This is a genomic window from Verticiella alkaliphila, from assembly GCF_018904615.1.
Lineage (GTDB): Bacteria > Pseudomonadota > Gammaproteobacteria > Burkholderiales > Burkholderiaceae_B > Verticiella > Verticiella alkaliphila.
This window is the reverse complement of record NZ_JADCNH010000029.1, coordinates 1-50,599: the sequence shown is the minus strand read 5'-3', so window position 1 is coordinate 50,599 and position 50,599 is coordinate 1. Positions and strand designations below refer to the sequence as shown.

Below are 50,599 nucleotides of genomic sequence, written 5' to 3'. Positions count from 1 at the left end.
CCAGCCGGTTGGCTCGGGGGCGGTGCTCGACGCCACCGGCGCGGGCGGCACGGCCATCGGCGTGATGTCCGGCCGGCGCCGGGTGGCCGCATGGTGTCGCACGCGCTGCGTGAGCGCGGTCAGATCGAGGTCAGGATTGTTCGGATGGAACATGGCGGCGATGCAATAAGCCCTCGGCTCGGCCTGGAGGCCTGTGGTCCGCGATTTTACCCGCCCCCTGTCAGGGCACGGCGCACGATCACGGCCGCCGTCTCACGCCACGGTGTGACGCGATACCCGGCAACGATCTCGCGCTCGCGCGCTTCGCGCAGGGCCGTGTCGCGACTATAGGCGAGCATGCGCTGCGCCCACGCCTGCACATCGTGCGGCGCGATGAGGTCCGTCAACCCAGGCGCGATCTCTGGCACCGAGCCTGCGTTGGCGGCCAGACAGACACGGCCATACGCCAAGCTCTCGGCCACGGGCAGCCCCCACCCCTCGTATTGCGATGGAAAGGCCGTGAAGCGGCAATGCCGGTACAAGGCAGCGACATCGGCGTCCGAGGCATGCGAGATGAGGCGTATGCGCCCCTGCACGCGAGGGTCGAGCTCGATCGACGCCAGCAGATCGTCGATTCGCCAGCCGCGCATGCCAGTGAACACCAGGAGAGGCAGATCCTCCACGCCTTGGGCGAGCAGGTGGAGCAAGGCCCGGTACAAGACCTCGTGGTTCTTGCGGATCTCCAGCGTACCGACGACCAGGATGAAGGGTGTACCGGCATCCACCAGCGCCTGCACCTCAGGCGAGCACGGCCACTGGGCTGCCGGGGGCAGCTCATCGCCCAGCCGAACCAGGGACAGCGGCGGCGCGCTCACGCCGACCGTATCGTAGAAGCCCAGCAGGTCGTCACGCGTGCGGGCGGAGATGCACACGAGGTGCTCGGCCATCCACGCCATGTCGGTGAGATAGCGCGCGCAGCCCTGGTCCGCGTGCCGCCAGTAGAAGTGCGGGAACAGGATCTGAATGAGGTCGTAGACGATCCCGAAGACGCGCAGCCCCTGCTGGCGGTGGGCATCGAACAGCGCGGCGATGCGCTCGGGGGTCTGGTCCGCGCTCAGACACAGATACCGCTCACCCGGCGCGAACGTGATCGCGGGCTCGGCAGGCGCCCAATCCGACACGGTCTCGGCCACGGCACTACCGTCGGGCCCGTAGGCTCGCGCGAGGACGGCGCGGGCCTCGTCGTGCGGCATGGAAAACCACGCCTGGCGATCCAGATCGTACAGACAGAAACGCACCTGATCGGGCACCGCATCGAGCGCCCACCGAACGCATTCTTGCTCCACCCGGGTGATCCCCGACGGCGCGCGGCGCCAGTGAAACGACGCCGTGACGTCGATCCAGAGGCGGTCGTCCGCCCCGCGAGGGGCCGGACCGGTTTCGGTCACCACCGGATCTTCAGGGGCCGGCGGCACGTCGTGCGGCGGCGATTGGTCATCCCAGCTCATCGGCTCTCCGCGTTCGATAGCGTGCGCACGCCATGCACCAGCGCCGCCAGACGGCGCGGCGCCGGGTGCACCACGGCGTCCCACGGCACCGGCGGGGCCGGGACCACGGCGGGTGCGGGTGCGCGCAACGCCGCCACCAGCCGGGCGCGGAACCGGTCCATGTCAGGTTCGACGGTCAGCGCCGGCCACTCGCACGTGGGTGCGAGCCCGCGCAGTGCGGCCGGTCGTGCCAGCACCGGGCGGGCATCGCGCAAGGCCTCCGCTGCCTGCGCATCCGGTGCGCCGATGTCGCCCGGCACGGCCGCCCGGGCGAGCAGCACCACGTGCGCATGCCGCCGCGCGCCAGAGAGCATGAGTTCGTCGGCGTCGGCCAGCAGCCGCACGCGTGAGCGGTTGATGCCGCCCCAGGCATTGAAGTCCGGCGATTGCTCGATGAAATCGCACAGGCGGCCGATGACCACCAACATCGCGTCGGGTGGCAGAAAGGCGAACGAGCGCCCCATCAGATCCAGGAAACCCTGACGCGCACCTGCGTCGTCCTCGCTGACCCAGAGGGCGAAAGGCCGCTGCGGCAGATGGTCCACATACACGGCATGGCTGCGCGCGGGGTCCTCCTGCGGCGGCGCAGCGCCATCGGGCACGACGACGACACGCCAGGGCGCGGCGCCCTGGCGCACCAGCGCAGTCCGCAAGGCTTCGCTCGTCGCCAGGCACAGCCCGGCCTGCGCCAGCACGGCACGCTCGGTCTGTCTCACGGCATCGGCCTGCTCGACGGGCAGATGCCGCGCGGCTTCCCCCTGCTCGTCACGCTCGGCCTCGTAGATCAGCGCAGGCATCGGCCCGTCGCGCAGCGCCAACGGCCAGGCTGCCTGCAGCAGCGGCCAGGCAAATGGCGTCTCCAGATGGATGGCGTCGTACCCCGTGGCGCGCAAGCGTGCCACCAACGCGGCCAAGCCCGTGGCCTGCGACGCACCCAGAAGGGCCGCAAGACCCTGCGCCAGCCGGCGCGGCACGTCGCTGGCGCACGCCACGTCAGGCACGCGCAGCGTGTCCGCACGATCGCCGCCCTCGGGCATGGGCCCCACCGCCCATTCGACGACATCCCACGTGACCCCGGCATCGGCCATGGCACGGGCTGTCGCCTGCGCTCGCCAGATGCGCGGTGAGCGCGCGTCGATCGGCCTGGCGGGCCGCAACGACAGCACGCGCAGCCCTGCCGGCCCGACCGCCGTACGCGGACGGCGCAGCAGCGCGGCCGTGTCGGGCGGCACGCCGCGCGACTGGGGCTGCGGGTGATTGACGAGGAGATCGCGCGCCAATCGTTCGGTCTGCGCACGGTCGGGCAAGACCAGCGGCTCACGCCACCCCGCCAGGCTCTTGACCGCTCGCCGAGCCAGGCCCGCGGGCGTGCGTGGCCCGCTTTCGGCGGCGGACTCGATGGCGTCGCGGTAGGCGCGCGCCACTTCGGCAGGGTCATGCTGGGTGCGCACGTGACGTCCCGCCGCCTCTGCCATGGCCTGACGCCGCGCAGGCTCGGCAGCCAGGGTTCGAAGCGCGTGGGTGATCTCGGCCACGCTGGGCATGTCTGGCAGCAGCATGGCTGTCTCGGCCGGCAGCTCGGCGGCAGCGCCGTGCGCATTGGCCAGCACGGCCACGCCGTGCGCCATGGCATCCAGGATGGCGCGTGAGGTCTCGCCGCGGGATTGCGTACGCAGCTGGATCGCCACATCGGCTGCCGCCAGGTAGTCGCGGTATACCGACATGGGCGCATAGCCGGTCATGCGGATGTCGGTACCCGACGGCACCTCGCGAATCCGCGCCTCGAGCGCGCGGCTGTACTCGCCTTCGAACTGGTGGCCGCCGACCAGGGCCAGATGGGCACCCGTCAGGCCCGTGGCAATCCACGCCTCGACCAGTTCGCGCGACATCTTGGCTTGCCCGGCATACCCGAACGAACAGGCGACGAAGGCATCGGCATCCAGCCCCAGCCGCGCGCGCGCGGCCAGGCGATCCGCCTGCGCCTGCGGGCTCGCATGCGAGAGCGGCACCACGTGCACCGGACACGGCGGTGTCGGCCCCGCCCAGCGCCGCGCCAGCGACTCGGCGTGACGCGAATGCACGATGACGCCGTCGGCCTGGGCAAAGATCTCCAGGTTGCACGGATACGCAGCCAGTGCGGCCGCCTCGCCCTGCGCCCGATACAACTGCAGCGCGGCAGGCCCGTGCGAGCGCAGCAAGGCTCGCCACAAAGCCATCGGCAGGCGTCCGGTGTGCTGGGCATGGCCGAACACGTGCCCCAGGTAGAAGTCGTGCAACACGACCACGCCGGGGTGCTCGCGCAGCAGCCCGAGCATGTGACTGTGGAACGGCGAATTGCCCAGGTGATACAGGATGCGGTCGAATTCGCCCGCATGCTGATGGAACCATGCTGGCGTGCGCACCGGGTAGGCCTGGGCGATGGCCGCCGCGGGCGGCGGCGCTTCAGGGCACACCAGCTCGATGGCGTAGTGCTCGGCCAGCGCCGGGAGAAGCTCGGCACTGTAGTCGGCAATACCGCTGGCAGCGGGCGGCACCGGCGACACGTAGGCCAAGCGCGGCTTGGCGCTCGCGCCATCCAGCCTCGCGGGCGCCGCGTCGGCCGAGCCCGCACGGCAGGCAGCCGCCAGCGCCAGCGCGGCCAGCGTCTCGACATCGGCAGGGGCGGGCTGCACGAGCTGGCCCGAGGGCAGTTGCCAGCCCGCCGGCCCGATGACAGCCGCCGCGTCGGCCAGGGCCGCCTGGATCTCGCAGGCCCAGGCGACACGATCCCCACGCCCGGCCGGCACCAGCGACTCGCCCACCAGCGCCACCAGGGGTGGCGTGAGCGCGTCTGGCGCGCCGTAGATGGCGTCATCGGTGTAGCCCACGGCCGCATCGAGCACGATCACGGCATCCGCGTCCAGACCCGCCAGGAACATGGCCCACGCCGCGCGTGAAGCCGCACGTCGCCAGGCATTGGCCGGAGCGTGAGCCGCACTGGGCAGGGGGGCGCGAAAGGTGCGCCACGCGGCCTTGTCAGTGTCGTGCGCCAGCCAACGCGCCAGCAACGCGGCATCCACGTCCAGCCCGTCACGGGCGACCCAGATCAGCTCGTGTTCCGCAGCCGCCGCCTGCAGCGCGCGCGCCGTGGCCAGCGCGCGATGGCCGCGCTCACCGCCCAGCTGACACGCCTGCACATCGATCGCCAGACGCATGCCTCAGTCGTCCCGGCCAGCCACGGCAAGAAAGCGTCGCGGCCCGGCCAAGAGGCGGTTCACCGCCGCGACCGCCTCGCCTTCGCCCTCGAGGACGGGAGGGGCCGGATCCAGGCGCCAGAGTGCCACGGGCGACAGCCCGGCCTCGCGCAACGCCGAGGTCAGGGCATCGGGCGTCCAGGCGAAGACGCCCGGCCCGGCACTGCAGAGAGCCGCTGCGACCGCGGCGTTCTCGGGATTGTCCAGGCGAAGGGCCAATTGCCCGCCCGGTGCGAGGACCGCAGCGGCCGCGCGTGCGAGCGCACGCATGCCCGCCGCATCGAGCGCGCCCGCTCCAGCGGGCGCCAGAATCGCGTTGAGCGACCCGGTGGGCAAGGCTTGCAATCCCGCCGCCCACGCCGTGGGCGTCTCGGAGGGCAATACCAGCACCCGAGCATCGTCAGGCAACAGCGTCTGCCATTCGCGCCAACTCGCGGCGTCGACGTCCTCAGCCAGGGCGGCCAGGGCCACCGCGCCGGAGACTGCCGCCGGCCAATCCCCTCCACGGATGTCTGCCGGCTCGGACGCGCGCCGGCTGTCGCGGACAACGGCACGGACCTGATCGAGCGCGCTCTGCACCTGCGCGGCCTGCCATGTCCCTGCCGCCAGGCGCCGCTCGCCGCGCTCGGCCTGCTCGCCCAGCCAGGCCTCGATATCGCGCCGCCAGGCGTCGCGCTCCGCCTGCTCGGCGGCGCGTGCCTGGGACAATCGATCAGCCTGCGCCTCGAACGCGCGCTCCTGGCGCGCCTGCAGTTCTTCGCGCAGGCGATCCAGGTGATCCAGGCGCGCGGACGCCGTCTGGAGATCCCGGCGCAGATCCGCGATGTCCTGCCGCAGCGACGCTCGCCAGGCCCGCAGCGAGTACACGCCGCGCAGGCCTGCTGCCAGATTCCCGAGCACGGGCACGCGGCCCAGACGGTGTCGCCAGTTCGATTCACCCATGGATGGCACGTTGCGTAAAGATGACGGGGCCATTGTAGAGGAGCAAGCCCGGCCTGCCGGAAGCGAAAGGACACAGCCCACCCGGGGTGTTTCTCTTACAATTCCCGGCTTTGCCCGGCGTCGAGCCTGGGCGCCGATGGCCTCCTGGCCGCCCTCTTCGCGGGAATCATGGCTTCAGCACCTCGTCGCAACGTCCTCTTCGCCGGTTTCGAGTTCCAGCAGAAACTGCAGCGCGGCATCTACCTCTATACCAAGTCGCTCATCAGCGCGGTCAAGCGTCGCGGCCACCAGACCGGCATCCTGAGCGAAGCGCGCGCGTCGCAAGACACCGTTCCGCTGCTGAGCAACATCTATCACGCGTTGAACGATCCGACCCGCATCCGCGTCTCGCATCGGCGCATGCTGCTGAAGTACGGCACGCACCGCTGGCTCAATCGCGTCAAGCCCGTCGCCGTGGCCAACCAGCAGTCCATGGTCACCGAGGAGAACCTCTGGTTCCTTCGCGACGTGGACCGCTTCCTCAACGTGCCCTATGTGTACGACACGGCCTCCGTGGTGAACCGCCTTTCCTTCGAGAAGCCGCTGGATCTGGGCTTCGCGGGCAACGCGGGGTACGACACGATCTTCACGACCTCGCCGATGGCCGTGCGCTCGGCCCACCCGCGCGCCAAGCTCGTGCAGACGGTGCATGACCTGATCCCGCTGCAGGTGACCACCCACTGGGAACGCACGGACGTCTTCTACCGGCGCCTGAAGGCCTGCGCGGAGCACGCCGACCTGATGCTTGCCGTGTCCGACTACACGCGCAACCGCTTCCTGGAGGTGTTCCCGCATGCGGCCTCCCGGATCCATACCGTCTACCAGCCGCTGCCGGCCGATGCGCACGCGCTGCACCTGAGCGAGCAGCCGCTGGTGCAGGAGGCCGTGCTCGAGAAGTTCAATCTCACCAAGGGCAACTACTGCTTCTACGTGGGTGCCATCGAAGGGCGCAAGAACATCCACCGGCTGATTGCCGCGCACGGCATTGCCGCCCGCGGCGAGGATTTCCCGCTGGTGCTCGCAGGCTACGTGGACAAGGAGTACGCCGCCGAACAGAACCTGTCGGACGTGCTCACGCTGCCCAAGCCCGGCGCCCCGGCAGCCGACGCGAAGAGTGACACCGCCAAGCGGCGCAGGACCACACGCTACATCGGCTACATCACCGAGGTCGAAAAGCTCTGCCTGCTGCGCAACGCCCGCTACTTCGCCTTCCCGACGCTGTCCGAAGGCTTTGGCATCCCGGTGCTCGAAGCCCAGACACTCGGCTGCCCGGTGCTCACCACCAACGTGGCGTCGATCCCGGAAGTCGTCGGCCAGAGCGCGGCCCTGATCCAGGATCCGTTCAACGTCGAAGAGATCGCCGTGACCGCCAAGCGCCTCATGGAAGACGACGCCTATCGCGCGAGCTTGCGCGACGCGGGTCTGGTCAACGCACGTCGCTTCGACAACGAGACCTTCGCGAACAACGTCGACGCGCTACTCGCGCGGCTCTGATGTGAACGACCGCGTTCGGCCGCTTCGCGCTGGCCGAACGTGCGGCAGGCTCCGCGCGGCTCACTGATCCAGCGTCGCGCCACCATCCACGCGCAAGTCGTGCAGCGTGATGTGACTGGCGCGCTCTGACAACAGGAAGAGAATCGCCTGGACGACCTCGTCGGGCCGTGCGATCTTGCGCAGGGGGATGCCGAGCCGATACTGCGCCGGGTTGCCCTCGATGACGGCCTCGCGCGACGAGCCCTGGCGCCACATGGCACGCTGCATCTCGGTGTCGGTCGAGCCAGGCGACACCACGTTGCAACGGATGCCGTACTCGGCGAGCTCCAATGCCAGGCAGTTCGAGAGCGCGGTCACCGCGGCCTTCGAGGCCGCATACGCGCCCATGGCCAGACGCGGTGTAGTGGCGGCGTTGGAACTGACGTTGACGATGGCGCCATGCCGGCGCCCGATCATGCCCGCCGCCACTTCGCGACACGCGTGGAAGACCCCGTCGGTGTTGATCGCGAATGCCCGGGCCCACTGCGCATCCGTCAGATCGGCGATGCGCCCCATCTGCAGCACGCCAGCCACGCAGACCAGCCGATCGATGGGCCCGAACGCCACTTCGCTCGCAGCCACCGCCGCCTTGACGGCCTGCGACTGGCTCACGTCGACCGTCTCCGTACGCAAGGCCTCGCCGCCAGTCAATGCCGCCAAGCCCGCAGCATCCGCATCGATGGCCGTCACCCGCGCGCCTTCGGCCAGCAACGCCTGTACCAGCGCCGCGCCGATACCACCCGCGGCGCCGGTGACGAACACGTGCTCATCGGCGAACTCTCCCGGTCCGCCGGCTGCCTCTTTCATCCGGCCGTTCATCGCGTGCTCTCGCCGGCCAGCGCGGTCACGGCTTGCGCCACCGTCACGCTCATCCCGCAGCGACGCGCCACGTAGCGCACGGCCATGTGGTGCTCTTCCTCGGAGAAGTCCGCCACGCCATCGATGACGAAGAACGGCTGGACGTCCTGCATGAATGCTTCGAGCGCCGTCGCCATGCAGCCGATATGAGCGTAGATGCCGCAGATGATCAGCTGGTCGCGGCCTCGGGCGCGTAGCTGCTCGCGCAGGTCGGAACGCTGGAAAGCGCTGTACCGCCATTTGGTGAGCACCGTGTCCTGCGCCCGCGGGGCCAGCGGCTCAATGATGGGTTGCTGTGCGTGGAACTGCGCTTGCGTGAGCCCCGGCCCCCAGAAGTCGTTGAGCAGCGCCCTGTCACCCGCAGGCTGCGCCACCGGCTGCGCGGTGTAGAACACGGGCACACCCGCGTCGTCGCAGGCCTCGCGCAGCTGACGAATGTTCTGCACGAGTGCGGGCACGGGGGCCTGCGTCGTCTCGAACTTGTTGAGGAAGTAGGCCTGCATGTCGTGCACCAGCAGCGCGGCGCGCGACGGATCCAGTCGCCAGCCGACACGGTTCTCGACGGGATCGGCGGGCATGGGATAGGATGCAAGGGCGGGAATGGTCATGTCGAGGTCAAAGTCAGGTGCGCACAACGCTGCATGAGAATGATAATCAATATTCAGTCTGGATGGCGTTTGTGTTGCGCGCGGCGCAATGCCGACGGATCACGTCCGCGCCGATGACACAATCGAACGGTCACGCGCCGACACCGCGCGTCGTCGCCTCATTCTGACGAGAGATGTCCTGATGGTCCTGAAGCTTCTTCGCGCGCTATCGAGCCGCGCCGCCCCGGCACCCGACGCTGCCCTGACCTCGGTGGCACCGCCTGCCGGGCCTGAGCCAACATCGGACGGTGCGACCAAGCCGGCCGCCACGCGACGCGATCTACCCCAGACCGGTGAGGCAACCGAGGAGGACATCCTCTACTGCTTTCGGCTCATCCTTGGCCGCGCGCCCAGCCCCGAGGAGATCCCAGGCCACCTCAGCAAGGCAGGTACGGCGCTGCCCCAGGTAGTCTCCACCTATCTGAATTCCGCCGAATTCGCGCACCGCAAGCTCATCAACGCCACGCTCGATCCCAGCCTCGCCTGGTCCGATCAGCACGGCCTCAAATTCCTGGTGGACACGACCGACGAAGACGTCGGCAAGCACCTGCTGGTGAGCAGCTACGAGGACCACGTCACGAAGATCTTCCAGGAGCTGCTGCGGCCCGGCATGAACGTCATCGACGTCGGTGCCAACATCGGCTACTTCACGATGCTTGCCGCGCATCTCGTCGGCAAGGAGGGCCGCGTCTGCGCGTTCGAACCGAACGCGCGCAACGTGGCTCTGCTAGAGGCGAGCCGACGCGCCAACGACTTCGCACAGGTGACGGTGTACCCGATGGGGACGTCCGATCAGGATGGCCTCCTGGTGCTCAATTCCACCTACAGCAACGGGACGACGTCCACCGCGCCGGCCGAACTCGAGGCACTCACGTCCGCGCGCATCGTGCCCGCCGTGCAGCTCGACCACCTGGTCCTGCATCAGCAGCGCACGGATTTCATCAAGATCGACATCGAAGGCGCGGAGTATCGGGCCCTCAAGGGCGCCGAACAGATCCTGCGCCGCGACAAGCCCATCGTCGTGAGCGAGTTCTCGCCCAACGCCATGCCCGGCATGAGCGGTGTCTCAGGCCAACATTATCTCGAGTTCCTGGTAGGGCTTGGCTACACGCTGGGCGTGGTCCAACACGATGGCAGTATCGACGATTGCGGCACCGACACCGCGCGCGTGCTCGATGCCCACACGCAGTCCGGCGTGGACCACATCGACATCATCGCGCGCCCGGCTTCGGCCTGACAGCCCGAGGCCGTGCGCCGACGGCGACATGCGCCGTCAGGCGGGGGCCCGCACAGGCGTCACGTCCACGCTCACCGGCAACGCGGCCACGCCCGCGAACGGCACCATCGTGCCGTGCGTCACCTCGAACACCACGGCCTGATCCCAGCGGTCGTAATTGCCGGCGACGTGGTGATCGTCGTCGTGCAGGGCGACGCTGATGTGGTAGTGCCCAGTGCCGATGTTGAGCTCGGGCAGGTTGAATTCGATCCGCTGGCGCTCGCCCGGCGTCATGCCGATATCCTTGAAGCCCAGGCGGCGGGTGTTCATCCCGAAGACGTCGTAGCCCGTGCGATCGCGGATGGTCATGCCCAGCGTGAGGCCGGGCAAAGGCTCGTTGACATCCACCTCGATGCACAGGCGCGCGGCCTCGCCCACGCGGAACATGGGCTGCTCGACGGCATTGATGTCCTTGGCGCCCAGCAGCTTCACGGACACCATGCGGGCCTTGCCATTGCCCGAGCGCCGGCCGAGTTCGCCGAGATCGCCCTCTGGATCCTTGGCCGCATCCTCGCGCGCGGAGATCAGCGCGTAGTAGAAATCGAGCACGTCGGCAGGGTCGCCGTCGCGCAGCACCCCGCCCTCGCCCAGCAGCAGCGCGCGGTCACACAGGGTCTTGATCGCGCCCGGATCGTGCGACACGAAGAGCAGCGTCGCCCCGTCGTCGCGGAACTGCCGGATGCGCGCAAATGACTTGTGCTGGAAGTACGCATCGCCCACCGACAAGGCTTCGTCCACGATGAGCACGTCGGGCTTGAAGGCCGTGGCCACGGCAAACGCCACGCGCACCTGCATGCCGCTTGAATACGTGCGCACCGGCAGATCGAAGTAATCGCCCACTTCGGCGAAGGCCTCGATCTCGTGCATGACGGCATCCATCTCGGCGCGGCTGCGACCCGTCATCTGGCCCGACATATAGGCATTCTCACGCCCGGTGAAATCCGGGTGAAACCCCAGGCCGAGTTCGAGCAGCGCGGAGACCGTGCCGTTGATGACGATCTTGCCTTCGGTGGCACTGCTCGTGCCGGCGAGCATCTTGAGCAAGGTGCTCTTGCCCGCGCCGTTCACGCCGATCAGGCCCACGGCCTGGCCCGGCCGCACGTCGAAGGTGACGCCGCGCAGCACCCAGCGCAGGCGGTTCGGATCCGTACGGCCGCTGAAGACGCGCTTCAACAGCGCCTTCTTGCCATAGGCGCTCGCGTAGGCCTTGCCTACATTCTGGATCGAGATCACAGGAGAAGTCATGGAATGGGCCACCGTCTACAGGTAATCCAGCATCTCGGCATAGAGACGCTTGTAGGCGATGATCGCCAGCACGGCCAGCACCGATGCGATGCCCACCGTGTAGGCGAGCGATTCCAGCGTGGGGACGGTGCCGTTCAGGAAGAGTTGCTGCAAGTTGGTGATGGGCCGCACCACCGGGTTGAAATACACGATCTCGCGCATCCAATCGGACAGGATGGTGATCGGGTAGACGATCGGGGTGCCCCAGAAGAGCAGCTGCAGTGCGATGTCCACCGTCTGCCCCACGTCGCGCACGAACACATGCAGCACGCCCGCGAGCAGGCCGATGGCCAGGGCAAGGAACGTGAGCGCGGCGATGCTGGGCAGGGCCCACAGCACGATCCACCCCGGCCAGGCATCGACCAGCAGCAAGAAGATGAAGTAGAGCCCGGTCAGGATGAGGAAGTTGAAGAGCGCCACCACCACCACCGGCACGAGCAGCACCAGCTTGGGAAACTGCACCTTCTTGATGAGATTCGCGTGCTCCAGGAAGATGCCCTTGGTGCGCGTGGTGATCTCGACGAAGAAGCCCCAGGTGATGAGGCCCGCGCAGATGAAGACGCTGTAGGCGAAGGCCGAGGTGTGTTCACCCGGCAGACGCGCGTGCATGACCTGAGAGAACACCAGGGTGTAGATCAGGATCATGGACAGCGGCTGGAGGATCAGCCAGGCCGGGCCGAGGAGGGAGCCCGTGTAGCGCGCACGCAAGTCGCGCTCGGAGATCGCCCGGACGAGGCCACGAAAGCGCCAGGTCGCGAACAGCGTGTTCCGCATCAGATTCATGGTGGCAGGATTGTACGGGAGTCGGCGCGTACGCGGCACACGGAAACACGCGTATCAGGACGTGTCCTGCCCCCTGCGCAAGGCCCTATTGCACGCCCCTGCGGCGCGCGTTACAACGAATGCAGGCAGGACAAGAACGGTATCGATGCCATGGCTCGCGCGCTCACGAGGTGACGCAGGCCGGGAGCATCCCCCCAACACCCGCTTGGAGACATCATGAACGCCCCGCTTTCGGCCCAGCAGCAGGCCGCCTTGCAGCAGGTCACGCTCGACGATCGATACACCCTGGACCACGGACGCGCCTGGATGAGCGGGGTGCACGCCCTGGTCCGGCTGCCGATGCTGCAACGCCAGCGCGATCTGGTCGCCGGCCTGAACACCGGTGGTTTCGTGTCCGGCTACCGCGGCTCGCCGCTGGGTAGCGTCGATCAGAACCTCTGGAAGGCCAAGGAGCACCTCGCCCGCCACCATGTCACCTTCACGCCAGGGCTCAACGAGGAGCTCGCCGCCACGGCCGTGTGGGGCACGCAGCAAGTCAATCTGTATCCCAAAGCGCGATACGACGGCGTCTTTGGGATGTGGTACGGCAAGGGCCCGGGCGTGGATCGCTGCGGGGACGTCTTCAAGCATGCGAATGCCGCTGGCACCTCACCGCACGGCGGTGTGCTCGTGGTCGCGGGGGATGATCACCCGGCCAAGTCCTCCACCCTGCCCCACCAGAGTGAGCACATCCTGAAGGCAGCCATGCTGCCGGTGCTCTTCCCGGCGAGCGTGCAGGAGTATCTGGATTTCGGGCTGCATGGGTGGGCCATGAGCCGTTACGCGGGCGTGTGGGTGGGCATGAAGTGCCTCACCGACATCGTCGAGGCATCCGCTTCGGTGGAAGTCGATGTCGACCGGCTGACCATTCGTCTGCCGGAAGACTTCGCCATGCCCGAGGGCGGGCTCAACATCCGTTGGCCGGATACCCCGTTGCAGCAGGAAGCCCGGCTGCTGGATTACAAGCTCTACGCAGCCTTGGCCTATGCGCGGGCGAACCGTCTGAACCACACGGTGTGGGATTCTCCCAGCGCCCGCTTCGGCATCGTGGCCTCCGGCAAGGCGTACCTGGACACCCGGCAGGCGCTGGCCGACCTGGGCCTGACGGAATCCGTCTGTCGGAACATCGGCCTGCGGCTCTACAAGGTGGGCATGGTATGGCCGCTCGAGGCCCAGGGCATCCGCCAGTTCGCCGAGGGCCTGGACGAGATCCTCGTCGTCGAGGAAAAGCGTCAGGTCATCGAGTACCAGCTGAAGGAAGAGCTCTTCAGCTGGATCGGCTCGGGCAAGAAGATTCCGCGCGTGATCGGCAAGTTCGACGAGAAGGACGGCGGCGAATGGGCCGTGCCGCAAGGCAACTGGATCCTGCCGGCCCACTACGAACTCGACCCCGCCAAGGTGGCCAAGGCCATTGGCGCGCGGCTGATGCGCGACGCGCTGCCCGACGACGTGCGCGCCGGCATCCAGGCCCGGCTGGCGGTGATCGAGGCGAAGGAGCGCGAGCTGGCCCGTCCGCGCGTCACCACGGAACGCAAGCCGTGGTTCTGTTCGGGCTGTCCGCACAATACCTCCACCCGCGTGCCCGAAGGCTCGCGCGCGGTGGCGGGCATCGGCTGTCACTACATGGTGACGTGGATGGACCGCAGCACGTCCACCTTCACCCAGATGGGCGGCGAAGGCGCGCCCTGGATCGGCCAGGCGCCTTTCACCGACGAAGGCCACATCTTCGCCAACCTGGGCGACGGCACCTACCTCCACTCCGGTTCACTTGCCATTCGCGCCGCGCTGGCCGCGAACGTGAACATCACCTACAAGATCCTCTTCAACGATGCGGTAGCCATGACGGGCGGCCAGCCCTTCGACGGTGCGCTGTCCGTCGCGGCGATCACGCGCCAGATGGCGGCCGAGGGCGTGCAGCGGATTGCGCTCGTGAGCGACGATCCCGACAAGTACAAGGGCGTGCGCGACCTGGCGCCCGACGTCACCCTGCACCATCGCGACACACTGGACGACGTGCAGCGCGAGCTGCGTGCGTTCAAAGGCGTGTCGGTGCTGATCTACGAGCAGACCTGCGCCTCCGAGAAGCGGCGCCGCCGCAAACGCGGGGCCTATCCCGACCCGGCCAAGCGGGTCGTCATCAACGAGCGCGTGTGCGAAGGCTGCGGCGATTGCTCCGACAAGTCCAATTGCCTGTCCGTGGAGCCGCTGGAAACGGAGTTCGGCCGCAAGCGGGCGATCAACCAGTCCAGCTGCAACAAGGACTACAGCTGCCTGAACGGCTTCTGTCCGAGCTTTGTCACCGTGGAAGGCGGCAAACTGCGCAAGCCCGGCGTCACGGCCAGTGGCGAGACGGCTGCCGTCCCCGCCGCGGACCTGCCCGAGCCTGCGCTGGCGCGCCTCGACGTGCCTTACGGGGTGTTGGTGGCGGGCGTTGGCGGCACCGGGGTGGTCACGATCGGCCAGCTGATCGGCATGGCCGCGCATCTGGAGGGCAAGGGCTGCTCGGTGCTGGACATGGCAGGCCTCGCCCAGAAAGGCGGTGCCGTGCACTCCCACGTGGTGCTGGCGGCCACGCCGGCGAACATCCACAGCACGCGGGTGGCACTCGGCGAAGCCGACCTCATCCTCGCAGGGGATCTGGTGGTGGGGGCCGGCCAGGAAACGCTGGCCCGCGCCCAGGCGGGCCGCACGCACGCGCTGCTCAATGGCGACGTCACGCCGACCTCCGCCTTCATTCACAACCCGAACTGGACCCTGCCGGGCAGCGACCTCACGCGCGATTTGGCACAGGCCTGTGGCGGGCCGGAGCGCCTGGACGTGCTGGAAGCCGGTCGTCTCGCAGTGGCGCTCGTGGGCGATGCACTCTACGCCAATCCGATGATGCTGGGCTATGCCTGCCAGAAGGGCTGGCTGCCCTTGCGTCGCGAATCCTTGCGCCGCGCCATCGAGCTCAACGGCACGGCGATCCAGAACAACCTGCTCGCCTTCGAGTGGGGCCGACAGTTCGCCCAGACGCCGGAACTCGCGGCGCGCGTGCTCGCCCCCACTAACGTCGTCGAACTGCGCCGCCCGCGCGACGCGGCCGACGACGACCGTCGCATCGGCACCGCCGACGCCACGCCTGCCGACGACTTGGACACGCTGATCGCGCGTCGCGAGACTTTCCTCACCGCCTACCAGAGCCGCGCCTATGCCCGGCGCTATCGCGATCTCGTCGAGGACGTGCGCCGCGCCAGCGCGGCCACGCCCGGCAGCGAGCGGCTAGTGGCGGCGGTGGCCCGCAACGCCTTCAAGCTCATGGCCTACAAGGATGAGTACGAGGTGGCCCGGCTCTACACGGACGGCGTCTTCCTCGACAAGGTGGCCGCACAGTTCGAGGGCGACTACCGGCTGCGGTTCCACCTAGCGCCACCCACCCTCGCCAAGCAGGACACCCAGGGACGCGGCATCAAGAAGAGCTATGGCCCCTGGATGCTCAAGGCGTTCAAGGTGCTGGCCAGGCTGCGTTTTCTGCGGGGCACGGCCCTCGATCCCTTTGGCCGCACCGAGGAACGCAAGACCGAGCGGGCGCTCGCCACGGAGTATGCCGAGACCCTGCGCCACGTCGTGCAGCGGCTCACGCCGACCAATCTGGACACGGCCGTGGCCCTGGCCGAGCTTCCTGACGAGATCCGCGGCTATGGCCACGTGAAAGAGGCCAACCTCGCCCGGGTGCGGACGCAGCGCGAAGACCTGCTGCGCACGTTCGAGCTGCGGGTGATCCCCATCACCCGCGCAGCGTGATGCGGGGTGCCGGTCAGCGCGCGCGGGCGCTGGCCGGCAGGCGGCCCACCGAGGCGCTCGGAGAGCGGCTCGCGGCCTTCATGTCGATCTTCTCGGTCTCGTTGCTGCTGTAGGCCGAGTCGCGACCGTACGTTCCCGGGGGCGCGAAGTAGCGCGCCACGGTCTGCAAGTCGTCCACGGTCAGCACGCCGGCGTAGTAGCGCAGCTGCATGAAGGCGTTGAGATAGTCGTAGCGCGCCTGGGCGAGATCGCGCCGCGCCGTGAAAAGGCGCTCTTCGGCGTTGAGAACGTCCAGGTTCACGCGCATGCCGCCGGCCACGCTCTTCTGGGTGGCTTCGACGAGCAGCGTGGCCGACTCCACCGCGCTCTCAAGCGCCTGGATCTTGGCCGCGTTGCTCTGCACCAGGGCGTACTGACGGCGCAGTTCCACCTCGACGCCGGAACTGGTGGCGTCGAGCTCGGCCTGCGCCCGCTGGTAGTTGGCCACGGCCTGGGACGTCTGCGCACTCACGCCGCCGCCCGAGAAGATCGGCACGCTCAATTGCACGCCGATCATGCTGTTGCGATTGCGCTGGTTGATCGTGGACACTGAGTCCGCCTCGTCACGCTGGTGCGCGGCGACGAGGTTCAGTTGCGGATAATGGCCTGCACGGCTGCGGTCTACATTGGCGTCCGCGGCCTGCACGTTGAAGCGCCCCGCGGCCACCTGCGCATTGCTGGTGCGCCCAAGCTGCACCCATTGCTCCACGCTGTCGAGCTGCGCCGGCGACGGCGAGAACTTGGGCACGAGCTGATCGAGTTGCTCGACGCTGGTCAGCTGGCCGGGCCCGACGATCCCGATCAGCTCGCGCAGCGCCGCGCCCAGTTCGTCCTCGGCGGCGATCACCTGCGCGCGTGCGACGTCATAGCGCGAGCGGGTCTCGATCATGTCGGTACGCGTGCCCTCGCCTGCCTTGAACATCAGGTCGTTCGAGCGCATCTGCTCTTCGAGCGCCGTAGCCTGCGATTGCGCGATCGACAGCTGGTCGCGCGCGAGCAAGGTGTTGGCATAGGTCTCGTACAGGCGCAGCATCAGTTCCTGGTGCCGGCCGTCGAACTCGACCTCGGCCATGCGCGAGAGCGCCTGCCCCTGGCGCAGCCCCGCCCAGCCCTGGAAGTTCACCACCGGCTGGCGCACTTCGATGCGGCCCACGTAGCTCGGATAGTTGTCGTTCGAGTTGGTCTGGGTCTGGCCCGTCTGCGGATTCTCGACGTTCTGCGTGAGCCAGTTGCGGTTGTAGCCGTAGCTGAACGACGCCTGCGGCAGCAACTGCGCGCGCGCGATGCGCTCCTCTTGCAGGCCCGCCTCGCGGGTCTGCCAGGCGGCACGGTATTGCGGATCGAACTGCCGGGCCGCCATGAACGCGTCCATGAGGCCGAAGGCGTGGGCCGAGCCCACCGAGGCGGCGTAGGCGGCGATGACGGCAAGCAAGCCGGTGCGGATCTTCATATGGCTTCCTTACTCCTGCACCAGGGCCGTGTTGGCACGATCCAGGATGGGACGGAAGAGGTAGTTGAGCAGCGAGCGCTCACCCGTCTTCACCAGGACTTCCACGGGCATGCCTGGGCGCACGTCGTGCGTGGTGAGCATCTTCTCGCCCTCGGGCGTGACCTGCGCTTCGACGCGGTAGTAGGGCTCGCCGGTCTTTTCCTCGACCAGGCGGTCGGCCGACACGGTCACGACCTTGCCGGGAATATGCGGCGTGGAGCGCTGGTTGAAGGCGGTGAACATCATCTCCACCGGCAGCTCCGGATAGACCTTGTCGATCAGGTGCACGGGCACCTTGACCTCGACCATCAGGGGCTCGTCGGCCGGCACGATATCCATCATGTGCGTGCCTGCCTGGACCACACCGCCGTTGGTGAAGATCGACAGACCCACCACCACCCCGCTCGCAGGCGCACGCACGTCGGCGTGGCGCAGGGCGAAGTCAGCATAGGTGATGCGGCTGTGGAGCGTCTGCACTTCACGCTGGGTGTCGGTGAGCTGGGTGCGCACTTCACGCTGGTATTCCTGGCGGCGCAGCGTCATGCGCTGCTGCATCTCGCTGATCTGGCGCTGAGCCTGCACGATGCCGGCACTGGCTTCAGCCAGGTCGCCATTGAGCTGGCTCCAGGTGCGCTCGAGTTCGAGCAGGCGGTTGCGCGGCACATAGCCTTCACGCGACAGATCGCGCATGCCGGTGAGCTGCTCCTTCAGGAAGCCCGCCTGATCCTTGCGCGAGCTCACGATGGATTGCAGACCCGTGATCTGCGCACGCAGCGCGGCCACGCCCTCGGCGCCGGCATCGAGCTCGCTTTGCAGCGCAAGGCGACGCGATTCGAAAAGCTGGTTCTGCAGGCCGATCGACTGCGTCACGCGCGGATCGGACTGCGCATCGAGCAGGGCCTTCGGGTAGGTGATCTGGGTCTGGCCATCGCGCTCGGCCGCCAGGCGCGCCTCGACCGCCATGAGCGAGTAGTACTGGCCGCGCAGGCTCTCAGCCTCGGACTTGGACTGGGTCTCGTTCATGCGGATCAGCACGTCACCCGCCTTGACCCGGGCGCCGTCACGCACGAGGATCTCGTCGACGACGCCGCCCACCAAATTCTGCACGGCCTGGCGATTGCCCGAGACCATGACGGTGCCAGGGGCCGGCACGCCCTGGTCCAGGGGCGCGAAGGCGGCCCAGGCGAGAAAGCCGAAGACGCCGAACAGGACGATGAACCAGCCTGCACGGGTGTGGCGGCGATCGTCGATGTCGACGGCGCTGGCCGGTGCATCGAGCACGTCGGCGCCGAGGACTTCGACGTCCTCCTCAGACTTCTTGCGGCCAAAGAATTTTGCCATGGCGATGTACGTAGAAAGGCGTTGTGCAGCAGGGTTCGGAGGATGGCTCAGGCCGGGCGCGGCGCGGGGGCCGCAGGCGGTGCGCTACCCGGGCCCGCCACGGCGGGCGGCGCGGGCGGGGCATTGCCCGCCTTGCGCTGGTTGGCCTGGGCGATGGCAGCGAGCACCTGATTGGTGGGGCCGAACATGTTGACGGCACCATCGCGCAACAGCACGAGCTTGGTGGTGGCCGCGATGATGCTGGTGCGGTGGGTGATGAGAATCACCGTCCGCTTGGCTTCCTTCAGCTTGGCGATGGCCTGGCGCAGCGCTTCCTCGCCGGACTCGTCCAGGTTGGAATTGGGCTCGTCCAGTACGATCAGAGCGGGCAGACCGTAGAGTGCCCGGGCAAGCGCGATGCGCTGGCGCTGGCCGCCGGACAGCCCGGCACCGCCGTCACCGATCACCGTATCGTAGCCCTGCGGAAATTGCAGGATCATGTCGTGCACGCCGGCCATGCGCGAGGCGGCGATCACCTTCGCCGCATCGAGGCTGCCAAAGCGCGCGATGTTCTCGCTGATCGAACCCGCAAAGAGCTCGATGTCCTGCGGCAGGTAGCCCACGTGCGGGCCGAGCTCGTCCTTGTTCCACTGGTAGACGTCGGCGCCGTCCAGGCGCACCTTGCCGCCCATGGCCGGCCACACGCCCACCATGAGGCGCGCCAGCGTGGACTTGCCCGAGCCGCTCGGGCCGATCATGCCGAGGATGTCGCCCGGCTCCAGCGCGAACGTGGCGTTGCGCACCACGGGCAGGCGGGCTCCCGGGGGGGCTGCGGTCACGCCTTCGAACGAGAGCTTGCCGGTGGGTGCAGGCAATTCCATGCCGGACTTGCGGGCCGGATTCTGCTCCAGGAGCTTCACGAGACGGCCGTGGGCGCTCTTGACGCCCGCCCACTGCTTCCACACGTTGATGAGGCCTTCGACGGGCGCCAGCGCGCGGCCCAGGAGAATGGAGCCTGCGATCATCATGCCGGCCGTCATCTGGCCTTCGAGCACCAGCAGCGCGCCCAGGCCCAGCACCAGCGATTGCAGCGACAGGCGGAAGAAGCGGGTGAAGGCACTCACGCTCGAGGCCTTGTTGCTCGCCTCAGTCTGCTGGGCCAGGAACTTCTCGTGCAGGCGATACCAGCGGGCCTGCAGGTTGGGCAGCATGCCCATCGCCTCGATGACTTCGGCGTTGCGCAGCGTGTTGGTGGCGTGCTGGCCGGATACCACGGACATCTGGTTGGCCTCGGCCAGGGGCTTCTTGGTGACCGCCTGGTTGATGATCGCCATGGCCACGAGGATCAGCGTGCCAACCAGGGCGAAAACGCCGAGCCACACGTTGAAGAGGAAAATGACGGCGATGTAGATGGGGGCCCAGGGCGCATCGAAGAACGAGAAGAGCGCATTACCCGTGACGAACTGGCGGATCGTGGTGAGATCGCTCAGCGCCTGGCCGGCGTTACCGTTGCCGTTCTTCAGGTTCTGCTCGAACGCGGCGGTGTAGACCCGGCGATTCATGTGCAGATCGAGACGCGAACCCACGCGAATCACGACCTGGCTGCGGATGTACTCGAGCGCGGACAGGAAGATGTAGGCCCCGACGACGATGATCGTGATCATCAGAAGCGTGTAGGTATTACGGCTGCTCAGGACGCGGTCGTACACCTGGAGCATGTAGAGCGGACCGGTGAGCATCAGCAGATTGATGATCATGCTGAAGACGCCGACAGAGCGGAATGCCTTCTTGAAGCCCAGCAGGGCTTGTACGATCTCGTCTCGGGGCGCGCTCAGCTTGCCAGCCATGGAATCACCTTCAACCCACAGAAATTTACGTCCGGCCATCCGGAGCCGAGCGGATGTTATCACCAAATGTGTGACCCAGGTCACACAATACAATGAATTTACGTGACGGCCGTCACCAGCGATGACCGAATCCGCTAGAATTCGCCTTCCCTCGCTGCCCTGTTTACCGTGGACTTTTCGCCGCTTGAAGCCTTGCGCCAGCAGAAGCTGCTGGCCGGACTCGATACCGCCATCCTGCAGGAACTGGTGGGCTTGACGCATTTCGAGCAGTTCGACAAGCGTGCTTACGTGATCCACAAGGGCTCGCCCGGCGACAGCCTGGTCATGCTCATCTCCGGCCGCCTGCAGGTGATCGCCCCTGCCGAGGACGGCCGCGAAGTCGGCCTGCATTTCGTCGAATCCGGCGACTACCTGGGCGAGATCGCCGTCATCGACGGCGGCGTGCGTTCTGCTTCGGTGGTGGCCACCACGACCTCGCTCGTGGGCGAACTGCCCGGCCACGTGGCTCGACGCCTCTTCACCCGGCATCCCGTCGTGGCCGAACGCATCCTGTTGCGCTTGTGCCATACGATCCGGCAGTCCTCGCACATCCGCACGGTGCTTGGCATGGCGCGCGCGTTCTCGCGCATCTACGCCGTGCTCCACGGTGCGGCCCGCACCTGGAACGACGAAGGCCTCGTCACCATCGAGAACCTGCCCAGCCAGCAGGCGATCGCCATCACCGCCAACGTCAGCCGCGAGACCGTCTCGCGCGCCATGCAGGCCTTGTTCGCGAACAACATCGTCGAAAAGGACAACCGCCGGCTGATCGTGCGCAATCCGGTGGCCCTCGCCAAACTTGCCCGCGGCGAGATGGAGCTGCGCGTCTCGCGCGGAAAGGGCGAAGCGCGCGGCGCTGCCCAGGAATGACACGCGCGGCCCGGCGCCGCTAGTCGTAGTGCCTCAGCATCAGCAGAAGCTCGCCGCCAGGCTCACGCCAGGAACCGAGGATGGCCGCCTGCCCTTTCGGCCCAACGTAGGCGGTCTCGCCGGGCGCCAGGGCGTCCGGCTGCGGCACGGCCGGGGCAAACCCAGCATCATGAAGATGCGCCTGCCAGGCGAGTTGTGCCGCCTCCCGATCGGTGGGTGCCACCATCATCGACACTTCCGATTGCGGCAGCTTCGCCCCATCGCCTACCGAGCCGAAGTAATCCGGCGACCCCAACGCAAGCTCGACGGGCGCATTGCGCACGAGGGCGGACAGCCCGGTCCGAAAGAGCCAGGTACCCGGCCGAGGGTGGTAATCCTCAAGTGAAAGGCGGTACGTCGTCGCCCCCAGCCACATGAACGCCAGGGCGATGGACAAAGCCAGACCGACACGAAGCAGAACGACAGCACGCATGAGCTGCAGAGTCGATATCGAGCAGTCGGACGTTGGCGGCAGAGCAGGCCCTGTCGCCAACGCGGCATCAGAACTTCAGGTAATCGTCAGTGATGTACAGCGCCTGCGGCAGATCGGCCGTGGCCTGGGCGGCGGCCGGGGCAGCCTCGCGACGCTTGGCCAGCGTCTCGAGCTGACTCACGTTGCGCTGCGAGAACACGTGCGCATACACGAGCGGCAGCGCGCCTTCGCGGCGCAGCGTGAGGAAGGCGTCGTCGGGCAATGCCTCGAATGCGGCCCGATCCACCTGGAGCAGGCCGCTGATGTTCAGACCCGACCCATCACCGCGCTTGACCGCCAGATCCCACGGCACCAGCAGCCCGGCCTTGTCCAGGGCGGTGACGGCGCGCGTCATGACCTGTTCCTGGTCGCTGAAGGTCTGGAGGAACTTGACCGTCTTCTGCAGACGCTCGCTGGGCTCGCCGGCCTCGTCGAAGAGCGGGTCGCCCTCGGTGCGGCTGAAGGCATCGCTCTCGTCGTCCAGGCCGATCACGCGCTGCTCGCCCTGCTGCACGAGCGAGAACGGCCAGGCGCGCAGCACGGCAGGAATATAGGCGCCGATCCAGCGGCCCTGCTCGTCGATGAAGAGATTGCGATCGCCCAGGCCCAGCAGGCACAGGACATTGACGCGATCGCCATTGCGGCTGAAGGCGATCGGGAAGGATTTGCCGGCTTCTGCCAATTCGGGCGCCACCAGCCCGGCGATCATGCGCGTGCGCGCGAACGCCCAAGGCTGATCCGGACGGACGAGTCGCAAGTCCTTGTGGGTTTGGCGAGAAAGTACCTGGAGCGGCATGGAGCCTCGATGGTTGACTGTCAAACCCCTAGGATACTGCATGCGCTTGACGGCTTTGCGTCAGCCTGTGACGTGCGCCATCAGTCGGTGTGACCGGTGCGCATGTCGAAGAGGCGCCTGTGCTCCCGAATCGCGTAGCGGTCCGTCATCCCCGCGATGTAGTCGGCGATGGCCCGTGCCCGCGCGCCCGGGGCCGGCTGGGCCGCGCGCTGCTGGAACTGCGGCGGCAGCAGCCGCGGCTCGGCGAGAAACGCCGTGAAGAGCTCGCGCACGATGCGCCGCGCCTTGCTCGTCATGCGCATCACCTGATAGTGCCGGTACAGGTTGTCGCGCAGGAAGGCCTTGAGCTGATCGGCCTCGCGTCTGACCGCATCGCTGAAGCCCGCCAGACGCGGCGCCGCGCGAACGGCATCCACGGAGCCCGGCGCAAGCTCGGCGATGCGGGCGGCCGTGGTCGCGGTGAGGTCCACGATCAAGGTGTTGATCATGCGCCGCACGATCTCGGCCACGCGCCGGCGCTCTTCCAGGCCGGGGTATTCCGCATCCACGATGTCGCGGTGGCGCGCGAAGATTGCCACCTCGTCCAATTGGGCGAGCGTGATCAGGCCCGAGCGCAGGCCGTCGTCGATATCGTGGTTGTTGTAGGCGATGGCATCCGCGAGATTGGTGATCTGCGCCTCGAGCGAGGGCTGGGTGCCGTCCAGAAAGCGCTGGCCCACGTCGCCCAGGTGCTCGGCGCGCTCGCGCGAGCAGTGCTTCAAGATGCCCTCGCGCGTCTCGAAGCACAGGTTCAGCCCGTCGAAGGCCGCATAACGCTCTTCGAGCTCGTCCACCACCCGCAGGCTCTGCAGGTTGTGCTCGAAGCCGTAGGTCTCGGGCGCGAGCTCGCGCAGGCAGTCGTTGAGTTCGTCCTGCCCCGCATGCCCGAAGGGCGTGTGGCCGAGATCGTGCGCGAGCGAGATCGCCTCGATCAGGTCCTCGTTCAACCGCAGCGATCGCGCGATGGATCGCGAGATCTGCGCCACCTCCAGGCTGTGCGTGAGCCGCGTGCGAAAGAGGTCGCCCTCGTGGTTCACGAACACCTGGGTCTTGTATTCCAGGCGCCGAAGGCATTGGCGTGCACAATGCGGTCGCGGTCGCGCTGGAAGGCCGTGCGGCCCTCGGGCGGCGGCTCGGCATGACGCCGCCCCCGGGTGTGCGCCGGATCGCAGGCATACGGGGCGAGCGCGTCAGGCATGGGCAGGCGCAGCGGTGGTGACGGCCAGGGCTTCACGCACGGCGGCCTCGGCCGCCGGGGCCGTGTGGGAGGCCCCGATCGCCGACAGCAGGACGAAGCGCACCTTGCCGCCCTCGGCCTTCTTGTCGACCTGCATGAGATCGAGCCAGCGCTCGGCCCCAAGATCCGGCGCCTGGACCGGGCAGCCGATGGCCTCCACGAGCGCCCGGATGCGGGTGACGTCCTCGCGCGGCAGGCCGGCCACGCGGCTGGAGAGCTCCGCGGCCTGGATCATGCCGCAGCCCACGGCCTCGCCGTGCAGCCAGACGCCATAGCCCAGGCCGGATTCGATGGCGTGCCCGAAGGTATGACCGAAATTGAGCAGCGCACGCTCGCCGGATTCGCGTTCGTCGCGGCCCACGACCTGGGCCTTGAGCTCGCAGGAACGCGCGATGGCGTGCGTGATGGCAGCCGGTGCCAGGGCACGCAGATCCGCAGCCTGCGCTTCGCACCAGGCAAAGAATTCGGCATCGAGGATCATGCCGTACTTGATGACCTCCGCCAGGCCGGCCGAGACTTCGCGCGCCGGCAGCGTGGCCAGCACGTCCGTGTCGATCTCCACGGCCACGGGCTGGTGGAACGCCCCGATCATGTTCTTGCCCAGGGGATGGTTCACGGCCGTCTTGCCGCCCACCGACGAATCGACCTGGGCGAGCAACGTGGTGGGCACCTGCAGAAAGCGCACACCGCGCATGTAGACGGCCGCGGCAAAACCCACCATGTCGCCGATCACCCCGCCGCCTAGCGCCACCAACAGGCACTTGCGGTCGAACCGGTGCTCGAGCAGGGCATCGAAGAGCGTGTTCAAGGTCTGCCAATCCTTGTGGTGCTCGCCATCGGGCAACTCGATGCGCAGCACCTCACGCCCGCTCTCGCGCAGCGCGCGCTCGGCCGTGTCGCCATAGAGCGCTGCCACGGTGGGATTGGTGACGAGAGCGATGCGGGTGACATCCGCCGGCACGGCCTCGGCCAGCCGGGCGAGCCGACCCCGGCCGATACGGATGGGGTACTGGCCGCCAGGGGTGTCGACTGCTACTTCCTGCATAAGAGCTCCGGTTCTCGGGAATACGTGCGCAACATGGGGACGATGCGATTGACGAGGTGACGCACGGCGACCTTGCCGGTGTCCACGGTGAGGTGGGCGACTTCGCGGTACAACGGGTCGCGCACCGCCATCAGGGCTTCGAGCGTGGCGAGCGGGTCACCGGTGCGCAGCAAGGGGCGGTTGCGGTCGTGGCGGGTGCGGGCATAGAGATCGGCCGGGTTGGCGCGCAGGTAGACGACCAGACCACGCTCCCGGAGATAGGCGCGGTTCTCGGCGGCGAGCACGGCGCCCCCCCCCGTGGCGAGCACGATGCCCCGCCGCTGCGAGCATTCGTCCAGGGCGAAGGTTTCGCGCTTGCGGAACCCAACCTCACCCTCCAGGTCGAAGATGATGGGAATGCGCACCCCGCACCGCGCTTCGAGCTCGTGATCCAGATCCAGGAACGTGCGCGTGAGCGCACGGGCGATGCCGCGCCCGATCGTGGTCTTGCCCGCGCCGGGCATGCCCACCAGGAAGATCGGAAGCGGCGCGTCCGCCCCTGCCGTGTCAGGCGGGGGAACGGCAGGAGCGGGCTCGGCGAGCGTCAAGGCCATGGTCATCGTCGTGTCTCTTTGACGGCATTATCCCACCGCTGCACTGTTCCCAAAAAGCCACAACCGGCAGATTGGTTACAAAAACGGCCCGGGTGCTCAGACCCGTGTCAGACCCAAACCTTAAAATCCTCGCCATGGCGAAAGACACCCCCCCCCTCCAAGAAGCCCGCTCGCGAGGCGAAGGCCAAGCCTTCGCGCGGCCCGCTGCGCTGGATCGCCGCGGGCGCCAGCATCGCGGCCGGTCTTGCATTGTGCGGCGCCCTGCTGGTCGGCCTGGCGCTCGCGCTGGCGTGGCCCAATCTGCCCGAATTGCACGCCCTGATCGACTATCGGCCCAAGGTGCCGCTGCGCGTCTACACGGCCGACAACGTCCTCATCGGCGAATTCGGCGAAGAACGCCGCCGCGTGGTGCCGATCAATGAAGTGCCGGACGTCCTGAAGGCCGCGATCCTGTCGGCCGAAGACGACCGCTTCTATCAGCACGGCGGCATCGACTGGGCAGGCGTGGCGCGCGCGGCCTATACCAATGTCACGCAGATGACCAAGGCGCAGGGGGCGAGCACGATCACCATGCAGGTGGCGCGCAACTTCTACCTGTCGTCCGAGAAAACGTATTCGCGCAAGTTCTACGAGTTGCTGCTCACCTTCAAGATCGAAGCGAACCTCACCAAGGACCAGATCCTCGAGCTCTACATCAACCAGATCTATCTCGGCCAGCGCGCCTACGGCTTCGAAGCCGCCGCGCGCGCCTATCTGGGCAAGTCGCTCACCGAGATCAACGCTGCCGAAGCGGCGATGCTGGCCGGCATCCCGAAGGCCCCGTCGCGCTTCAACCCGGTGAGCAACCTGCCGCGCGCCACGCTGCGCCAGCACTACGTGCTGGGCCGCATGTTGGACCTGGGCTATCTCACGCGCCCCGAGTACGACGCGGCCATGGGCGAGAAGATCGTCGTGCGCCCGCAATCCCGCGATCAGGGTCCGAACCTGCGTGAACACGGCCAGTACGTGGCCGAGCTCGCGCGTCAGCTGGTCTATGACATCTACAAGGAAGACACCTACACGCGGGGTCTGAACGTCTACACCACCGTCACCTCTACCGATCAGGCCCTGGCGTCCAAGGCGTTGCGTGACGGCGTGCTCGATTACGACCGTCGCCGCGGCTATCGCGGACCGGAAGCCTTCATCGATCTGCCGGCAGGCATCGAGGGCGACGCCGAGCGCTTCGATGACGTCGTGGATGAAGCCCTCGCCGCTCACCCGGACAGCGACGGCCTGCTTGCCGCTGTGGTCCTGGAGGCCGGCAGCGACAAGGTGACCGTGGCCCGCAGCTCCAGCGAGCGTATCGAGATCAACGGCAAGCAGCTCGCCTTCGCCAAGCCGGCGCTGTCGTCCAAGGCCCAGCCCGCCCGCCAGATCCGGCGCGGCGCCGTCGTGCGCATCCGCCGCGCGGGCGACAACTGGGAGCTGGTGCAGATGCCGGAAGTCCAGGGCGCCTTCGTCGCGATCGCCCCGGAAGATGGCGCGATCAAGGCGATGGCAGGCGGCTTCGACTTCGGTCAGGGCAAGTTCAACCGCGTCACGCAGGCGTGGCGCCAGCCGGGTTCGAGCTTCAAGCCCTTCATCTACGCCGCCGCGCTCGAACGTGGCCTCACGCCAGGCACGCGGATCTCCGACCAGCCGTTCGTGCTGGAGGCCGCGCAGACGGGCGGCCAGCGCTGGGCGCCCAAGAACTACGGCAATTCGTACGAGTACGCGCTCTCCATGCGTGACGGGCTCGCCAAGTCCAAGAACATGGTGTCCATCCGTATCCTGCAGGCGATCGGCCCGCAGTATGCCCAGGATTACGTCACCCGCTTCGGCTTCGACGCGCAACGCCATCCGGCCTATCTCACGATGGCACTGGGTGCGGGCGCCGTGACGCCGCTGCAGCTGGGCGGGGCCTACGCCGTGTTCGCCAACGGCGGCTACCGCGTGGCACCCTACCTGATCTCGCGCGTCACGAACAACGACGGCCGCCTCCTGATGGAAGCCAAGCCCGTGCTCGCCGGCGACGAATCGGCGCGGGCCATCGACGCCCGCACGGCCTTCGTGATGGACACGATGCTGCGCAACAACGTGCGCGCCGGGACGGCTCGCCGTGCCACCGAGCTCAAGCGCAACGACGTGGGCGGCAAGACCGGCACCACCAACGATTCAGTCGATGCGTGGTTTGCCGGCTACACGCCCAATCTCGTCGGCGTGGCCTGGCTGGGCTACGATCAGCCGCGCTCGCTGGGCGATCGCGAGACGGGGGGCGGTGCCGCCCTGCCGATCTGGCTGAGCTACATGCGCACGGCGCTGAAGGACTTGCCGCAGAAGACGCTGCCGCAGCCGCCGGGGCTGGTGGCCGAGAACGGCAACTTCTACTTCTCGGAGTTCCCGCAAGGCCAGGCGGTGGCCAGCGTGGGCTTGAACGAGGACCCGATGCGTGACCTGATCGACAGCCTGGGCGGCAGCGCCAATACGGACGACCCGATCGCGCAGTTCGGCGGCCAGGCGCCGGGACAGTCGGGATTCTCGATCAATCAGCCAGGCGGCAGTACGTCAGGGCAGCGCGCCCAGCGCACCCAGACGAACAGCTCGAATGCCTGGCCCTGGGGCGAGCGCATCACACCGTAGACGACAAGGCCCGCTTTCGCGGGCCTTGTTGCTTTTTCGGGGGTGCCGACGAGGCGGTGCGTCAGAGCGTGACTGTCAGGGGCTGCCCGGCCGCCTTGGAACAGATGGCGCCCAGCGCCTCGGGCAAGTCCGGGCCGCCGCGCGTATCGCGCCACGCACCACCGTCGAGGCGATAGTGGAACGCCCCGCCAGGCGCGGCCAGCCACATCTCCTGCAGCGGCGCCTGACTATTGATCACCACCCGGGTGCCGTTGTCGAACACCAGCGTCACGACGTTGCCGCTGCGTTCCGGCTCCACGTCGATGTCGCGTTCGTCGTACCATTGGTCGGCTTGCTTTTCGATCGCAGACAGGATGCGATCGGCCAGAGCCAGGAATTCACTTTCGGTCATAATCCCGCCATGCGAAAATCGTTGATCAGCCGCCACGTCCGGCCTACCCGGATTGTAGCGGCGCTGTGCCTTTGCACCCTGCTTGCGGCCTGCGGCCAGAAAGGCCCGCTGTTTCTGCCCGAGCCACCCCCTCCCGCCCCCGAGACACCTGCATCATGACGTCTGTTGCTGTTCCCACGCCCGTCGGCGCGCCCTTTTTTGCCTATCGCGACGGGGTGCTGCATGTCGAGGACGTGGCCCTGCCCGAGCTGGCTGCGCGCCATGGCTCGCCGCTCTACGTGTATTCGCGCGCCGCGCTGCGGGCCGCCTGGCAACGTTACGCCGAAGCCATCGAGGGCCGCGACCTGCTGGTGTGCTATGGCATGAAGGCCAACAGCAACCTTGCCATTCTGCGCGAATTCGCCCGTCTGGGCGCGGGTTTCGACATCGTCTCGGGCGGTGAGCTCGCCCGCGTCATCGCCGCGGGCGGTGAGTCGGGCAAAGTCGTCTTCTCCGGCGTGGGCAAGCAGGCCTGGGAGATGCGTGCGGCCCTGGCGGCCGGCGTGCTCTGCTTCAACGTCGAATCCCAGGCCGAACTGCGCCGCCTGTCCGACGTCGCCACGGCCGAGGGCCGGGTCGCCCCGGTATCGCTGCGCGTGAATCCGGACGTCGATCCCAAGACGCACCCGTACATCTCCACGGGACTCAAGGAGAACAAGTTTGGCATCGCGATCGCCGATGCACCCGAGGCCTACCGTCTGGCGCGCGATCTGCCCGGCCTGCGCATCGTCGGGGTCGACTGCCACATCGGCTCGCAGATCACCGAGATGTCGCCCTATCTGGACGCGCTCGACAAGCTCATCGGGCTGCTCGATACGTTGCGCGCGGACGGCATTCGCATCCATCACCTGGACATCGGCGGCGGGCTGGGCATTCGCTACCAGGACGAGACCCCGCTTGCGCCCAAGGCGCTCGTGGACGCCGTCGCCGCTCGCCTGCAGGCTCGTGGCTATGCGGACATCGGTCTCGTGATGGAGCCGGGCCGCTCGCTGGTGGGCAACGCCGGGCTGCTGCTCACCCAGGTCGAGTATCTCAAGCCGAGCGACGCCAAGCACTTCGCCATCGTGGATGCCGCGATGAATGATCTGCTGCGCCCCACCCTGTACGACGCCTACCATGGGGTGTTGCCGGTGGTGCCACGCGCGGGTCAGACCCACCTCTACGACGTCGTCGGGCCCGTGTGCGAAAGCGGCGATTGGCTGGCGAAGGATCGCGAGCTGACCCTCGCGCAGGGCGATCTGCTCGCCATCGAGAGCGCCGGCGCCTATGGCATGGTGATGGCAAGCCAGTACAACACGCGTGCGCGCGCGGCCGAAGTCCTGGTGGATGGTCACCACGTCCACGTCGTGCGCGAGCGCGAGACGGTCGCGGCCCTGTTCGCTGGCGAAGCCATGCTGCCGGACTGATTCTCTGCCGTCGGCGTTCACAGGCGACGGTATTCCGTCGCCTTTTTCTTGTCGGAATCCTCCATGTGGCGTGCGCGCTCCTTCCTCTCCCGCCGGTGGCTCTGCCCACGCGCCTGGCTTCTTGTCGTGCTGGCAGGCCTCACCGCCTGCGGCGGTGGCGACGATCCGCGCGATTCGCCTGAACCCGCCAGGCCAATCGCCGCGGCATGGTTCTACCTGTCCGATACTCAGGATTACCAGACCATTCCCGAAGACTGGGCACGCGTGGATTTCCGCGCCGTGGACCGTCTCCATGTCGGGCCGGCCGGTATCCAGCCGGATGGCCGCTTCGGGCTCTTCCAGAGTGCGCAGACCGGTGATCTGCGCCACCGCTTCGAATGGGTCATCGACAAGGCGCGCCGCGAGAACCCGGCCATCGAAGTCGTGGTCTCGCAATGGTGGGGGCGTGGCGAGGGCGTCTGGGGGCGATCGCTGGACGTGCTCGACACCCCGGCGGCACGCGGGGCGTACGCGCAATCCATGGCGGATTTCCTGGCCTTCTATCGCCGCCATGCTGGCGGACGCTACGCCGTGGATGGCGTGGACATCGATTACGAAGGCGAGAACGTGGTGCCGGCCTTCCCCGAGATCGCCGGGCAGATCCGCACCGCCCTGCGCACGCTCTCGGATCAGCACGGGCGCCCCTATCTCTTCACCGTCACACCCGCTGACGACGAATACCTGACGCCCGCCTCCCTTGCACAAGCCGACTTCGTCAATCTGCAGTCCTACGCCGGGGGGCTCGAGTTCACGCTCGATCTGCTCTATGCGCTGGACGTTGCACCGAGCAAGATCCTGCTGGGCATCTGCCCCGAGACCGATTGCGACACGTTCAGTGAAACCGACGTGCTGGCCGGCTACCGCGAAGAAGGCTTGGCAGGCATCCACCTCTGGCGGTTGAACTCCGACAATCAGGACGTGGAAGGCGACGTGCAACGACGCATCCACGCCGCCCTGCACCCCTGAGCCGAACGGGGTGAACGGGGTACCGCCGCTCGGCAAGGCCGTCCTGGCCATGGGATCGCCCGAGGAGGTCGCTTCAGCCGCCCCAGCGCCCGGCACCTGGGCCGCCTTCCGCCTCCCGGGCCAGCAGCGCCCGCTTGCGCGCCACGCCCCACGCATAACCCGACAGGCTGCCGTCCGTGCGCACCACCCGATGGCATGGGACAGCCACTGCCAGCGGGTTGGCCGCGCACGCGCTTGCCACGGCGCGCACCGCCGCAGGCTGACCGATGCGCGCGGCGATCTGGGTGTACGTGGCTGTCTCGCCCGCCGGGATGGCCTGCAATGCCTGCCACACCCGCTGCTGGAACGCCGTGCCCCGGATGTCCAGTGGAAGATCCAGCCCCAGGCTCGGCGCCTCCACGAAGCCCACGACCTGGGCGATGAGCGCCTCGTACGTCGCATCCGCGCCGACGAGTTCCGCGCGCGCGAACCGATCCTGGAGCTCGCGCACCAGAGCGTCCGGCTCGTCGCCCATCAGAATGGCCACCACGCCCTTGTCGCTCGAGGCCACGAGCACAGCGCCCAGCGAGGTCTGCGCCACCGCGAAACGCAGCCGCTCGTCGCGCCCGCCTGCTCGGTAGCGCGACGGCGTCATGCCGAGCAACTGTGTTGCCGATTCGTAGAAGCGCCCGCTCGAACCGAAGCCGGCGGCGTAGATGGCATCCGTGACGCGCGGCGCCGTGGCCAGGCCTTCGCGCAGACGTTCGGCTCGCCGCGCCGCAGCGAACGCCTTGGGGGTGAGCCCTGTCGCGGCCTTGAAGCGACGATGCAGGTGGCCTGGACTGCAACCCATGGCAAGGGCCAGGGCATCCAGTGAAGGTACGTTCTCGCCATCACCGAGGAGATCGCACACCTTGGCGACCCAGTCGGCGGGCGCACGGGACACGAGGGGTTCGGAGGTGAGTGTCATGGCAGCAAGAAGCGTCGTGCTCGGCACGCTCAGAAGGCAGGAGAGCCGTCACGATACTGCCTCGAGCCGCCTCGGCACACTCCGGTTCTTGCCATGGCTCGCGAACGGGGTGCCCGACAACAAAAAAAAGAGCCATCCTGAAGGATGGCTCATCACACTGACGCGCGCTGTCGTCTGGCACGGCGTCCCGCCGCGCCGGACGACACTTGCTCAGTCGGCCTGGCGGCGCAGGAAGGCCGGGATGTCCAGATGGTCCATGCCCGAGCTTTCCATCGCCTGCACGCGGCGCGAGGCTTCGCGGCCACGGAACACGGCGGGCGTGTCGTAGTCGTGGTAGTTCGGGCCGCCGGCCGAGCCTGCCACGGGGGCATTGTCGGTGCCGGTGCGCAGGGCTTGCACGAGTTGCGGCTTGGCGCGCTGACGGCCCAGGCCGGTCGCGACCACCGTCACGCGCAGCTCTTCGCCCATGGCTTCGTCGTAGGCCTGGCCGAACACCACGGTGGCGTCCTCGGCGCGGTAGCTTTCGATGATCTGCATGATCTGGTTCACTTCGCGGCGCTTCAACGAGCGGCCGGCCGTGATGTTGACCAGCACGCCGCGCGCCCCGTTCAGGTCCACGCCTTCCAGCAGCGGGCACGCGATGGCCTGCTCGGCGGCGATGCGAGCGCGGTCTTCGCCGGAGGCGACGGCCGTGCCCATCATGGCCTGGCCGGGCTCGCTCATGATCGTGGTCAGATCCTGGAAGTCGACGTTGATGTTGCCCTTGACGTTGATGATCTCGGCAATGCCGGCGCAGGCATTGTGCAGCACGTCATCGGCCATCTTGAAGCAGTCCTCGAACGAGGCGTCTTCGTCCATCACGTCCTGCAGCTTCTCGTTGAGCACAACGATGAGCGAATGCACGTGCTGCGAGAGCTCACGGATGCCGTCTTCGGCCACCGTCATGCGCTTGCTGCCTTCGAAGGTGAAGGGCTTGGTGACCACGCCCACGGTCAGGATGCCAAGTTCCTTGGCCACTTCGGCGATGACCGGACCTGCGCCCGTGCCCGTGCCGCCGCCCATGCCGGCGGTCAGGAACACCATGTTGGCGCCCTGCAGGGCTTCGCGGATGTCGTCACGCGCGGTCTCGGCCGCGTTGCGACCCTGCTCCGGCTTGGCACCAGCACCCAGGCCGGTGCGGCCCAGACGGATCTGCACCGGCGCGCCCGTGTCGATCAGGGCCTGCGCATCGGTGTTCGCGCAGATGAAATCCACACCCTGCACGTTGCGACGAATCATGTGCGCCACGGCATTGCCGCCGGCACCGCCCACGCCTACGACCTTGATCACGGCGCCGCTCTGGTCACTGTCGAGCATTTTGATATCGATACTCATGGGGTTCTCCTGGAAGAGACATTCGGCGGTCGGAACCAAAAGCCCAATGCAAAACGCAATCCGACAAACCCGGCATCCAGCATGCCGCAGCCTGCGCTTCACACTTCGCTTTCGCCCCGACCACCGGGGTTTAGTTCAATCACTCAAATCGTTTTGCTGCAAGACACGCTAAAGAACACGTACAGCTTATTGGGTACACCACTGCCGCCGCCCCAAGGGGCGTCGTCAGAAATTGCCGTTGAACCATTCCTTCATGCGCTGCAGGATCTGGCGGAATCCGCCACCCTGCGCCACCTTCACGCGACCGCGACTGCCCTGGACCTGGGCTTCCTGCAAGAGGCCCATGACCGTCGAGAACCGCGGGTTGCAGACCACGTCGGCCAAGCTGCCGTGATACACCGGCACAGCCATGCGAACCGGCTTCAGGAACACGTCCTCGGCCAGCTCGACCATCCCGGGCATCTGCGAGGAGCCGCCCGTGAGCACGATGCCCGAGGACAGCAGATCGTCGTAACCGGAATCGCGGATCACCTGTTGCACGAGCGAAAAGAGCTCCTCCACGCGCGGCTCGATCACGGCGCCCAGCGCCTGACGTGAGAGCTGACGCGGGCCGCGATCGCCCAGGCCCGGCACTTCGATGCGTTCATCAGAATGTGCCAGCATTTGCTTGGCCACGCCATAGCGCAGCTTGATCTCTTCGGCATCCGGCGTGGGCGTACGCAGGGCAGCGGCCACGTCGCCGGTGATCTGGTCGCCCGCGATCGGGATCACGGCCGTATGGCGGATCGCCCCGCCGGTGTAGATGGCGATGTCGGTGGTGCCCCCGCCGATGTCGACCAGCACCACGCCCAGCTCCTTCTCGTCGGGCGTGAGGCATGCCATGGCCGAGGCGATGGGCTGCAGGATGAGATCCTGGACTTCCAGGCCGCAGCGGCGCACGCACTTGACGATGTTCTGCGCGGCGCTGACGGCGCCCGTCACGATGTGCACGCGCACTTCCAGGCGGATGCCGCTCATGCCGATGGGCTCGCGGATGTCTTCCTGGCCGTCGACGATGTACTCCTGTGTGAGCACGTGCAGCACTTGCTGGTCGGTCGGGATGTTGATGGCCTTGGCCGTCTCCAGCACGCGCGCCACGTCGGTCGCGGTGACTTCCTTGTCCTTGATGGCCACCATGCCGCTCGAATTGAAGCTGCGGATGTGGCTGCCCGCGATGCCGGTGAAGACGTCGCGGATCTTGCAATCGGCCATGAGCTCGGCCTCCTCCAGCGCGTGCTGGATGGAGTTGACCGTGCTCTCGATGTTCACGACCACACCCTTCCTCAGGCCGCGCGAATCGTGCTGGCCCAGGCCGAGCACCTCGACGCGGCCCTCGGGCAGGACTTCGGCGACCACAGCCACTACTTTGCTGGTGCCAATGTCCAGCGCAACGATGAGGTCTTTGGATTCTCGGGTCATGGTCTAGATTTCGATGAAGATGGCTTGGCAGGCGTCGGCGCCGGGCCCAGGCGCAACGCAAAACCGTTGGGGTAGCGCAGGTCGGCGTAGATCACGGGCCGCCCCACGTTCTGTTCGATGGCCGGCAAGGCCTCCACGAAGCGCTGCACGCGCGTTTGCACCGGCACCTGGCGCCGGCTGTCCGGCTGCGACTGGCCGACGATCGGATCCGTCGCCGGATCGCGTCCCATGTCCAGCACCATGCCGTTGTCCAGCTCGGCCACCCAGGCGTGACGCGGGCTCAGCGTGAGGCTCACCGGCACGCGCCCGATCGGCGCAAGCCAGTCGGTGAGTTCGGTCAGACGACGCCGAACCAGCTTGCCCGAGCCTTCCGGCCCGCCCAGCTGCGGCAGCGGCGCGCCCTCGGCATCCTCCGCTTCGGCCTGGTTCGCCGTGAAGGGCCGGCCCTCCACGTCGAGGATCTGATTGTCGTTCCAGAGCCCGAGCGGCTCGTACTCGCGCAGCGTCACTTCCAGGCCGTTGGGCCACACGCGCCGCACCATGGCCTGCTTCACCCACGGCGCACCCTCGAAGAGCCGGCGCAGGTTCTCCAGATCCGCCGTGAAGAAATTGCCCTGCACGCGCCCGGCCACCACGGCATCCAGGCTCGCCGGCGTCACGCGGCTCAGCACATCCCCTTCGGCCGGCTCGACCGTGATGTTCGCCAGCGTGAACACCGGCCGCTGGCCGAGCCAGGCCAGCCCGCCCAGCACCAGTGCCGTGAGGGCCAGGACGGTCAGCGCGTTGGCGACCAGGTTGATGAAGCGGGCGTTGTTCCACACAGTTCACAGGCATCCCGGGGGGTTCATTCGGCAGCCGCGCCGCGCAACTTGCAGCGTGCGGTGGCGAGGATGGCCACGCAGAGCTCGGCGTAGCTCATGCCGGCGGCTTGCGCCGCCATCGGCACCAGCGAATGGCTGGTCATGCCGGGCGAGGTGTTCACTTCCAGCAGGTACGGCGTGTATTCGTCATCGAGCATGATGTCCACGCGGCCCCAGCCCTCGCAGCCCACGGCGCGATACGCGGCCACGGACAAGGCCTGGATGCGTTCGGTGAGCGCGGCCGGCAGGTCCGCCGGGCATTCGTAGCGGGTGTCGTCGGTGTAGTACTTGTGCTCGAAATCGTAATTGCCGTCCGGCGCGGTGATCTCGATCACCGGCAGCGCGCGCGCCTGGCGGCCCTCGCCGAGCACGGCGATCGTGAGTTCCCGGCCGGCGATGTACGCCTCGGCGAGCACGTCGTCATCGAACCGCGCAGCAGCCTCGTAGGCACCGGTCACGCTGCAGGCTGAGAACACCTTGGTCAGGCCGAGCGTGGAGCCTTCGTGCGAGGGCTTGATGATGAGCGGCAGGCCTATCTCGGTGGCCGCGGCCGTCATGTCCACGCCCGGGCGCAGCACCGCAAAACGCGGCGTGGACAAGCCTTGCTCCAGCCACACGCGCTTGGTCATGACCTTGTCCATGGCAAGCGCGCAGGCGGCCACGCCACTGCCCGTGTACGGGATGCCCAGCAGTTCCAGGGCGCCCTGGATGCACCCATCCTCGCCCCAGCGGCCATGCAGGGCGATGAAGACACGGTCGAACCCGGCGGCGGCAAGCTCGGGCAGGCCGTGCGTACCGGTATCGAAGAGGTGGGCGTCCACGCCAGCCTCGCGCAGCGCGCGGTGCACGCCCTCGCCCGACATCAGCGAGACCTCGCGCTCGGCCGAACGTCCGCCGTACAGCACGCCCACGCGGCCAAAGCCTTCGGCCGGGATCTTGTCAGTGTTTGCCACGCTCACCATGTCCATCATTCCTTGTCGCCATCGGCCGGCACCGCTGCCTGAGCCGCCAGCCCGGCCACCACGGCCGGCACACTACCGATCGAGCCTGCGCCCATGGCGATCACCACGTCGCCGTCCCGCACGAAATCCACGATGCCTTGCGGCAGATCCGCGATGCGCTCCACGAAGACCGGCTCGATACGGCCGGCCACGCGGATCGCCCGCGTGAGCGCGCGTCCATCGGCCGCCACGATGGGCGACTCACCCGCGGCATACACCTCGGTCAGCAGGACGGCATCGGCCTGGCCGAGCACGCGTACGAAATCCTCGAAGCAATCCCGCGTGCGGGTGTAGCGATGCGGCTGGAATGCCAGCACCACACGCCGGCCAGGATAGGCACCGCGCGCAGCAGCCAGCGTCACCGCCATCTCGACGGGATGATGACCGTAGTCGTCGATGAGCGTGAAGTGTCCGCCGCCCTGCGCCTCCGGGACTCGAAGATCCTCGAGGCGGGCAAAGCGCCGGCCCACGCCCTTGAAGCTCGACAGTGCCTCGCACACGGCGTCGTCCGACACCCCGAGCTCGCCCGCCACCGCGATGGCGGCAAGCGCATTACGCACGTTGTGTTCGCCCGGCATGTTGAGCAGCACCTCGAGCGGTGCGCCGTCATGACCACGGCGCTCCACGCGAAAGCGCATGGCCGGGCCATCCGCACGCACGTCCACAGCCCGCACCTGGGCGTCCGGATGCAGGCCGTAGGTGACCACCGGGCGCGACACGAAAGGCATGATCTCGCGCACGCAGGCGTCGTCCAGGCACAGGATGGCGCTGCCGTAGAACGGCAGGCGCTGCGTGAACTCCACGAACGCGCTCTTCAGACGGGCGATGTCGTGGCCGTAGGTGTCCATGTGATCGGCATCGATGTTCGTCACGATGGCCATCACTGGCAGCAGATTCAGGAACGAAGCGTCGGATTCGTCGGCTTCGACCACGATGAATTCGCCCTGCCCCAGGCGCGCGTTGGCGCCAGCGGAATTGAGCCGACCGCCGATCACGAAGGTCGGATCCAGGTCGGCTGCCGCCAGCACGCTGGCCACCAGGCTGGTCGTGGTCGTCTTGCCGTGCGTACCGGCCACGGCGATGCCGCGCTTCAGGCGCATGAGCTCGGCGAGCATCAGGGCGCGCGGCACCACAGGAATGCCGGCCGCGCGCGCGGCCAGCACTTCCGGATTGCTCGGCGTGACGGCCGTGGAGGTGACGAGCGCCTGCGCGTTGGCGACGTGGGCGGCGTCGTGGCCCACGCTCACGCGCGCGCCCAGCTCGACCAGGCGCTGGGTCACGGGCGTCTCGGCCAGATCCGAGCCGCTCACGGCATAGCCCATGTTCAGCAGCACCTCGGCGATGCCGCTCATGCCGGCGCCGCCGATGCCGACGAAATGGATGTTCTGGATTCGGTGCTTCATGCCCGGGGACTCGCAATCAGATCGGCGCAGACATCGGCGATGCGCGCGGTGGCGTCGACGCGAGCACGGGCCCGGGCCCGCTCGGCGACGAGGGAAAGTTCGGTGCGATCACGCGCAGCCAGCCAATCGGCCAGCCAGTCGGGCGTGAGGGCGGTCTGCTGGCAGAGCCATCCGGCCTGCCCATCGACGAGATAGGACGCGTTGCGAGTCTGGTGATCGTCCACCGCATGGGGGAACGGCACGAAGAGCGCCGGCGCGCCCACCGCGGCGATCTCGGCCACGGTCATGGCGCCTGCGCGGCAGATCACGAGGTCGGCCTCGGCGTAGGCCGTGGCCATGTCGGCGATGAAGGCCCGGCAATCGGCCGCCACACCCGCGTCCGCGTAGGCCGCGCGCAAGGCGTCGATATGCTGCTCGCCGGCTTGGTGCACCACCTGCGGGGACGGTGCGGACGGCGCACGCTCGCGCCACTGCGCAAGCGCCTTGGGCACCACGGTGTTCAGGGCCTGGGCACCCAGACTGCCGCCCACGACGAGAATGCGCAGCGGGCCGCTGCGCCCGGCAAAGCGCTGCGCAGGCGGCGCCACACGGGCGAACTCAGCCCGTACCGGATTGCCTGTGGTCTCACCCGCGAGCGCGCCCGGGAAGCCCGTCAACACGCGGCGCGCCACCTTGGCGAGCACGCGGTTGGTCATCCCTGCCACGGCATTCTGCTCGTGCAGCACCAGCGGGATACCCTGCACCCGCGACATCAGGCCGCCCGGCAGCGCGACATAGCCGCCCATGCCGAGCACCACGTCAGGCTTCACACGGCGCAGATGCGCGCGGGCTTCGCGGCAGGCACGGCCCAGGGTGATCGGCAGGCGCGCCAGCGTGGACAGCCCTTTGCCGCGCACACCCGAGAAACGCACGGGATGCAGCGGGATGTCGTGCGTGGGGACAAGGCGGCCTTCCATGCCCTGCGGATTGCCCAGCCAGGCCACCTGCCAGCCGCGCTCACGCAGGGCCAGCGCCACGGCCAGGCCAGGCATGATGTGACCGCCGGTGCCGCCGGCCATCACGAGGAGCGTGGGAGACGTACTCACCGCCTCCCTCCCCGCATCAGGACCCGGTTCTCGTAATCCACCCGGAAGAGCAGCGCGAGCGCGCACATGTTGGCGATGAGGCCCGAGCCGCCGTAGCTGACCAGCGGCAGGGTCAGGCCCTTGGTGGGCAGCAGGCCCAGGCACACGCCCATGTTGATGAAGGTCTGCACGCCGATCCAGAGCACCACGCCCTGGGCAATGAGACCGCTGAACGTGCGGTCCATCGCAATCGCCTGACGCCCGATGTCGAAGCCGCGCCGGATGATGAAGACGAAGAGCAGCATCACGCACAACACGCCCACGAAACCGAGTTCCTCGCCGATTACAGCCATGATGAAATCGGTGTGCGCTTCGGGCAGATAGTGCAATTTTTCCACGCTCCCGCCCAAACCTACACCCGTCCACTCACCGCGACCGAGCGCAATGAGGGAGTGCGAAAGCTGGTAACCCTTGCCCAGTACGTTGTTCTCGTGCCAGGGATCCAGGTAGGCGAAAAGGCGCGCACGGCGCCAGGGCGACGTCCAGATGAGCAGGAGGAACAAGGTGCCCATGAGCGCCGTCAGGCCGCCGAAGAGCTTGCCGTTGACCCCGCCCAGGAACATGATGCCCATCATGATCGCGACGATCACGACGAAAGCGCCGAGGTCAGGCTCCAGGAGAAGGAGCAGACCAGCGGCGGCCATGGCGCAAGCGAGGGGCAGGAATCCTTTGAAGAATTCGTGCATGTGCAGCTGCTTGCGCACTGTGTAATCCGCGGCATAGACGACCGCGGCAAGCTTCATCACTTCGGAGGGCTGTAAGTTGAAACCAAACCCTAGCCGAAGCCAGCGCCAGGAACCGTTGACCTCCCGGCCGATGCCGGGAATGAGGACGATCACCAGCAAGAACAGTGCCAGCAGGAACAAGGGCATCGCCAGGCGCTGCCACGTCGCCATGCTGAGCGTGAAAACGAACCCAGCAAGGACCAGGCCTATCATCAGGAACAGGCCGTGGCGGATCAGGAAATAGTCCCGGCCCATGGTGGTGAAGCGCGGGCCGTCGCCCAGGGCCACCGAGGCCGAATACACCATGACGAGGCCGAACAGCAGCAATGCGAACACGGCCACGACGAGCGGCGGATCGTAGTTCAACATGCGCGTGCGACCCGGGCGGACCGCATTGATGCCACCGCCGCTGCGGGGTTGAGCCATCGAGCCCATGGTCAGGCCTCCCCGCGCGCGAGCGCCAGTTCCTGCACCGCGTCGACGAAGACGTCAGCCCGATGCACGTAATTGCGAAACATGTCGAAGCTCGCGCACGCCGGCGAGAGCAGCACCGCATCACCCGGCTGGGCGAGCGCCAGCGCGCGCTCGGTAGCGACGACGAGATCGTCGGCCCGCTCGCACGGCACCCCGGTCGTGGCCAGCGCCGACTGCAGCCGCTCGGCATCGCGCCCGATCAGCACCACGGCACGGGCATGCAGCGCGACGACCGGCGCGAGCGGCGAGAAGTCCTGTCCCTTGCCGTCGCCACCAGCGATCAGCACGACCTTGGTCCCGAGCCCCTGCAGCGCGGCGACGGTGGCACCGACGTTCGTGCCCTTGCTGTCGTCGATGAAGTCCACCCCGCCCACGTTGCGGACCCAGGCGACGCGATGCGGCTCGCCCCGATAGGTACGCAGTGCGCGCAGCAGCGGGGCCCACGCCAGGCCGATGCTGCGGGCGAGGAGCAGCGCCGCCTGCGCGTTCAGGGCATTGTGCCGGCCACGGATCTGCAGTGCATCGGCGGGCATCAGACGGTTCAGGCGCCCTTCCGCGCGCGCAGGCGGCGGGTCGCCCTTGCGCCGGCGCGGCGCGGGTTCGCTGCCGAACTCGTCGATCGCCGATTCGGCCAGCCAGGCCATGCTGAAGTCATTCTCGATGCCCAGATCGCCGGCCAGCGCGGGCGCATCAGCGCCGAAACTGCGCACCTGCGGCAGATCCAGTCGTTCGACCATGGCGCGCACGCGGGGGTCGTCACGATTGACGATCGCGATGCCGGCATGGGCGTAGATGCGCGCCTTGGCGGCCGCATAGGCCTCCAGGCCGCCGTGCCAGTCGAGGTGGTCCTCAGTGATGTTGAGGACGGCGGACGCGTGGGGCTCGAGCGAAGCAAGCGTCTCGAGCTGAAAGCTCGAAAGCTCCAGCACCCACACCTCGGGCAGCTCGCCCGCATCGAGCGCCGCCAGGAGCGCGTCGAGCGCGGCCGGGCCGATGTTGCCGGCAGCCTGCGCGCGCAGGCCTGCAGCCTGGATCAGCAAGGCCGTGAGCGCGGTCACCGTCGTCTTGCCGTTCGTGCCCGTCACCGCCAGCACCACGGGCGAATAGGCCGTGCTTTCGCGCAGGGCGGCAAGCGCCTGGGCAAAGAGCTCGACCTCGCCGATCACGGGGATGCCCGCGCTGCGAGCCGCCTGCATGAGCGGCGCCACAGCGTCGCTGTCGAGCGCGAGACCGGGGCTGACCACGACCCGGTCCACGCCATCGAGCAGGGAGGCTTCGAACCGGGACTGGCCCAAGACCAGTTCGGCCTGGGTGAGCTGCGCCTGCGCATCGGCCAGGGCCGGCGTCTGGGCGCGCGTATCGGCCACGCGCACGGGAACGCCCTGGCGCTCGCACCAGCGGGCGGCGGCCAGGCCGGTCACGCCCAGGCCCAGCACCAGGGTGCGGGCGGAGGTGACGGGGCTCGGGATGGCGTCGGTCATGGGGTCAACGCAGCTTGAGGGTGGACAGGCCGATCAGCACCAGCATCATGGTGATGATCCAGAAGCGCACGACGACCTGGGTCTCCTTCCAGCCGCCGACTTCGAAATGGTGATGCAAGGGTGCCATGCGCAGGATGCGCCTGCCTGTCCCGTAACGTTTCTTCGTGTATTTGAACCAGGTCACCTGCAACATCACGGACAAGGTCTCCACCACGAAGACACCGCCCATGATGAAGAGCACGATCTCCTGGCGCACGATGACGGCCATCGTGCCCAGCGCGCCGCCTAGGGCGAGCGCGCCGACGTCGCCCATGAAAACCTGGGCCGGATACGCGTTGAACCAAAGGAAGGCGAGCCCTGCGCCAGCCAGTGCCGCGCAGATCACCATGAGTTCAGCAGCGCCGGGGATGTGCGGGAAGAGCAGGTACTTGGCGTAGTCCGGTCGGCCGACGACGTAGGCGAAGACGCCTAGCGCGCTACCGACCATCACGGTCGGCATGATCGCGAGCCCGTCCAGCCCGTCCGTCAAGTTGACCGCGTTGCTGGTGCCCACGATCACGAGCCAGGTCAGCACGGCGAAGCCGAGCACGCCCAGCGGATAGCTCACGCTCTTGAAAAACGGCACGATGAGATCGGCGCGTTCGGGCAGCGGCATGGTGAAGCCGCTTGCCACCCAGGACTTGAAGAGCGGCCAGAGATCCGCATTGGCCGGTGCGGCCACGGCGAAGGTCAGGTAGCCAGCGGCGATGACGCCGATGATGGCCTGCCACATGAACTTCTCGCGCGACGGCATGCCTTCCGGGTTGCGGTGCACCACCTTGCGGTAGTCATCCGCCCAGCCGATCCAGCCAAACCCGAAGGTCACGAGCAGCACCACCCACACGAAGCGGTTGGACCAGTCGGCCCAGAGCAGCGTGGTGATGCCGATGGCGATGAGGATGAGGGCGCCACCCATGGTGGGCGTGCCGCTCTTGACGAGGTGTGTCTGCGGACCATACGTGCGCACGGCCTGGGCGATCTTCATCGCGGTCAGGCGGCGGATCACCCACGGGCCTGCGGCCAGGCCGATGATGAGCGCCGTGGCGCACGCCATGAGCGCACGCATCGTGATGTAGCTGAAGACGGAGAAGAAACTCCACTCGTTGGCCAGCCATTGCGTGAGTTCAAGCAGCATGATTCTGCCCTCCGCCTGTGCTGTCCTGGGCTTGCTGCAATGCCACCACCACCTTCTCCATCCGCATGAAGCGGGAACCTTTGACCAGAATCGCCCCTGCGGGCATCGTGCGCAGCAACGTTGCCGCTGCAGCGGCATCGGCCACGTGCGTGGCACCGTCGCCGAATGCGGTGATGCAGGCGCGGCTCGCCTCGCCCATGGCCACCAGGCGCTCGATGCCGCGTTCGCGTGCATAGGCCCCCACCTCGCGATGCATGGCGGGGCCCTCGTTGCCGACCTCGCCCATGTCGCCCAGCACGAGCACGCGGGGGCCGGGCAGGCCTGCGAGCACGTCGATGGCCGCGCGCACGGAATCGGGATTGGCGTTGTAGGTATCGTCGATCAGCCAGGTGCCGTCGGCGAGTCGCTGGGATTGCAGTCGCCCTTGCACAGCCGAGAAGCCGGCGAGGCCCTCGGCGACGGCCGACAGCGGGCAGCCCGCCGCCAGCGTGCAGGCGGCAGCCGCCAGCGCGTTGTGCAGGTTGTGCCGGCCGGCGACGCGCAGGCGTACTGACGCCTCGCCCTGCGGCGCGACGAGCGTGAACGCGGTGCCGTCGTCCTGGGCGATGACGTCACGCGCTACGACCTCGGCCGGGGCTGACACGGCAAAACGCTGACGCGCACGCGTGTCGGCAAGCTCTTCCCAGACGGCCGCGTGCGCGTCGTCGGCGGGGAAGACCGCGACACCGTCGGTGGCCAGCGCGGCCAGCACCGCACCGTTCTCCACCGCCACCGCGTGCACGGACTGCATGAATTCCTGGTGCTCGCGCTGCGCGTTGTTCACGAGCGCGATCGTGGGACGAGTCGCCGCAGCCAGCACGGCGATCTCACCCGGGTGATTCATGCCCAGCTCCACCACGGCCGCGCGATGACCGGGACGCAGGCGCAGCAGCGTGAGCGGCACGCCGATCTCGTTGTTCAGGTTGCCCTGCGTGGCGAGCACGGCGTCGCGGCCATGCCAGGCAGCCAGGATCGCCGCGACCATTTCCTTGGTCGTCGTCTTGCCATTGCTGCCCGTCACGGCGATCAGCGGCAGCGTGAAGCGTTCACGCCATGCCTGGCCGATGCGCAGCAGGGCCTGGCGCGTGTCGCCCACTACCAGTTGCGGCACATCGCCCGTCACCGGGTGCTCGACGATGGCGGCCAGCGCCCCGGCATCTGCGGCAGCCGCAACGAAATCATGACCGTCGAAGCGTTCACCCGTGAGCGCGACGAAGACTTCGTCCGTATTCACGCGACGCGTGTCGGTGGTGACGGCCGAGGCTCGAGCGAGCGCCAAGGCCACGCGTGCCCATTCGGCATCGTCGAACGGGAGCAAGGTGGCGCCGATCTGCTGCGTCGTCTCATGGCCTTTTCCCGCGAGCAGCACCACATCCGCCGGCTGAGCACGCCAGACGGCGCCGAGGATGGCCAACGCGCGATCGGGCTCGACGCGGACCGTGTCGGCCTGCGGCGTCAGCATGCCGGCGAGAATGGCAGCGATGATGGCATCCGGTGATTCGCTGCGCGGGTTGTCGCTCGTCACAACGACGGTGTCGGCGTGGGCCTGGACGATGGCGCCCATCGGGCCACGCTTGCCGGGATCGCGCTCGCCACCACAGCCGAAGAGACACACCAGCCGGCCACGGCGGGCGTCGGCCAACGGACGCAGGGCCGCGAGCACGTTCGCCAACGCATCCGGCGTGTGCGCGTAATCGACGACGACGAGCGGGCCGGTGCTGCCGGGAAAGCCGACGCTCTGCAGGCGGCCGCGAACTGGCGTCAGCGCGCCGAGCGCACCTGCGACGCGCTGCAGCGGCCAACCCAGCGCCCGCAGCACGCCGGCGACGGCCAGGAGATTCTCGACGTTGTGGCGCCCGAGCAGCGGCGTACGGATGAGGGCCGCGCCCTCCTCGCGCATGCGCAGCGTGAACAAGGTGCCATCCGTCGTCGCCTGCACCGATTCGGCGACGAGCGCGGTGTCCTGCGGCACGCCCTCTGCCGTGACGATGCGGTATCCCAGCACCGGCGCCGTGGCGACGTCGGCCATGCGGGCGCCTGCAGCGTCATCGCGGTTGATGACGGCAGCCTGCAGGCCGGGCCAGGCGAAGAGCCGCGCTTTGGCCCGCTCGTAGCTCACCATGTCGCCATGGGCGTCGAGGTGGTCGCGTGTGAGGTTGGTAAAGGCGGCCACGGCGATCTGCACGCCATCCATGCGCCCTTGTTCGAGTCCGATCGAGGAGGCCTCGATGGCCACGGCCTGGGCCCCGGCGGCGCGCAAGCGCGCCAGCAGCCGATGCGTACCGATGACGTCCGGTGTCGTGAGACCCGTCGATTCGCTCGTGCCGTCCGGAAAGGACACACCGAGCGTGCCTATCACGCCGCACGGACGGCCGGAGGCGGACAGGGCTTGTGCGAGCCACTGCGTGCACGACGTCTTGCCGTTGGTGCCCGTGACGGCGAGCACGGCCAGCGTGGCCGACGGCTCGCCGTACCAGGCGTGGGCGACGGCGCCCAGCGCCGAGCGCAAGGCGGGGACGGCCAACGCCGGCACGCCTTGGCCTGCGAGTGTCGCGGCCAGGGCATCTGCCGCACCGTCGGCTTCGAAGACCACGGCCATCGCGCCCGCCTCGACGGCAGCCAGGATGTGGTCGCGGCCGTCCGCAAGGGTGCCCGGGCAGGCCACGAAGACGTCACCCTGACGGATCCGGCGCGAGTCCAGATGCAGATCGGCGCCGTCGGCCACGTGGGTACGCAGCCAGTCGAGGATGTCACGCGCGCTCATCGGGTCGCCGCCTGCGATTCGGCCGCGGCGTGCAGCGCCTGGAACGGCGCATCGGGCTCGACGCCCAGCACCCGCAGCGCGCCGCCCATGATGGCGGAGAACGCCGGCGCGGCGACGCGACCACCGTAATAGAACTCGCCGCCCGGCTCATCGATGCGCACCGCGACGATGATGCGAGGATTCGACACGGGCGCGAAACCGACGAAGGATGCGGTGTAGCGACTGCGGCTGTACTGACCATCGATGATCTTGCGCGCCGTGCCGCTCTTGCCCGCCACACGGTAGCCAGGCACCTGGGCGCGTGCGAAGCCCGCCGCCACTTCCAGCATGCCACGCACGGTGCGCGAGACTTCCGGCGTGTACACCGGCACGGTCGTGGGCGCGCTGTCGCGCTTGATGAGCGAGATCGAGGTCACGTCGCCGTCGCGGGCGAACGCGGTGTAGGCGCGGGCCAGCTGCACCAGTGAGACCGACAGCCCGTAGCCATAGGACATGGTGGCCTTCTCGATGGGGCGCCAGCGCTCCCAGGGCCGCAGACGGCCGGCGGCCACGCCGGGAAAGCCCAGCGCCGGCGCCTGTCCCAGGCCCAGCGCCGTGAACGTGTTCCACATGTCGCGCGAGGCCAGACGCTCGGAGATCTGCGTCATCCCAATGTTGCTCGACTTTTGCAAGATTCCCGTCACGTCGAGCTCGGTGGAACGGCTGACGTCAGAGATGGTGTGGCCGGCGAAGGTGAAGCGCCCGCCATAGGTCTTGAAGACGGAATTCGGCGCGATGCGGCGCTGATCCAGCGCGAGCGCCACCGAGAAGGGCTTCATCGTCGAGCCCGGCTCGAAGGAGTCCGTGAAGGCGCGGTTGCGCAGCGACGCCCCCGTCAGGCCGACGCGGCGGTTCGGGTCATAGGTCGGCAGATTGGCGAGCGCGAGCACTTCGCCAGTGCGCGCATCCAGCACCACGGCCGAGCCGCCCTGTGCCTTGTAGGTATCGATGGTCTCGCGCAAGTGATTGAACGCGAGGTACTGCAGACGCGAATCGAGCGACAGACGCAGATCCGCGCCGTCCACGGGCGCGCTGATCATCTGCACGTCCTCGACGACGCGGCCCAGGCGATCCTTGATGACGCGGCGGCTGCCCGCCGTGCCCGACAGCGCATCGTTGAAGGCGAGCTCGACGCCCTCCTGACCGTTGCCGTCGATGTTCGTGAAGCCCAGCACGTGGGCCATCACCTCGCCCTGCGGATACAGGCGCAGCGACTCGCGCTCCTGATGAATGCCGCCGATGCCCAGCGCGCGGATCTCGTCGGCCAGTTGCAGCGGCACCTGGCGCTTCAGATAGACGAAGGTGCGCTCCGGATCGAGCCGCGTCTGCAGATCCCGCTCCGGGATCTCGAGCAGGCGCGAGAGCTCGCGCATCTGCTCGCGCGTGGCGTTCACATCCTCCGGAATGGCCCAGATCGCGCGTGCAGGCACGCTGGATGCGAGAACGACCCCGTTGCGGTCAAGAATCTTGCCGCGGGATGCCGGTAGCGTGAGGGTGCGCTCGTAGCGCGCCTCGCCCTGACGCTGGAGAAAGTCGTTGGTCAGACCCTGGAGATACAGCGCCCGTGCAGCGAGCACGGCAAAGCCTGCGAGCAGCATGAACTGCACGAAGCGCGCGCGGCGCACGGGCAGGTTGAACGACAGCGCCGTGCGCGGCGTGTTGCGCCCGCCCATCTTGTCGAACTTGTCCTTGCGGTTGCCGCGGCTGGGAAGGCGGATCACGGCGTGGCTCCCGAGATGGGCGTGGCAACCTGGCCGCCCGGCCGAATGTAAAGACGCCGGTCATGCTCGACCGGCTTGAGTTCCAGCGCCTGGCGTGCCGCCGCATCGATGCGGGCGTGCTGCGCGTAATCCGTCAGATCCAGCTGGAGCTGGCGCCACTCGACGTCCAGATCGCGCTCGTCCTGCCGTGCGCGCTCAAGCTGCACGACAGTGGTGCGCAGCTCATACCGGCTCGTCACCAGCGACAGTGCGCAGCCCACCATGGCCACGCTCAGCACAAAGGCGGTGCGGATCATCAGGCATCCACCCCCTGCGCAAAGACTGCCGTGTCACCCTGGGCATACACGGCAGCGCCGCCAGGCGGCAGAGCAATGTCGGTACGTTCGGCGATGCGCAGTACGGCAGAGCGCGCGCGCGGATTGCCCTCGACCTCAGTGGCGTCGGGCAGGACCTTGCCGCGCAACCGCAGGACGGGCTGCGGCCGTTCATCCTCGCGCAATGGCAGTCGGGCGGTGTCGGCGCCGGGATTGGCTGCCGCCGCCATGAAGCGCTTGACCAGCCGATCCTCCAGGGAGTGAAAGCTGATCACGGCGAGGCGCGCACCCGGCTTCAGGACATTCAGAGCGGACGCGAGCGCACCCGCGAGCTGCGCAAGCTCACGATTGACGTGAATCCGTATAGCCTGAAAGGTGCGGGTGGCCGGATGTTGCCCCTTCTCCCGCGTACGGACGACGCCCGCCACGAGCTCGGCAAGCTCACGGGTAGTTGAGAGGCTCCCGTTCTCGCGGCGAGCTGCAATCGCCTTTGCAATCTGAAAAGCAAACCGTTCTTCCCCATGGCGTCTGATGACCTCCCGCATGTCGTCCACGCTGGCATTCGCCAGCCATTGCGCGGCGGTGTCGCCGCGCGTCGTATCCATCCGCATGTCCAGCGGGCCGTCGCGCATGAATGAAAATCCGCGCTCGGCATCGTCGATCTGCGGGGAGGACACCCCGACGTCCAGAAGGACGCCATCGACTTCCGCAATACCCCGTGACGACAGTTCGCGCTGCATGGCGGCGAACGGTGCGTGCACGACCGTGACCCGCGCATCCTCGGCCGCCAGGCGCTCGGCCTCGGCGATCGCCTGAGGATCCCGGTCGAATACGACCAGGCGCGCCTGCGACGACAGTTGTGCCAACAATGCCCGGCTGTGACCGCCACGCCCGAATGTGCCGTCGACCCAGATGCCGTCGCGCAAGGGGCCGGCCGCAGAGGCCGGCGCCCGGCGGGCGTCGAACTCGGGTGCGGTCAATGCCGCCACGGCCGGCCCCAGCAAGACAGGCCGATGTTCGAAAGCGTTCGTCACGTCGATCAGAATGAAAAATTGTTGAGTACATCGCCCACGCCATCGGCCATGGCCTGCGCCTCGCTCTTGGCGAGCTTGTCCGCATCCCACAGCTCGAAGTGCGAGCCCATTCCCATCAGCATGACGTCGCGGTCCATCCCGGCCGCCGCGCGCAGCTCGGGCGCCACCAGCACCCGACCTGCCGAATCCATGTCGACGTCCTGCGCATGACCGAGCAGCAGACGCTGCAGACCACGAGCAGACATCGGAAACCGCACGATCTCTTCGCGCCGCGCTTCCCAGACGGAGCGCGGATACACCAAAAGGCACCCGTCCGGGTGCCTGGTGAGCGTGAGACTGCCGTTGGCCTGCTGCAACAGCGCGTCGCGATGCCGGGTCGGAATCGAGATCCGCCCCTTCGCATCCAGCGTCAGTGCATTGCTGCCTTGGAACACGGCGTTAGCCCCACTTTTTTTCACGAAATCCTACTTTTTTCCACTCTAAAAGAACGACCTACCCAGGTCAATACGCGTTGAGCTACTTTTTCCAGCAGTAACAAAGACTTAGCGGCGCCCGAAGCGCCGCTAGTACATAAATGCGATAGGAATCAAGGCCCTGCACACGAGACTGGATGTTTTCAGCGAGGAAAGTCGTCACGAAAGCGCGGTTACAAGACACGCCCCACTCTTTCTGTTACTATGCGCCCCCTGACCCGAAACGCGGTTCGGGCTTTTCGGAGCCCACCTGCGCCAGGAATTCAGAAACGATTCAAAACCCAGTGGGAATTGACAAGCCGGAAAAACACCTTCATAATCGCTAGTTCTTCTTCGGACGGGTGCCCGAGTGGTTAAAGGGGGCAGACTGTAAATCTGTTGGCCTTGCGCCTACGTTGGTTCGAATCCAACCTCGTCCACCAAAGAATAGAACTAACTGCTTGTGCCTAACCAACACGAGCAGGGCGGTAAAAGAATTGACTGATAGCAGGATTGGGTAGAACGACCTCGCGGGTGTAGCTCAATGGTAGAGCAGAAGCCTTCCAAGCTTACGACGAGGGTTCGATTCCCTTCACCCGCTCCAGCTTTCAGTAGTGTCAGATTTGCCCATGTGGCTCAGTGGTAGAGCACTCCCTTGGTAAGGGAGAGGTCACGCGTTCGATCCGCGTCATGGGCACCACGCTTCGTTTCAGTGTTCCTCTTTCAGCAGGCACCCAGGTCAGGAGTCAGCCATGGCAAAAGGCAAGTTTGAGCGTACCAAGCCGCACGTGAACGTCGGCACCATCGGTCACGTCGACCACGGCAAGACCACGCTCACCGCAGCGATCACCACCGTGCTGTCGAAGGCATTCGGCGGCGAAGCCAAGGGCTACGACCAGATCGACGCAGCGCCGGAAGAAAAGGCGCGCGGCATCACGATCAACAC

39 protein-coding genes, 3 tRNA genes and 1 pseudogene are annotated in these 50,599 nt (G+C 67.6%); 12 read left to right on the top strand and 31 right to left on the bottom strand.

Translation table 11 applies throughout. The features are described from left to right. Nucleotides 1–206 precede the first annotated feature (206 nt). Genes IMZ29_RS16665 through IMZ29_RS16655 form a run of 3 tightly spaced genes read right to left on the bottom strand, consistent with a single transcriptional unit; the run spans nucleotide 207 to nucleotide 5,701 of the window. Nucleotides 207–1,487 (bottom strand): glycosyltransferase family 4 protein, encoded by a 1,281-nt coding sequence (locus IMZ29_RS16665; protein WP_216186178.1) that lies wholly within the window; start codon nucleotides 1,485–1,487, stop codon nucleotides 207–209. Beyond that, complete coding sequence (locus tag IMZ29_RS16660) at nucleotides 1,484–4,720, bottom strand: glycosyltransferase (protein ID WP_216186176.1); 3,237 nt, start codon at nucleotides 4,718–4,720, stop codon at nucleotides 1,484–1,486. Before IMZ29_RS16660 ends, IMZ29_RS16665 begins: the two co-directional genes overlap by 4 nt. Before the next feature lie 3 nt (nucleotides 4,721–4,723). Next, nucleotides 4,724–5,701 (bottom strand): hypothetical protein, encoded by a 978-nt coding sequence (locus IMZ29_RS16655; RefSeq protein WP_216186174.1) that lies wholly within the window; start codon nucleotides 5,699–5,701, stop codon nucleotides 4,724–4,726. 168 nt (nucleotides 5,702–5,869) lie between these two features. Between IMZ29_RS16655 and IMZ29_RS16650 the strand changes: the two genes are divergently transcribed. Continuing rightward, the gene (locus IMZ29_RS16650) at nucleotides 5,870–7,234 is read left to right on the top strand and encodes a glycosyltransferase family 4 protein (RefSeq protein ID WP_216186172.1); all 1,365 of its coding nucleotides are present in this window, start codon (nucleotides 5,870–5,872) and stop codon (nucleotides 7,232–7,234) included. A 60-nt stretch (nucleotides 7,235–7,294) separates the two neighbouring features. Here IMZ29_RS16650 and IMZ29_RS16645 read toward each other — a convergent pair whose 3' ends face one another. Continuing rightward, nucleotides 7,295–8,080 carry a 2,3-dihydro-2,3-dihydroxybenzoate dehydrogenase gene (locus IMZ29_RS16645; RefSeq protein ID WP_216186170.1) on the bottom strand — a complete coding sequence of 262 codons (786 nt, stop codon included), beginning with the start codon at nucleotides 8,078–8,080 and terminating at the stop codon, nucleotides 7,295–7,297. Between the two features lie 8 nt (nucleotides 8,081–8,088). Beyond that, on the bottom strand, nucleotides 8,089–8,739 hold the full coding sequence (locus IMZ29_RS16640; RefSeq protein ID WP_216186168.1) for an isochorismatase family protein: 651 nt from the start codon (nucleotides 8,737–8,739) through the stop codon (nucleotides 8,089–8,091). Nucleotides 8,740–8,920: 181 nt separating this feature from the next. Here IMZ29_RS16640 and IMZ29_RS16635 point away from each other — a divergent pair, with 181 nt between their 5' ends. Next, nucleotides 8,921–10,015: an FkbM family methyltransferase gene (locus tag IMZ29_RS16635; RefSeq protein ID WP_216186166.1), complete on the top strand. Its 1,095-nt coding sequence runs from the start codon at nucleotides 8,921–8,923 to the stop codon at nucleotides 10,013–10,015. A 36-nt stretch (nucleotides 10,016–10,051) separates the two neighbouring features. Here the strand turns inward: IMZ29_RS16635 and IMZ29_RS16630 are convergent, their stop codons facing one another. Both IMZ29_RS16630 and IMZ29_RS16625 read right to left on the bottom strand, forming a co-directional pair. Then, complete coding sequence (locus tag IMZ29_RS16630; RefSeq protein ID WP_216186164.1) at nucleotides 10,052–11,299, bottom strand: ABC transporter ATP-binding protein; 1,248 nt, start codon at nucleotides 11,297–11,299, stop codon at nucleotides 10,052–10,054. 15 nt (nucleotides 11,300–11,314) lie between these two features. Further along, nucleotides 11,315–12,121, bottom strand: coding sequence for an ABC transporter permease (locus IMZ29_RS16625; protein ID WP_216186163.1), 807 nt, complete (start codon nucleotides 12,119–12,121; stop codon nucleotides 11,315–11,317). Nucleotides 12,122–12,337: 216 nt separating this feature from the next. Here IMZ29_RS16625 and IMZ29_RS16620 point away from each other — a divergent pair, with 216 nt between their 5' ends. Continuing rightward, nucleotides 12,338–15,943, top strand: coding sequence for an indolepyruvate ferredoxin oxidoreductase family protein (locus tag IMZ29_RS16620; RefSeq protein WP_216186160.1), 3,606 nt, complete (start codon nucleotides 12,338–12,340; stop codon nucleotides 15,941–15,943). Between the two features lie 13 nt (nucleotides 15,944–15,956). Here IMZ29_RS16620 and IMZ29_RS16615 read toward each other — a convergent pair whose 3' ends face one another. The 3 genes from IMZ29_RS16615 to IMZ29_RS16605 are packed head-to-tail and all read right to left on the bottom strand — an operon-like array spanning nucleotide 15,957 to nucleotide 20,638. Further along, on the bottom strand, nucleotides 15,957–17,432 hold the full coding sequence (locus IMZ29_RS16615; protein ID WP_216186158.1) for a TolC family outer membrane protein: 1,476 nt from the start codon (nucleotides 17,430–17,432) through the stop codon (nucleotides 15,957–15,959). Between the two features lie 9 nt (nucleotides 17,433–17,441). Continuing rightward, nucleotides 17,442–18,812, bottom strand: coding sequence for an HlyD family type I secretion periplasmic adaptor subunit (locus IMZ29_RS16610; protein ID WP_216186156.1), 1,371 nt, complete (start codon nucleotides 18,810–18,812; stop codon nucleotides 17,442–17,444). 47 nt (nucleotides 18,813–18,859) lie between these two features. After that, a complete protein-coding gene (locus tag IMZ29_RS16605; RefSeq protein WP_216186154.1) occupies nucleotides 18,860–20,638 on the bottom strand; it encodes a type I secretion system permease/ATPase in 1,779 nt (592 codons plus the stop codon). A gap of 168 nt (nucleotides 20,639–20,806) precedes the next feature. On the opposite strand from IMZ29_RS16605, the gene IMZ29_RS16600 reads away from it, so the two are divergent. Next, a complete protein-coding gene (locus IMZ29_RS16600) occupies nucleotides 20,807–21,547 on the top strand; it encodes a Crp/Fnr family transcriptional regulator (protein ID WP_216186152.1) in 741 nt (246 codons plus the stop codon). Between the two features lie 19 nt (nucleotides 21,548–21,566). Here IMZ29_RS16600 and IMZ29_RS16595 read toward each other — a convergent pair whose 3' ends face one another. The 5 genes and pseudogenes from IMZ29_RS16595 to IMZ29_RS16575 all read right to left on the bottom strand — a co-directional run bounded on the left by IMZ29_RS16595 (nucleotide 21,567) and on the right by IMZ29_RS16575 (nucleotide 25,774). Then, nucleotides 21,567–22,019: a hypothetical protein gene (locus tag IMZ29_RS16595; protein ID WP_216186150.1), complete on the bottom strand. Its 453-nt coding sequence runs from the start codon at nucleotides 22,017–22,019 to the stop codon at nucleotides 21,567–21,569. A gap of 67 nt (nucleotides 22,020–22,086) precedes the next feature. After that, a complete protein-coding gene (locus IMZ29_RS16590; RefSeq protein WP_216186148.1) occupies nucleotides 22,087–22,854 on the bottom strand; it encodes a SapC family protein in 768 nt (255 codons plus the stop codon). 80 nt (nucleotides 22,855–22,934) lie between these two features. Beyond that, nucleotides 22,935–24,091: pseudogene (locus IMZ29_RS16585) on the bottom strand (deoxyguanosinetriphosphate triphosphohydrolase). Further along, entirely contained in the window at nucleotides 24,084–25,175 is a 1,092-nt protein-coding gene (gene aroB, locus IMZ29_RS16580) for a 3-dehydroquinate synthase (protein WP_216186146.1), read from the bottom strand. The pseudogene IMZ29_RS16585 and the gene aroB overlap by 8 nt, the downstream one beginning before the upstream one ends. Continuing rightward, nucleotides 25,163–25,774: a shikimate kinase gene (locus IMZ29_RS16575; RefSeq protein ID WP_216186144.1), complete on the bottom strand. Its 612-nt coding sequence runs from the start codon at nucleotides 25,772–25,774 to the stop codon at nucleotides 25,163–25,165. The genes aroB and IMZ29_RS16575 overlap by 13 nt, the downstream gene beginning before the upstream one ends. A gap of 198 nt (nucleotides 25,775–25,972) precedes the next feature. On the opposite strand from IMZ29_RS16575, the gene IMZ29_RS16570 reads away from it, so the two are divergent. Further along, the gene (locus tag IMZ29_RS16570; RefSeq protein WP_253207202.1) at nucleotides 25,973–28,426 is read left to right on the top strand and encodes a penicillin-binding protein 1A; all 2,454 of its coding nucleotides are present in this window, start codon (nucleotides 25,973–25,975) and stop codon (nucleotides 28,424–28,426) included. Nucleotides 28,427–28,487: 61 nt separating this feature from the next. Here the strand turns inward: IMZ29_RS16570 and cyaY are convergent, their stop codons facing one another. Continuing rightward, complete coding sequence (cyaY, locus tag IMZ29_RS16565; RefSeq protein ID WP_216186140.1) at nucleotides 28,488–28,817, bottom strand: iron donor protein CyaY; 330 nt, start codon at nucleotides 28,815–28,817, stop codon at nucleotides 28,488–28,490. Between the two features lie 9 nt (nucleotides 28,818–28,826). Here cyaY and lptM point away from each other — a divergent pair, with 9 nt between their 5' ends. From lptM to IMZ29_RS16550, 3 genes are all read left to right on the top strand, one after another. After that, the gene (gene lptM / locus IMZ29_RS23370; protein ID WP_216186138.1) at nucleotides 28,827–28,976 is read left to right on the top strand and encodes an LPS translocon maturation chaperone LptM; all 150 of its coding nucleotides are present in this window, start codon (nucleotides 28,827–28,829) and stop codon (nucleotides 28,974–28,976) included. After that, complete coding sequence (lysA, locus tag IMZ29_RS16555) at nucleotides 28,973–30,262, top strand: diaminopimelate decarboxylase (protein ID WP_216186134.1); 1,290 nt, start codon at nucleotides 28,973–28,975, stop codon at nucleotides 30,260–30,262. Before lptM ends, lysA begins: the two co-directional genes overlap by 4 nt. Before the next feature lie 63 nt (nucleotides 30,263–30,325). After that, complete coding sequence (locus IMZ29_RS16550) at nucleotides 30,326–31,267, top strand: glycosyl hydrolase family 18 protein (protein WP_216186132.1); 942 nt, start codon at nucleotides 30,326–30,328, stop codon at nucleotides 31,265–31,267. 73 nt (nucleotides 31,268–31,340) lie between these two features. Here IMZ29_RS16550 and IMZ29_RS16545 read toward each other — a convergent pair whose 3' ends face one another. The 15 genes from IMZ29_RS16545 to mraZ form a co-directional block, all read right to left on the bottom strand. Further along, the gene (locus IMZ29_RS16545; protein WP_216186130.1) at nucleotides 31,341–32,216 is read right to left on the bottom strand and encodes a methylated-DNA--[protein]-cysteine S-methyltransferase; all 876 of its coding nucleotides are present in this window, start codon (nucleotides 32,214–32,216) and stop codon (nucleotides 31,341–31,343) included. 210 nt (nucleotides 32,217–32,426) lie between these two features. After that, nucleotides 32,427–33,590: a cell division protein FtsZ gene (gene ftsZ / locus IMZ29_RS16540; RefSeq protein WP_216186128.1), complete on the bottom strand. Its 1,164-nt coding sequence runs from the start codon at nucleotides 33,588–33,590 to the stop codon at nucleotides 32,427–32,429. A gap of 225 nt (nucleotides 33,591–33,815) precedes the next feature. Next, nucleotides 33,816–35,048 (bottom strand): cell division protein FtsA, encoded by a 1,233-nt coding sequence (ftsA, locus tag IMZ29_RS16535; protein WP_216186126.1) that lies wholly within the window; start codon nucleotides 35,046–35,048, stop codon nucleotides 33,816–33,818. Beyond that, complete coding sequence (locus IMZ29_RS16530) at nucleotides 35,045–35,869, bottom strand: cell division protein FtsQ/DivIB (protein WP_216186125.1); 825 nt, start codon at nucleotides 35,867–35,869, stop codon at nucleotides 35,045–35,047. The genes ftsA and IMZ29_RS16530 overlap by 4 nt, the downstream gene beginning before the upstream one ends. A gap of 23 nt (nucleotides 35,870–35,892) precedes the next feature. Next, complete coding sequence (locus tag IMZ29_RS16525) at nucleotides 35,893–36,861, bottom strand: D-alanine--D-alanine ligase (RefSeq protein WP_371820321.1); 969 nt, start codon at nucleotides 36,859–36,861, stop codon at nucleotides 35,893–35,895. 14 nt (nucleotides 36,862–36,875) lie between these two features. Next, nucleotides 36,876–38,312: a UDP-N-acetylmuramate--L-alanine ligase gene (gene murC, locus IMZ29_RS16520; RefSeq protein WP_216186121.1), complete on the bottom strand. Its 1,437-nt coding sequence runs from the start codon at nucleotides 38,310–38,312 to the stop codon at nucleotides 36,876–36,878. Further along, a complete protein-coding gene (gene murG / locus IMZ29_RS16515) occupies nucleotides 38,309–39,397 on the bottom strand; it encodes an undecaprenyldiphospho-muramoylpentapeptide beta-N-acetylglucosaminyltransferase (RefSeq protein ID WP_371820320.1) in 1,089 nt (362 codons plus the stop codon). The genes murC and murG overlap by 4 nt, the downstream gene beginning before the upstream one ends. Next, a complete protein-coding gene (gene ftsW / locus IMZ29_RS16510) occupies nucleotides 39,394–40,587 on the bottom strand; it encodes a putative lipid II flippase FtsW (RefSeq protein ID WP_216186119.1) in 1,194 nt (397 codons plus the stop codon). Before ftsW ends, murG begins: the two co-directional genes overlap by 4 nt. A gap of 11 nt (nucleotides 40,588–40,598) precedes the next feature. Then, on the bottom strand, nucleotides 40,599–42,116 hold the full coding sequence (gene murD, locus IMZ29_RS16505) for a UDP-N-acetylmuramoyl-L-alanine--D-glutamate ligase (RefSeq protein ID WP_216186117.1): 1,518 nt from the start codon (nucleotides 42,114–42,116) through the stop codon (nucleotides 40,599–40,601). A 4-nt stretch (nucleotides 42,117–42,120) separates the two neighbouring features. Then, a complete protein-coding gene (gene mraY, locus IMZ29_RS16500; RefSeq protein ID WP_216186115.1) occupies nucleotides 42,121–43,290 on the bottom strand; it encodes a phospho-N-acetylmuramoyl-pentapeptide-transferase in 1,170 nt (389 codons plus the stop codon). Continuing rightward, a complete protein-coding gene (gene murF / locus IMZ29_RS16495) occupies nucleotides 43,280–46,093 on the bottom strand; it encodes a bifunctional UDP-N-acetylmuramoyl-L-alanyl-D-glutamate--2,6-diaminopimelate ligase MurE/UDP-N-acetylmuramoyl-tripeptide--D-alanyl-D-alanine ligase MurF (RefSeq protein ID WP_216186113.1) in 2,814 nt (937 codons plus the stop codon). Before murF ends, mraY begins: the two co-directional genes overlap by 11 nt. Beyond that, nucleotides 46,090–47,805, bottom strand: coding sequence for a peptidoglycan D,D-transpeptidase FtsI family protein (locus IMZ29_RS16490; RefSeq protein WP_216186180.1), 1,716 nt, complete (start codon nucleotides 47,803–47,805; stop codon nucleotides 46,090–46,092). The genes murF and IMZ29_RS16490 overlap by 4 nt, the downstream gene beginning before the upstream one ends. A gap of 44 nt (nucleotides 47,806–47,849) precedes the next feature. Next, nucleotides 47,850–48,149 (bottom strand): cell division protein FtsL, encoded by a 300-nt coding sequence (gene ftsL, locus IMZ29_RS16485; RefSeq protein ID WP_216186111.1) that lies wholly within the window; start codon nucleotides 48,147–48,149, stop codon nucleotides 47,850–47,852. Then, nucleotides 48,149–49,201 (bottom strand): 16S rRNA (cytosine(1402)-N(4))-methyltransferase RsmH, encoded by a 1,053-nt coding sequence (rsmH, locus tag IMZ29_RS16480; RefSeq protein WP_216186109.1) that lies wholly within the window; start codon nucleotides 49,199–49,201, stop codon nucleotides 48,149–48,151. The genes ftsL and rsmH overlap by 1 nt, the downstream gene beginning before the upstream one ends. Before the next feature lie 5 nt (nucleotides 49,202–49,206). Then, nucleotides 49,207–49,635, bottom strand: a complete 429-nt coding sequence (mraZ, locus tag IMZ29_RS16475) for a division/cell wall cluster transcriptional repressor MraZ (RefSeq protein WP_216186107.1) — start codon at nucleotides 49,633–49,635, stop codon at nucleotides 49,207–49,209. Between the two features lie 374 nt (nucleotides 49,636–50,009). Between mraZ and IMZ29_RS16470 the strand changes: the two genes are divergently transcribed. The 4 genes from IMZ29_RS16470 to IMZ29_RS16455 all read left to right on the top strand — a co-directional run. After that, nucleotides 50,010–50,096, top strand: a tRNA-Tyr gene (locus IMZ29_RS16470). A gap of 87 nt (nucleotides 50,097–50,183) precedes the next feature. Next, nucleotides 50,184–50,257, top strand: a tRNA-Gly gene (locus IMZ29_RS16465). 21 nt (nucleotides 50,258–50,278) lie between these two features. Continuing rightward, nucleotides 50,279–50,353, top strand: a tRNA-Thr gene (locus tag IMZ29_RS16460). 52 nt (nucleotides 50,354–50,405) lie between these two features. Beyond that, nucleotides 50,406–50,599 (top strand): GTP-binding protein (locus IMZ29_RS16455; protein WP_253207197.1); only part of this gene is annotated, 194 nt, incomplete at its 3' end.

Coding starts and splice junctions, on each gene's coding strand:
- murC (WP_216186121.1), bottom strand. CDS start 38,312: ATGAAGCACCGAATCCAGAACATCCATTTCGTCGGCATCGGCGGCGCC.
- IMZ29_RS16650 (WP_216186172.1), top strand. CDS start 5,870: ATGGCTTCAGCACCTCGTCGCAACGTCCTCTTCGCCGGTTTCGAGTTC.
- mraY (WP_216186115.1), bottom strand. CDS start 43,290: ATGCTGCTTGAACTCACGCAATGGCTGGCCAACGAGTGGAGTTTCTTC.
- IMZ29_RS16595 (WP_216186150.1), bottom strand. CDS start 22,019: ATGCGTGCTGTCGTTCTGCTTCGTGTCGGTCTGGCTTTGTCCATCGCC.
- IMZ29_RS16490 (WP_216186180.1), bottom strand. CDS start 47,805: ATGGGCGGGCGCAACACGCCGCGCACGGCGCTGTCGTTCAACCTGCCC.
- IMZ29_RS16640 (WP_216186168.1), bottom strand. CDS start 8,739: ATGACCATTCCCGCCCTTGCATCCTATCCCATGCCCGCCGATCCCGTC.
- ftsZ (WP_216186128.1), bottom strand. CDS start 33,590: ATGAGTATCGATATCAAAATGCTCGACAGTGACCAGAGCGGCGCCGTG.
- cyaY (WP_216186140.1), bottom strand. CDS start 28,817: ATGACCGAAAGTGAATTCCTGGCTCTGGCCGATCGCATCCTGTCTGCG.
- lptM (WP_216186138.1), top strand. CDS start 28,827: ATGCGAAAATCGTTGATCAGCCGCCACGTCCGGCCTACCCGGATTGTA.
- ftsW (WP_216186119.1), bottom strand. CDS start 40,587: ATGGCTCAACCCCGCAGCGGCGGTGGCATCAATGCGGTCCGCCCGGGT.
- murF (WP_216186113.1), bottom strand. CDS start 46,093: ATGAGCGCGCGTGACATCCTCGACTGGCTGCGTACCCACGTGGCCGAC.
- IMZ29_RS16605 (WP_216186154.1), bottom strand. CDS start 20,638: ATGGCTGGCAAGCTGAGCGCGCCCCGAGACGAGATCGTACAAGCCCTG.
- IMZ29_RS16660 (WP_216186176.1), bottom strand. CDS start 4,720: ATGCGTCTGGCGATCGATGTGCAGGCGTGTCAGCTGGGCGGTGAGCGC.
- IMZ29_RS16645 (WP_216186170.1), bottom strand. CDS start 8,080: ATGAAAGAGGCAGCCGGCGGACCGGGAGAGTTCGCCGATGAGCACGTG.
- IMZ29_RS16620 (WP_216186160.1), top strand. CDS start 12,338: ATGAACGCCCCGCTTTCGGCCCAGCAGCAGGCCGCCTTGCAGCAGGTC.
- IMZ29_RS16550 (WP_216186132.1), top strand. CDS start 30,326: ATGTGGCGTGCGCGCTCCTTCCTCTCCCGCCGGTGGCTCTGCCCACGC.
- IMZ29_RS16545 (WP_216186130.1), bottom strand. CDS start 32,216: ATGACACTCACCTCCGAACCCCTCGTGTCCCGTGCGCCCGCCGACTGG.
- murD (WP_216186117.1), bottom strand. CDS start 42,116: ATGACCGACGCCATCCCGAGCCCCGTCACCTCCGCCCGCACCCTGGTG.
- IMZ29_RS16575 (WP_216186144.1), bottom strand. CDS start 25,774: ATGACCATGGCCTTGACGCTCGCCGAGCCCGCTCCTGCCGTTCCCCCG.
- IMZ29_RS16610 (WP_216186156.1), bottom strand. CDS start 18,812: ATGGCAAAATTCTTTGGCCGCAAGAAGTCTGAGGAGGACGTCGAAGTC.
- lysA (WP_216186134.1), top strand. CDS start 28,973: ATGACGTCTGTTGCTGTTCCCACGCCCGTCGGCGCGCCCTTTTTTGCC.
- IMZ29_RS16625 (WP_216186163.1), bottom strand. CDS start 12,121: ATGAATCTGATGCGGAACACGCTGTTCGCGACCTGGCGCTTTCGTGGC.
- IMZ29_RS16655 (WP_216186174.1), bottom strand. CDS start 5,701: ATGGGTGAATCGAACTGGCGACACCGTCTGGGCCGCGTGCCCGTGCTC.
- IMZ29_RS16635 (WP_216186166.1), top strand. CDS start 8,921: ATGGTCCTGAAGCTTCTTCGCGCGCTATCGAGCCGCGCCGCCCCGGCA.
- IMZ29_RS16665 (WP_216186178.1), bottom strand. CDS start 1,487: ATGAGCTGGGATGACCAATCGCCGCCGCACGACGTGCCGCCGGCCCCT.
- ftsL (WP_216186111.1), bottom strand. CDS start 48,149: ATGATCCGCACCGCCTTTGTGCTGAGCGTGGCCATGGTGGGCTGCGCA.
- aroB (WP_216186146.1), bottom strand. CDS start 25,175: ATGCAGGAAGTAGCAGTCGACACCCCTGGCGGCCAGTACCCCATCCGT.
- IMZ29_RS16630 (WP_216186164.1), bottom strand. CDS start 11,299: ATGACTTCTCCTGTGATCTCGATCCAGAATGTAGGCAAGGCCTACGCG.
- IMZ29_RS16615 (WP_216186158.1), bottom strand. CDS start 17,432: ATGAAGATCCGCACCGGCTTGCTTGCCGTCATCGCCGCCTACGCCGCC.
- ftsA (WP_216186126.1), bottom strand. CDS start 35,048: ATGACCCGAGAATCCAAAGACCTCATCGTTGCGCTGGACATTGGCACC.
- IMZ29_RS16590 (WP_216186148.1), bottom strand. CDS start 22,854: ATGCCGCTCCAGGTACTTTCTCGCCAAACCCACAAGGACTTGCGACTC.